Origin of the sequence: Curtobacterium sp. Arg-1, from assembly GCF_025643395.1 — a bacterium.
Classification (GTDB): domain Bacteria; phylum Actinomycetota; class Actinomycetes; order Actinomycetales; family Microbacteriaceae; genus Curtobacterium; species Curtobacterium poinsettiae.
Window position 1 is genome coordinate 622,935 of record NZ_CP095731.1, and the last position, 57,432, is coordinate 680,366.

A 57,432-nucleotide genomic window follows, 5' to 3' on the forward strand; every position below is an offset into this window, starting at 1 on the left:
AGTCACCTCCGGGTACTCGACTTCTTCTGCTCACTCGCGTCGGGGACGCACCCCCGCCCGTCAGCTGCGGCGCTGCAGGTGCGCCCGGGTGAGCTCGTCCATCTGTTCGTCGGTCAGAGCATCGACGTCCCGGGCCTCGCGGCGGTCGGTCCGCTGCCACCGGATGAACAGCGCGACGAGCACGGGGATGTCCGCCACCTCGGCGATGAACCACAGCAGGTCGCCCGCCAGGTGCTGGTCCTGCAGCGGCGACGGGTACCAGGCCCGCCCGACCACGGGCACGAGGGACCCGTCGAGCACGTGGTTCGTGATCCGCAGCACGATTCCCGGCACCGCGTCGACGACGAGCTCGACGAACGCCAGCAGGAACTCGGCCGTGGCGAACGTCGACGAGACGAGCACACCGACCTCGGACAGCGGGGCGAGCAGGCCGAACCCGAGCGCCGGCACGGTCACGGTGATGACGGCGGCCCAGACGGGGGACTCCCGGATCACGCTCGAGAACGGGGTGAGCAGGACGGCGAACAGCGCCAGCGCGACCAGCGGGGCGACGATCGCGTTGCCGAGCAGACGCACCGGACGTGACACCATGACGGCGTCGGCGGCCTGCGCCAGGCGAGCCGGGCCTCCGATCCGGAGCAGTGCGACGGGCGCACCGAGCGCGGCGAAGGTGGGGACCGCGAAGAACAGCAGGGCGGCGCGCAGGACGAACGCCCAGCGCAACCGCTCGTCGTCGACGCCGACGATGCCGAACTGCAGGACGCCGAACAGCACGAGCGCCGTGACGAAGGCGAGCGTGCGCCACCACGGCCACCGGGCACCTCGTCGGACCGCTCCGACGACCCAGCGGCCGTAGGCGAGCGCGGCGACGACGAGGAGCACCGCCGCCAGGGGGTCGAACCGCCAGGTGCTCCAGAACTCGGGTGTCGACGGCGTGGGGAGCCTCCTGGGGATCAGGCGGACTCGTCCGTCGTTCCGCCGGAGCCATCCTCCGTCCGCCCGGGGCGCGCCGGGGGTCCGGCGTGCCCCCGAGACGGTGAGAACCGGTTCAGATCCGGGCGACTCCGCGTGCCGGGACGGTCCGCGACAGCAGCCAGACGCCCACCGGAACGGCCACGGCTCCGACGAGCGCGACACCGAACGACAGGTGCAGCTGCATCACGAGGAACGCCGGGCCGATGGTGCAGAGGGCCGCGACGGCGACGACCGGCCAGGCCGGACGGTCCGCCGACGGCAGCAGGCGGGGGAGCGGCCGGTCGAACCAGCGCAGGGCACGTGCCACCCCGAGGGCGACGGCGAGCACCACGACCAGCGCGACGATCCGGGACGCCCACCACGGGCCGGAGCCCGGCGCCGGGAACGGCACCCCGACGAGCAGGGCGATGCCGTTCAGCGCGATGAACAGCGGCAGGTGCCACAGGTAGATCGTCATGCCGTCGCGGCCGAGCACGAACACGGCCCCGAGCGCGGCACGGGTGCGCATCAGCCGGGTGAGCGGCGCGTGCACGAGCTGGACCAGGCACGCCTGCGCGATCGCCAGGAACGCCAGCGGCAGCATCGGCGGGTTCAGGTCCTGCAGCATGTCCGGCGCCCACAGCCCGACCGAGGTCATCGGCACGAGCACGGCGTAGGCGGCGACCGCGATGGCCAGCAGGAGCACCTTCGACCGGCGCGCGAACCACCCGTCGGCCCAGAGGAACCCGAGCTGCTGCGCGAAGAGCCACACCGGTCCCAGGTTGAGCAGCCCGACCTCGGCGACCCCGGTGGCCAGGCGGACGGCGTCGACCACCGCGGCGAGCACGAGCAGCACGGCGAGGGTGGCCCAGGGTGCTCGCTCGTGCAGGCGCATCATCACGGGGACGCAGCACTGGGTGATGCCGTAGGCGGCCAGGAACCAGAGCGGCGACCCGATGCCGAACGCGACCTCGGCCAGCAGCTCCGGCGGCGTGCCCGCGGCCGTCGCGACCCCGAGCCCGAGCGCGAGGAACACGAAGAGCGGCACCGCGGGCCGGAACAGCCGCACCAGGCGGGTGGCCAGGTAGTCGCGGGCGGGGCTCGGCGCACCACGGGCGACGGTGCTGCGCCAGCCGACGGCGCTCGCGAACCCGCCGACCACGAAGAACAGCGGCATCACCTGCCCGACCCAGGTGGCGGCGACGTACCAGGGGAGTTCCTGCAGCGGGCTCGTCACCCGCACCCCCTGGGCATCGGCGGCGACGCCGACCATCGTGACGTGCACGATGACGACGAGGACGACGCAGGCCGTCCGGATGAGGTCGACGACCAGGTCCCGCTTCGCGATGATCCCCCGGACGTCCGCACTGCTGTTCGCCTGTTCAGGCAGACCTTGGCTCGTGGACATGTCCGGACGTTAGCGTGCGGAACGGTCGGTCCAGTGTCGTTCCAGCTGATCGCGACCGGATCGTGACACTTCGTATTCCGGTAGCGGCATGCGTCACCTCGCTGGCCAGCAGCAACAGCTCGTGTACAGTGGACGTGTTGTCTTGATTCCTGCAAAAGAAAGGCTCAGCATGGATGCCGACGCCGATCTGCTCCGCACGTCGGGGCTCCGGGTCACGACCCCGCGCCTCGCCGTGCTCCGCGCGACGGACTCGATGCCGCACGCCACCGCGGACGACATCGTCGTGGCACTCGCCGCCGAGCTGCCGACCACCAGTCACCAGGCGGTCTACGGGGTGCTGAACGCCCTGACCGGCGTCGGGCTCGTCCGCCGCATCGAACCGGCAGGCAGCCCCGCGCGCTACGAGCGCCGGACCGGTGACAACCACCACCACATCGTCTGCACGCTGTGCGGCGCGATCGAGGACGTCGACTGCGCGGTCGGCCACTCGCCCTGCCTGACACCGTCCGAGACCCACGGCTTCGCGGTCACCACCGCCGAGGTCACCTACTGGGGCATCTGCGACCGCTGCGCAGCGGCAGAGCGCGACGACGCAGACGCCCCCACGCCCGCCTGACGGCGACCGCCCCACCGCACCGGCGCCACGACGCGCCGGACCCCGAGCCACCCGAGCACCCCTGACCGAACCAAGTCCCACCCCAGGAGGAACCGTGTCCGACCAGAACACGCCGACCGGCACCCCGACCACCACGACCAACAGCGGCGCACCCGTCTCGAGCGACGAGCACTCGATGGGCGTCGGGGCCGACGGCCCCCTCGCGCTGCACGACCACTACCTGGTCGAGAAGCTCGCCCAGTTCAACCGTGAGCGCATCCCGGAGCGTGTCGTGCACGCCAAGGGCGGCGGCGCCTTCGGCACCTTCACCGTCACGCAGGACGTCTCGCGCTTCACCCGTGCCGCGTTCCTGCAGCCCGGGCAGACCACCGAGATGCTCGCCCGGTTCTCGAGCGTCGCCGGTGAGCAGGGCTCGCCCGACACCTGGCGCGACCCCCGCGGCTTCGCGCTGAAGTTCTACACGTCCGAGGGCAACTACGACCTCGTCGGCAACAACACCCCGGTGTTCTTCATCCGCGACGGCATCAAGTTCCCGGACTTCATCCGTTCGCAGAAGCGTCTGCCCGGCTCGCACCTGCGCGACCACGACATGCAGTGGGACTTCTGGACCCTGTCGCCCGAGTCGGCGCACCAGGTCACGTGGCTGATGGGCGACCGCGGTCTGCCGGCGAGCTGGCGTGAGATGGACGGCTTCGGCTCGCACACCTACCAGTGGATCAACGCCGACGGCGAGCGCTTCTGGGTGAAGTACCACTTCATCACCGAGCAGGGCCACAAGACCCTGACGCAGGAGGACGCCGACCGCATCGCCGGTGAGGACGCGGACTTCCACATCCGTGACCTGCACGCCGCGATCGAGCGTCAGGACTTCCCGCGCTGGACCCTCAAGGTGCAGGTCATGCCGTACGAGGACGCCGCGACCTACCGCTTCAACCCGTTCGACCTGACGAAGGTGTGGCCGCACGCGGACTACCCGCTCATCGAGGTCGGCACGATGGAGCTCAACCGCAACCCGGAGAACTACTTCGCGCAGATCGAGCAGGCGACCTTCGCCCCCTCGAACTTCGTGCCCGGCATCGCGGCGAGCCCCGACAAGATGCTCCTCGCGCGCATCTTCAGCTACGCGGACGCCCACCGCTACCGCGTCGGCACGAACCACGCCCAGCTGCCCGTCAACGCCCCGAAGAACGAGGTCCACTCGTACTCGAAGGACGGCGGCATGCGCTTCGACTTCCAGAAGTCCGAGGTGCCGGTGTACGCGCCGAACTCGCTCGGTGGTGCGCACGCCGACCCGACCGCGACCGACGACGCCCCGGGCTGGGAGTCCGACGGCGCGCTGCAGCGTTCCGCCGCGACCCTGCACCCGGAGGACGACGACTTCGGTCAGGCCGGCACGCTCGTCCGCGAGGTCCTGGACGACGCCGCCCGTGAGCGCCTGGTCGGCAACATCGCCGGTCACGTCTCGAAGGTGACGCGCGACGACCTGCGCGAGCGCGTGTTCGCCTACTGGACGAACGTCGACGCCGACCTGGGTGCGCGCGTGCGCGCCGCGGTCGCGCCGAGCGCGCCCGGCTCGAACGAGAACCCCGAGAAGGTCGCGGTCGAGGCGTAAGCCCAGGCCGCAACGAGCGGACGGGAGGCCCGGTACCAGCTGGTACCGGGCCTCCCGTCCGTCGGTCGTTGCGGCTAGACCTGCTGGCCGTTCAGCCAGATCGGGCCTGTCGGCCAGTCCTCGAGCTGCGCTGCCACCGGCAGCGCCATCCAGCCGCCCTGTTCGGTGTTGCTGACGCCGGCGCCCTCGGCGGTGAACGCCGAGAAGGTGCCGACGGCCTCGGGGAACTCGTGCCAGCCGAGCTTCGCGTAGAAGGGGATCCGGTCCTCGCCGGCCCCGAGGAACCCGTACGGCACCTGCAGCCCGTCGAGGACCGCGTGGGTCCGGGTCATGAGCTCACGGCCGACGCCGGTGCCCTGCAGTCGGGGTGACACGGCGACCAGGCCGGTGTCGCCGACCAGGACGTCCTGCCCGCCGACGGTGACGAACATGCGGCGGATGCCGACGTGGGCCAGGACGACCCCGTCGGCGTCATGGGCGAGCACGCGGCGTTCGGGCTGCATGCCGGACCAGCTCCGGCCGCCCACGTACCAGTGCGACCAGTCGGGGAAGGCCTGCCCGAGCAGCGCCGCGATCGCTTCGTGGTCGGGGAGCGACAGCGTGCTCTCCTCGACCACCTCCCACCGGATGTCGTCAGTCACGGGTCCATCCTGCCGGTCCGGCGGCCGGTGTGGGGAGGTTTCGCGCTGGGCGACACCTCGCGGGGCCGGGCGGGCGTGGGGTGTCGGTCACCGCGGAGTGTCGCGACACATCAGCCGCGACCGGGCGTCGTCACCTCGATGCGGTTCGCCCAGGGGTCGTCGAACGCCACGGTCCGGCCGTCGTCGGCGAGCTCCACGCCGCCGTGCCGCATGCGTTCGGTCAGCGCGCCGAGGTCGTCGACGGCGGGGACCTCGATGCGGACGAGGCCCAGCCCGAGGGCCTGCTGTCGTCGCCCGGCGCCGCGGGAGTTCCAGGTGTTCATCGCCATGTGGTGGTGGTAGCCGCCGGCGCTGACGAACAGCGCCTCGCCGAACCCCGCGGTGGTCTCGAAGCCGAGCGTGTCGACGTAGAACGAGCGCGCGGTGGCGACGTCGCCGACGGACAGGTGCACGTGGCCGACCTTGCCCGGGCGTGCCGCGGCGGTGTCCAGGGCGTCCTCGGTCAGGTGGGACTGCAGGAACGCGTTCGGGTCGACGTACTTCGTGTCCATGTCGATCTCGCCGTGCGTCCACGACCACTCGGTGCGGTCGCGGTCCCAGTACAGCTCGACGCCGTTGCCCTCGGGGTCGGTGAAGTAGAACGCGTTGCTCACCAGGTGGTCGGCGCTGCCGGTGAAGGATGCCGGGTACTGCGTGGCGACCGAGTACAGTGCGGCGGCCAGGTCGGCCCGGGTGTCGAACAGGATCGCCGTGTGGAACAGTCCGGCCTCGCGCGGGCCGGCGTGCTGCATCGCGGGGGCGTGCTCGAGGATCACGATCGGCGTGCTGCCGCGACCCAGCACGGCGACGCCGCCGTCGTGGGAGAGCAGCGACAGCCGGACGCCGTCGCGGTAGTACCGGATCATCGCGTCCAGGTCCGCGACGCGGAGTGTGACGGCGCCCATCCCGGTGTCGGCGGCGAGGAGTTCGTGCGTTTGCATGCACCAAGTGTGCGCCCATTTGGTTGACGCGTCAACCAATTCGATGACGCGTCAACCAATCCGGTGCGTCAAGCGCTGTTCGAGATCCCGCCGTCCGACTTCAGCAGCTGGCCGTTCACCCACGCACCCTGCTCCGAGCAGAGGAACCCGACGAGCGCCGCGGTGTCCGACGGGCGTCCGAGCCGGCCGAGCGGCGTGCCCTCGACGGCCCACCCCTTGACCTCGTCGGACATCCAGCCGGTGTCGTTCGGCCCGGGGTTCACCACGTTGGCGCTGACCCCGAGGCTGCCGAGCTCCTTCGCGGCACCGAACACGATCCGGTCGAGCGCCCCCTTCGACGCCCCGTACGGCAGGTTGTACGCGATGTGGTCGCTCGTCAGTGCGACGATCCGGCGTCGGTCGCGCGGGGCGGCGTCACCGGCGCGCTCGAGCCCGGCCGCGTAGGCCTGCACGAGCAGGAACGGTGCGCGCGCGTTCACGGCGAAGTGGCGGTCCCACGACTCGACGGTCGTGGTGCGGAAGTCGGAGTCGACGGACTCGCAGTGCGACATGACGAGGGCGGAGACGGGGGCGCCGGCTTCCGTCTCGGCGCGGCCGACGAGTGCGGCCGCCTGCTCCGGGTCCTCCAGGTCGACCGGGAGGCGCGTCACCCGTGCTCCCGCCGCCTCGCACTCCTGCACCACCGACTCGACCCCGTCCGGGTCCGCCCCGCCGCTCACGCGGTCGTCGTAGGGCCCCCACCACGAGATGGCGAGGTCCCATCCGTCTGTTGCCAGTCGGGTCGCGAGTGCCGCGCCGATGCCGGCTCTGCGGCCCACGCCGGTCACCAGGGCGAGTGGTCGTGCGGACGTCATCCGTTCCTCTCCCTCTCCCTCGGCCGACACGCTACTCCGCAAGCTCCGTAGCGTGTCGGAACCGGCTCGTGGGGCCCTGTCCGGCGCTCCGTCGCGCCGATCGGCACCCAGTCTGCCGGAACCGGCCACCCGTGTGGCCATCGCACCCGGTGTCCTGTCGGCGGACGGCCGACCGCGGGGGCCAAGATGGACGGATGCCACGAACACGACGGCCCTCGCGACCGGGGCGCGGACCCCGCGGCGGTCGCCCGGACCCCCGCGACCTGCCACTCGAGCACGTGCGCGACCGGATGTCGTCCTACATCTACGGCAACATCACGGTGCTGGCCGTCGCGATCGCGGTGGACCCGGAGCAGATCCACCACGGCGCCGCGGTGGCGACCGTGCTGGCGACCGCGGTGCTGACGTACCTGGCGCACGTGCTCGCGCACCTGGTCGCGCACGGCCTGGGCGACGACGGCGAAGGATCAGCCGCCGAGCGTGCTGCCCGCCGCGAGTCCGTCGCGACGATCGTCCGGAACGCCAACCCGATCGCGACCTCCGGGCTGATCCCGGCGGTCCTCTACGCGGCGGCCTGGATCGGCTGGCTGCCGGCCGAGTGGGCGCAGATCGCGGCGACCGTGATCCTGGTCGTGCGCATCGGTCTGGTGGGGGTGTTCATGCAGCGGTTCAGCGGGAAGCAGCCGACGTTCCTCGGACTGTGGGGCGGGATCGTGCTCGCCGCGGTGGCGTTCGTGATCGGCCTCGTCAAGGTGGTGCTGACGCATTGAGTGGCACGCACCCCGACGCCGGACCCGACTCCGGACCCACCGCCGAGACCGACCCGAAGCGCGGCGGTCTGCGGTTCCTGCGCGACCTCGTCATCATCGTCGTCGTGGCGCTCCTGGCGTCCTTCCTGGTCAAGGCCTACCTGGTCCGCGCGTTCTCCATCCCCTCCGGCTCGATGCAGAACACGCTGCTCATCGGGGACCGGGTGCTCGTCAACGAGCTCGTGCCCGGGGTCGTCCCGCTGCAGCGCGGTGACGTCGTGGTGTTCCACGACCCGGGCGGCTGGCTCGGCATGGGCCAGGGCGACGACCTGATCAAGCGGGTCATCGGCCTGCCGGGTGACACGGTGTCGTGCTGTGACACCCGGGGCCGGCTGTCGGTGAACGGGCACGCGGTCGACGAGCCCTACGTCGTGCTCGAACGCGGGTCGAACCGCGTCGTCGGCAAGGACTTCGAGGTCACCGTGCCGAAGGGGCGCATCTGGGTGATGGGCGACAACCGGTACGACTCCGCCGACTCGCGGGTGCACGGCACCGTGCCGGTCGACGACGTCGTGGGGCGCGCCTTCGTGACGACGTGGCCGATCTCGCGGTGGTCGGTGCTGTCCCGGTACGGCGACGAGTGGGACCGGGTCCCGTCGCCGTGACCACGGACGACCAGGGATTCGGGTACGAGACCGGCGGCGACGACGACCTGTCGATCCACCGGATCGCGACCCCGGGCAAGCGGTCCGGCACGATCGGTCCGCGCCCCGACCACGTCGTGTTCTGGCTCGCCGACGGCCGGGCCAGCCTGACCGCGGACGACGGCGAGCACTGGGAGGTCGGGGCGGAGCGGCCGATGATGCTCTCGGCATCGTCTGCGTACGGCTTCGAGACCGACGTGACCGCCACGACGCTGCTGCACCTGTCGCCGTCGCTGCTCGGTGACACGGGGGAGTCCTGGGTGTTCCGGCAGCCGGACGCGGCCGACCCCGCGCTCGAACCACTGCGGGCACTGCTGCGCGAGGTCTCCGGGCGCATCCTCGACCCCGCCCTGCCCGCCGACGACCGTGCGGCCCTGAACCGACGGATCGCGACCGTCGTCCTGTCGACCTTCACCCGGTCACGATCGGACGTCGCGGACCGGATGCGGCGGGCGATCGGCTTCGTCCACGACCACGCCGACCAGGTGCTGACCGTGGCGGACGTCGCGGCAGCCTGCGACCTGAGCGAGCGCGGGCTGCAGGACCTGTTCCGCCGTCGGCTCGGCGTCACCCCCATGGAGTACCTGCGCGAGGTCCGACTCGACCGGGTGCACCTGGAGCTGGGGCGCCCGGGTGCCCGCGCGCTTCTGGTCAGCGAGGTCGCGCGGCGGTGGCGGTTCCGTCACCTGGGTCGGTTCGCGGCGTACTACCGGGATCGCTTCGGGGAGCAGCCGCACCAGACCATCGAACGGGGCGCCCTGGGCACGGGTCGACCGACGCGGTGATCCCGGATCGGGGCCGGCTCGGCCCGGTTCGGTCCGGTTCGTCTGTTGACCGAACCCGCGGAGCCTGGCCCTCCCGTACTTTGCGGATTCCGGCTATCCTGCCCGCAGTTGCCGCGCCGGGCGTGACGGCGCCCGGACCGTGCGTCCTGGTCGCCACGGTGCGCGTGTGACGCGACCACGGCCTGGAGGCGCGGTGTGCGCCCGACGCGCACCGCGCCTCCAGACAGTCCCGGTTCCACCCCAGGAGGCGACGTGACCACGGACCGCACCACCGACGCACCCCGCGGCGGCGCCCTGGCGCCGCTCGCGATACCGGTCTTCCGCGCCCTGTGGATCGCGGTGCTGGTGAGCAACATCGGCAGCTGGATGCAGACCGTCGGGGCGCAGTGGCTGCTCGTCGACGAGCACGCCGCACCCGTCGTCGTCGCCCTCGTGCAGACCGCATCGAGCCTGCCGGTACTGCTGGTCGGGATCCCCGCCGGGGTGATCGGCGAGTTCGTCGACCGGCGACGCCTGCTCATCGGCGTGCAGGCGTTCCAGGTGGTCGTCGGCGTCGTGATGACCGTGCTGACCGCGACCGGCGACATGACCCCGGCGCTCCTGCTCACCGTGACGTTCCTGCTCGGCACGGCCTCGGCGCTCCAGCTGCCCGCGTACCAGGCACTCGTACCCGAGATCGTGCCACGTGCCGCCATCACCGACGCCGCCGCGCTGAGTTCCGTCGGGGTCAACGTCGCCCGTGCGATCGGACCGGCGCTCGCCGGCGTGGTGATCGCGCAGCTCGGCGTGCCGTTCGTGTTCGCGGCCAACGCGCTGTCGTTCGCGCTCTTCCTGGTGGTGCTCGTCGCCTGGCGCGGCTACCAGCGGCCCGAGACCCGGGCCGAACCGTTCATCGACGCGACCCGCGCCGGCCTGCGGTACGTCCTGCACGCGGCGGTCGTCCGCCGGTTGCTGGTGCAGCTCGCGGTCTTCATGGTGCCCGCGAACGCGCTGTGGGCACTCCTGCCGCTCGTCGCCGACGGGTCGCTCGGGCTGTCGTCCGGCGGGTACGGCCTGCTGCTCGCCGCCGTCGGAACCGGTTCGGTCGGCGGGGCGTTCGTGATGCCCGCGGTCCGCGCACGGCTCGGGATCGGCCGCACGGTCGGAACCGCCTCGGTCGTGTTCGGGGTCTGCACCACGGTCGTCGCGCTCGTCCCGGTGCTGGCGGTCGTGCTCGTCGCGCTCCTGGTCGGCGGGGTGGCGTGGATCGCCGTGGTGACGACGCTGAACGGCACGGTGCAGGCGTTCCTGCCCGCGTGGGTGCGGACCCGAGGGCTCGCCGCCTACCAGCTGGTGCTCTTCGGCTGCACGGCGATCGGGGCGGCGCTCGCCGGTGCCGTCGCCACACCCCTCGGGGTGACGGGCGTGCTCGCCGGGGCCGGAGTCCTCACCGCGCTCAGTGCCGCCCTGCTGCTCGTGTCCGGGTTCCCGGTGCTCACCGATCGACAGCGGGCCGTGACGCCGATGCCGTTCGGCGACCAGGTGTTCGTGCCGGACGACCACGGCGCTGCAACGGGGGAGACCCTCGTGCTGCTGCACTGGACGGTCCCGGCGGGCGCGGTCGACGAGTTCCGGGCGCGGGCCGAACGGCTCGGGCGGAGCCGACGCCGGACCGGCGCCCGTGACTGGAACCTGTACCGGGACCGGGCGACCGGGCCGGACGCCTGGGTCGAGGCGTTCCGAGTGGGGTCGTGGCAGGAGCACGTCGACCAGCACGAGGTCCGGCAGACCGGTGACGATGCCCGGACCCTGCGGGCCGTGCACGAGATCGCGGGTGAACCGCGAGTGGAGCACCTGGTGGCGGAGGGGGCCAGCGGGCCGTCGTCGAGGTGACGGGCGGGGTCAGCGGGCCGTCGTCGGGGTGACGGGGTCAGCAGCCCGTCGTCGTCAGGGTGACCGTCGCGACCGTGCCGTTGGAGACCTTGGTCGTCTGGGGGCAGAGGTCGCCGGCGCGGACGGTGACCTGGCCGAGCGGCACACCTGCGAAGTCGGCCGTCCCGCCCGGGAACACCCGCTGGTGCTCGGAGAGCTTGCCGGTCGAGGCGAACACCTTGACCTCGTAGGGGCGGTCGGCGGCGTTCGACGAGACCGTGACCGACACCTGGCCGGTGGAGTCGTGGGCGCCGCAGCCGGCGAGGGCCAGGAGCGCGGCCACGCCGAGGACGGTTGCGGGGACGACTCGGAGCACGACGACCAGCGTACGCCGATGCTCGCTCGCTCCAGTGCGCTCCGCCCGCGCTCCTGCGCCCTCCGGACTGGGGCCAGGCGCTGTCCGTTCGGCGCGTTACCGTGGACGCATGCAGCCGGAAACCGCGATGTCCGTGCCCGCGCCGACCGAGGCCGATGCGGTCCGGCGAGCGGCCCTCATCGCGGCGCTCGACGTGGTCGACGGCGGCGTCGAGGAACGGTTCGAACGGATCACCCGGATCGCACGCGAGGCCCTCGGGGTCTCCGGCTCGTTCCTCAACCTGGCCGGCGAGAACACCCTGACCATCAAGTCGCAGCAGAGCGACGCGGTCTTCGGCCCCGTCATCCCGCTGCAGGACACGTTCTGCGGCCGGACCCTGGGCGAGCAGGGCCCCGTGGTCGTCGCCGATGCCCGACTGGACGACCGGTACGCCGACCTGCCGATGGTGCTCGGCGACCCGAACGTCCGGTTCTACGCCGGCGTCGGACTCTGCGCCCCCGACGACGACCTGAAGATCGGCACCCTCTGCCTGATCGACCCCGAGCCGCGCACCCTGGACCCCGACGAGCTCGAACTGCTGCAGGAACTCGGCATCTGGGCGGAGCGTGAACTGCTCGCCGGTGCGGACGAGGACCGACTGCGCACCGTGCTCAACGGTCTGCAGCCGGCCGAGGTGCAGGTCCCCGGGTACCGGATCACGGGCGTGTCGATCCCGCACGGCCTCGTCTCCGGCGACTTCCACGACTGGCACCGCTCCGGCGAGGACTCGATCCACCTCACCGTGTCGGACGTCATGGGCAAGGGGATGTCCGCCGGGCTCCTCGCGGCGAACATCCGCGGTGGGCTGCTCGCCCGCGGCGACCAGGACCCGTGCGTCGCGCTCGCCGAACTCGAGGTGCAGGTCGCGCCCGAACTCAGCCGCGCAGAGTCCTTCGCGACGATGTTCCACGGGCGGCTGACCCCGTCCACCGGGCGACTCGACTTCGCCGATGCCGGGCACGGGCTCGTGCTGCAGCTCCGCGACGACGGTGCCGAGCGGATCCTGCGGTCGTCGGACCTGCCGATCGGGTTGCACCCCACCGGGATGCCCCGGGCTGCCGGGGCGCTCGTGCTCCGGCCGGGTGACGTGCTCATCGTCGTGACCGACGGCGCGCTCGAGCTCTGGGACTCGACGCTCGCGGCACTGTCCGAACTCGGGTCGCTGTACCGGGAGTCCGCGGACGTCGAGACGTTTCTGCAGCGGGTGCGAGCCCGTGTCGTCGAGCACGACCCGGGCGACGACCTGACCGTCGTCGTGGTGGCGCGCGACGCCGTGGAGGCCTGAGCGGTCACGAACCGTCGGCTGGCTCGTCGGCCGGTCGCGCGGCGCGTGGTCGCGACACGTCGTGTGCGTGCTGCCGAGTGGTCGCGAACTGTCGGTTGGCGGGGCGTCGGGCGACGGTTCGTGACCGTTCGCCGGACGTGAGCGGGGTGTCGTGACCGCCGGTCGGCCGGGCGCCAGGCATCAGGCGGCGCGGGGCGGGTGGTCGCGACACGTCGTGTGCGTGCTGCCGAGTGGTCGCGAACTGTCGGTTGGCGGGGCGTCGGGCGACGCTTCGTGACCGTTCGCCGGACGTGAGCGGGGTGTCGTGACCGGAGCCGGACGCCGGCCGGGTGCGGCGTCAGGCCCCGAGACGCTCGATCAGCTCGGCGTAGCGCGCAGCCGTGCGCTCGACGATCTCGTCGGGGAGCACCGGCGGCGTGCCCTGGCGGTCCCAGTTGGCGCTGAGCCAGTCCCGCACGATCTGCTTGTCGAACGAGTCGGTGCGGTCGGCGGACCTGGCGTCCCAGTAGCGGCTGGAGTCACTCGTCAGGACCTCGTCCGCGATGCGGATCCGACCGGTGGCGTCCTGCCCGAACTCGAACTTGGTGTCCGCGATGACGACGTCGCGGTCCAGCGCGATGGCCGCGGCCTCGGTGTAGACGTGCAGCGAGAGTTCGCGCAGGGTCGCCGCGGTCTCGGCACCGACCAGGTCGACGGTCTGCTCGTACGAGATGTTCTCGTCGTGCTCGCCCTGGGCCGCCTTGTACGCCGGCGTGTAGATCGGCTCCGGCAGGCGGTCGCCGTTCGACAGTCCGGCGGGGAGCGCGACGCCACAGACGCTGCCGCTCTCCTGGTACTCGGCCCAGCCGCTGCCGACCAGGTACCCGCGCACCACGCACTCGACGGGGAACATCGTGAGCGGCATGACGTGCATCGACCGTGCCTCGACGTCGGCGGGCACCGGCGTGCCACCGGAGGACGGGCCGATGATGTGGTTCGGGACGTCGCTGAGCTGGGTGAACCAGAAGCGCGACAGACGGGTCAGCAGCTCGCCCTTGCCGGGGATCGGCGGCTCGAGCGCGAAGTCGTACGCGCTGACCCGGTCCGAGGCGACGAGCAGCAACTCGGATGCGCTCGACAGGTCGGCGGTTCCCTCGGGCACGTAGAGCTCGCGGACCTTGCCGGACGAGACGTGCCGCCAGCCGGCGATCGGCGCGGGGGCGGTCACCGGGCGACCTTCGCGGCGATGTCGGTGCGGAACTGCGCGCCGTCGAGCGTGATGTCGCCGAGCCCGGCGTAGGCACGCTCGCGGGCCTGGGCGAAGTCGGACCCCGTCGCGACCACGCTGAGCACCCGGCCCCCTGTGGCGATGAGCGTGTCGTCGAGGACGCCGGTGGCAGCGTGCGCGACGGAGACGCCGTCACGGGCGTTCGCGTCGTCGATGCCGGTGATCGGTCGGCCGGTCTGCGGGTTCTCCGGGTAGCCCTCGCTCGCCAGGACGACGGTCACGGCGACGTCGTCCCGGAACACGGGAGCGGGGACGGCGCCGAGCTGCCCGGTGGCTGCGGCGAGCAGGAGTTCGCTGAGCGGGGTCGCCAGGCGGGGGAGCACGACCTGCGTCTCCGGGTCGCCGAACCGCGCGTTGAACTCGATCACGCGGACGCCCTGCTCGGTGACGATGAGGCCGCAGTACAGGAGCCCGACGAACGGCGTGCCCTCGTGCTCGAGCCGGCGGACCGTCGGCAGGGCCACGAGCTCGGTGACCTCGTCGACGAAGGCCTGCTCGGACGGCCAGCGGTCGGCGAGCCAGGGCAGCGGCGAGTACGCGCCCATGCCGCCCGTGTTCGGGCCGAGGTCGCCGTCGGCCAGGCGCTTGTAGTCCTGCGCGGGGCTGAGCGCACGCACGTCGTGGCCGTCGCTCAGGAAGAACAAGGAGACCTCTTCGCCGTCGAGGAACTCCTCGACCACGACGTGGCCGTGCTGGAGCCAGTAGGTGGCGTGGTCGATCGCGGCCTGGCGGTCGTCGGTGACGAGCACGCCCTTGCCGGCGGCGAGCCCGTCGGCCTTGACCACGTACGGTGCGCCGAGCTCGTCGATGGCGCCGACGGCTTCGTCCACCGTGCCGGCGTAGACCGGACGCCCGGTGGGCACACCGGCCTCGCCCATGATCCGCTTGGCGAACGCCTTGGAGCCCTCGAGCTGGGCCGCGGCCTTGCCCGGGCCGAACACCGGGATGCCGCGGGTGCGCACCGGGTCGGCCACGCCGGCGATGAGCGGGGCCTCGGGGCCCACGACGACGAGCTCGACGTCGTTCTCGATCGCGTACTCGGCGACGAGCGCACCGTTGGTGGGGTCGAGGGAGACGGTCTCGACGTCGGCCGCGATGCCGGCGTTGCCGGGCGCTGCCGTGATGACGTGACCGGCATGCTCAGCGAGCAGGGCCGTGATGATCGCGTGCTCGCGGGCACCGGAACCGAGGACGAGGATTCGCACCCGATCACCCTACCCAGCCCGACTCACCGCCCGCGATGCGGGGGCTAGCCTGTGGAGATGCCACCCAGGAGGATCGAGGACGCCGACGGCCGCGCGGCACTGGCTGCGGTGCGCGGTGGGGAGACGGCTCGACCCGCCGTGGCGACCGCGGTGCGGTGGACCTTGCAGTGCTTGGCGGACGAGGTCCCGGGGAACAGCGTCGAGGTGCGGGTACCTCCGTTCGCTGCGATCCAGGCAGTCCCCGGCCCCCGGCACACCCGTGGCACGCCGCCGAACGTGGTCGAGACCGACGCCACCACGTGGCTGGCACTCGCGTCCGGCGAGCTGACCTGGGCAGAAGCGGTCGCGCAGTCACGCGTCAGCGCATCGGGATCACGCGCCGACCTGACGGCGTTCCTGCCGGTCCGGCTGCCCGCTCCCGGCGCCTGACACCGCTCGGACCCGGCATCGGCGGCGACGCCCGATCCGGCATCGGCGACGGACACCCGACCCGGGCGTCCGTGACGCCGCGCGGAGTCCGGCGCGAATTAGGTAGTGCCTACCGATGCGCCCGCATCGATCGCGTTCCTAAGCTTGAAGTCGCCGGGATTCGGACCCGACCCGAACGGGTCCGAACCCGGCGACAGGGACAAAGGTACGCGATGTTCCGCACGTCGTGTCAATCGCGGCGGCGTGTTGTGCTGCAATCCGCAACGTTCTTGCGTGCGCGACACGTGATGTCGAACGCGAAGCAGCCCCTCGCGGGGCGCCGAGCGCCCCCTGCCAGGTGCCGAACAGCCCGCGCCGGGCGCCGAGCAGCACCGGCCGGCCGTCCGCTCAGAGCAGCTCGGTGAGTTCCGACCGCGCGTGCAGGTCCCACTTCGCGAAGACACGGGACAGGTGCGCGTCGATCGTCCGCGTCGAGAGCCCGAGGGACTCCGCGATCCGCCGGTTGCTCAGGCCCTGTGCGGCGAGCTCGGCGACCTCGTACTCGCGCTTCGTCAGCGGTGGCTTGGACCGTCCGGCAGCCACCGACATGCCGTGGACCGCCAGCACGCCCTGCGCCGCGATCACCCGGGTCCGGTCGTCCGCCTGCACCGCGTCCGCGTACTGCACGATGGCGGCGGCGAGCGGTCCGTCGACGCGCGAGGCGGCGTCGCGCATCCGGTCGAGCGTGCCGGGGCTCTCGCGCCCGGTGAGCATGCCGACCGAGTAGTGCAGGGCGTACCCGTACATCACGTGCGTCCAGGACCCGTTCGCGGTGCTGCGTTCGATGATCTCGTCGGCGTGCTGCAGACCGGCGGGGTTGCCGAGCACGGACTCGGTCCAGGCGATGGTCACGGCGACCTGTTCACCGGTGATCCGCATCGCCCGCTGCGGCGTGGTCTTCGCACGTTCGAGCGCCCGGGCTGCGTCCTCCGGGTGCCCGGCATACGCGTGTGACATCGCCAAGCGGGCCCACGGGTACGCGGCGAACCCACCGTGGTCGGCGATGTCGTACCGCTCGCACGCCGCGGTGAAGGCCGCGATCGCGTCGTCCCATCGGCGCTGTCCGATGGCCAGGTTGCCCTGGCCGATGAGCTCGAGGGTGAAGTCGTACTTCAGGTAGGGGCTGGAGCGTCCGGCTGGCACCTCGGTGATCAGGTCGTCGAGGTCGCCGCGCCACACCTGCACCTGGTGCAGGACGGAGGAGTTCTCGCCCACGCTCCACGGGGCCGCCTCGACGTGTGCCACCGCGGTGGCCAGTGCCCGGCGGCCCAGGGCTGCGGCGTCGTCGAGCCGGCCAGCGGTGGCCAACGCCATCACGGCGCACGGTGCGACGGCCAGGAACGACATCGGCATCGTCGGTGCCTGCACGATGCCGCTGCGCTCGATCTCGGCACGGACCTCGGCGAAGTCGCCGCCCCAGCCCTGGTGCGCCATCCGCAGCAACCGCAGACGCTCGACCGCTTCGTCGGACACCACCAGGTGCACGGCGGCGTCGGTGAGGGCGAGCGCGGCGGCGACGTCGTCGTCGTGGAACTGGCGGATGTTCGCCAGGATCTCGCACGCCTCGGTGACGGCCTCGTCGGTGACGTCGCCGACGTGCCGCTTCGCGATGCCCCACGCCGCTTCGGCATCGGCACGGCCGGCTTCGCGGCCGTCCGAGTACGAGTGCGCCAGCGAGCGGAGGCAGTGCGCCGTGACCTGCTCGGTCGGGGTGAGGGTCGTGCGGAGTGCTGCCGAGGCCAGGGCGATCCCGCTCTCGTGCTCCTGCAACCGCACGGCGACCTGTGCCGCGTCGAGCAGCTGGTCGACCGACGGCAGGACCCCGCACTCGAGCGACCACAGTGCGGCGCGCAGCCGTGCGGCGGGCGGAGCGCCCTCGGGCCGGTCGGTGCGGAAGGCGTTGGCACGGGCGAAGAGCGCCGTGCGTCGGGCCACCGGCACCAGGGTCCGGATGACCTCGCCGACGAGCGGGTGCGACGGCCGGACGACCGCGGCACCGTCGTCGAGCGAGTCGATCCGGACGAGGCCGAGCGCGACGACCCGGTCGACGTCTCCGCCGGTGACCAGTCCGAGCAGACGGGCGAGCGGGATCGGGTCGGCGAGGGCCACGATGTCGACGACGTCACGCAGGTCCTCCGGCAGCGTCCCGAGCTCCGTGCGGTACATGTCCGCCAGGCTGTCCGACGCGGTCACCCGCCCACGCCAGTACCAGCCGCTCGCGGTGTGGTCGAGCGCACCGGAGGCCCGTGCTGCGCGCACCACCTCGCGCAGGTACAGCGGGTTGCCGGCGGTGGCCCGGTGCACGCGCTCCGCCGAGGCGTTCTCGAGCGGTGAGCCCAGCGCCTCGGCGACGAGCGCGGCGGTCTCGTGCAACGCCAGCGGCTGCAGGTCGATGCGTTCGAGCAGGTCGTCCTGCCACAGCGCGCGGAGCGGTTCGGGGAGCGCCGTGAAGTCGCGGCAGGTCAGGACGAGTCGCGCGCCCTGCCGACGGACCAGCCAGGCGACGTACCGCGCCGAGATCGCGTCCAGGTGGTCGGCGTCGTCGACACGGAGCAGCACGTCACGGTCGACCAGGTCCTCGATCGCCCGGAAGCGCTGCTCGGCACTCGCGTCGTCGGACAGCTCGGAGATCGAGGCGGGGAGTTCGCCGAAGCGCTCGACGACGGCGCCGAAGGGCATCGACCGACTCGCGGCGACCGCGGTGATCGGCACGACCACGGTGCGGCCGGTGCCGTCACGACCGGCGACCCGGTCGGTCACGCGAGCCGCGGCGGTGCTCTTGCCGAGGCCGGGGGCCCCGACGATCGCGACGCTCCAGCGGTGCTCGGCCACGACGGCGACGGCGCGGTCCTCCTCGACGCGCTGCGCGACGGGCCAGGCGACGCGAGCGGGCGAGGTGGGTCGGCGACCGCGGGCGGGTGCCGTTGGTTCACGCACGCGACGCACCTCTTCCGCTTGGGATACCGACCAGTAGCGACCATCCTCTCCCGGATCGGTCGCAGCGCACAGGCCGCGGGACGTCCCACAGTGGGGGACAATGGACGGGTGAGCAACACCGATCAACCCGACGAGCAGCCGCTCCCCGCGCCGGCACCGGCTCCCAGCGCGGTCGCCAGCCCCGACGAGGTCACCATCCGCCGTGCCCCGAAGTTCGGCGTGTTCATCGTCGGCGGTGCCGTGCTCGGCTTCCTCGCGACCCTCGTCGTGGTCGCCCTCACCATGAACCTCGGTGGCCAGCGGGACCAGACCAGCTTCGGCAGCCTGGTCGGCTACTTCAGCCTGTGGGGCGTCACGATCGGCGCCTTCGTCGGCGCGGTCGTCGCCGTCGTGTTCGACCGGGTCTACGCCCGGCGGTCGGCCCGCCTGACTGCGGAGCGCGTCGAGGTCGAACTCCCGCCCGAGACGGTCGACGGCGAGCTCGACGACCACGGTGACCAGCGGCCGTAGCCGCCCCCGGTCAACGGACAGGAGGCCCGGTGCCAGCTGGCACCGGGCCTCCTGTCCGTCGTCTGGTCGCGTCTCGGACGCGACCTAGCTGAGCTGGTTGGCCTCGACCCAGGACAGGTACTCCGGGCTCACGGTGCCCGTGACGTACTCGCCCGTGAAGCAGCTCATCTCGAGGTCGGTCACGTCGGAGCCCTCGATGATGGCGTCGCGCATGTCCCCGACCTCCTGGTAGATCAGGTGGTCGCTGCCGAGCACGCGGTTGATGTCCGGGATCTTCCTGTCGTGCGCGATGAGCTCGGCGCGCGTCGGCATGTTGATGCCGTAGACGTGCGGGAACCGGACAGGGGGAGCCGCGCTCGTGAACGTGACCTCGTTCGCGCCGGCAGCTCGGGCCATCTCGACGATCTCGCGGCTCGTCGTGCCACGCACGATCGAGTCGTCGACGATCAGGATGTTCTTGCCCTTGAACTCGGACGACATCGCGTTGAGCTTCTGACGCACCGAACGCTTGCGCTCCGCCTGGCCCGGCATGATGAAGGTGCGGCCGACGTAGCGGTTCTTGTAGAAGCCCTCGCGGTACTCGATGCCGAGCTTCCGCGCGACCTGCATGGCAGCCGGACGGCTGGAGTCCGGGATCGGCATGACGACGTCGATGTCACCGGTCGGCGCGTACTGCTCGATGGTGTCGGCCAGGCGGTTGCCGAGGCGCAGACGGGCGTCGTAGACCGAGATGCCGTTCATCACCGAGTCGGGACGGGCCAGGTAGACGTACTCGAACGAGCACGGCACCAGGCGCGGGTTCTTCGCGCACTGGCGGGCGTGCATCTGACCGTTCATCTCGATGAAGACGGCTTCGCCCGGAGCGATGTCGCGGACGATCTCGTAGCCGCCGGACTCGAGCACGAGCGACTCGCTCGCGACGACCCACTCCGGCTGGCCGGTCTCGTCGAGCTTGTGGCCGAGGATCAGCGGGCGGATGCCGAACGGGTCGCGGAAGGCCAGCAGCCCGTGCCCGGCGATGGTCGCGATCGTGGCGTAGGAGCCCTCGACCCGCTCGTGCACGCGCTCGACGGCGTCGAAGACCTGTCCTGGGTCGAGGTTCGCGCCGCGGACCTGGCCCTGCAGCTCGTGGGCCAGCACGTTGACCAGGAGCTCGGTGTCGCTCGTGGTGTTCAGGTGTCGACGGTCGATGTCGAACAGCTCACGCGTGAGTTCCCGCGTGTTGGTGAGGTTGCCGTTGTGCACGAGGACGATGCCGTACGGCGCGTTCACGTAGAACGGCTGGGCTTCTTCTTCGTTCGTCGCGGCGCCCTTGGTGGCGTACCGGACGTGCCCGAGCCCCATGGTGCCGAGGAGGGCACGCATGTCGCGGGTCCGGAACGCCTCGCGCACGTGCCCGCGGGTCTTGTGCATGTGGTGCACGTGACCCTCGACCGTGGCGATGCCCGTCGAGTCCTGCCCGCGGTGCTGCAGGAGGAGCAGTGCGTCGTAGATGGATTGGTTGGCGGGGCCCTGCGCAACAAGGCCGACGATGCCGCACATTCGCGGGTGTGCTCCAGATCAGTAGAATCGGGGGGTACCGCACAAGTCTGCCATGTCACCGCGAAGGACTCCGCATGCCCAACCCGTACGCCGAAGCCGGAGTGGACACCGCTGCCGGTGACCTGGCCGTCGAACTGATGAAGTCCGCGGTCGCGGCCACCCACAACTCCTCGGTCCTCGGGGGCGTCGGTGGGTTCGCCGGGCTCTACGATGCCTCGTTCCTGAAGGACTTCTCACACCCGTTGCTCGCGACCTCGACCGACGGCGTCGGCACCAAGGTCGCCATCGCGCAGGCGATCGACAAGCACGACACCATCGGGCAGGACCTGGTCGGCATGGTCGTCGACGACATCGTCGTGGTCGGCGCGAAGCCGCTGTTCATGACCGACTACATCGCCTGCGGCCGCGTGGTGCCTGGCCGCATCGCCGACATCGTCGCCGGAATCGCCCGCGGGTGCTCGGAGACCGGCACCGCCCTGGTCGGTGGCGAGACCGCGGAGCACCCCGGTCTGCTCGGCCCGGACGACTACGACGTGGCCGGTGCGGCGACGGGCGTCGTCGAGGCCGATGCCCAGCTCGGCGCGCACCTGGTGCAGGACGGCGACGTGGTCCTGGCGATCGAGTCGTCGGGTCTGCACTCGAACGGCTACTCGCTCGTGCGGCACATCCTGTCGACGCGGGGCGTCGGGTTCACGGACCAGCTGCCCGAGCTGAGCGGCGCCGGGTTCGGGGGCGCCGTCTCCGTCGGTGAAGCCCTGCTCGAGCCCACCCGCCTGTACACCGCACCGCTCCTGGCGCTCCTCGAGCAGCACCCGGGCGCGGTGCACTCGCTCTCGCACGTGACCGGTGGTGGCATCGCCGCGAACCTGGCGCGCGTGCTGCCCGTCGGCTCCTGGGTCGAGGTCGACCGTTCCACCTGGCAGCCGCTCCCTGTCTTCCGGGTCCTTGCGGACATGGCCGGCAGCCCGATCGAGGACACCGAGGGCACCTGGAACCTGGGCATCGGCATGTTCGCCGTCGTCTCGGCCGGTGCCGCTGCCGAGGTCATCGCGTCGCTCGGTGCCGCCGGCATGCCGACGTGGCCCGTCGGCACGATCGCCACGTCCGCCCGTGACCTGACCGGCTTCGAGCAGGGTGCCAAGGGCGTCGACGGTGGAGCAGTCCGGCTCGTCGGGAGCTACGCGGGCTGACCTGCCGTGCGGTGCGGTGCGGTGCGGTGCCGTGCCGGTGGCCGGTTCCGCCGCGCCGTGGTGCGTGCGGCGAGTGGTCACGAACCGTCGCCTGGCGGGCCTGCAACCGACGGTTCTTGACCGCTCGGCATCGTGTGCGCGGGGAGTCGTGACCACTCGAAGCCGGGGCCCGGGCGCGCCGATGGATGCACGGGCGGACCCGGTCTGGGCGCGCCGTGTCCGGCCACGCCGTGTTCGGGCACGCAGAAACGCCGCGCTGCCCGAGGGCTGCGCGGCGCGACTACAAGAGATGTCAGGCGGACTTGTTCTGGTCTGCCTGGGTCTCGAACTCGTCTTCGTCTTCCGCCGGTTCCGGACCGTACTGGTCCGCCCAACGGTCGACGTAGTTCTCGTCGGAGTGTTGTCCGGCGGAGAGCTCCTGCTCGAGCGCACCGTAGTTCGTCTGCGGGCTGAAGTACTTCAGCTCACGGGCGACCTTGGTGTGCTTCGCCTTCTGACGGCCGCGCCCCATGCGTGACCCCCTCGTTCGGCTCTGGTCCGGTCCTGGCGAATGACGGAGGATCACTCGGGGAACCAGACGGTTCGTGGTTTGAAATCTGCCGATCACTCTACCATGTACCTCGATCTGGACGTCGCGCGACGGCTGGCCCGCACAGCAGAATCGAAGTGATGACGGAACCCCTCGAGACCCCGGTCGACCAGCACGCCCGCGTGGTGGTGATCGGTGCGGGGCAGGCGGGACTCTCGGTGGGATACCACCTGCGGCGCCTGGGGCTCGTCCCCGGCACCGACCTGGTGATCCTCGACCGCGCGCCGAGCACCGGAGGAGCGTGGCAGTTCCGGTGGGAGGCCCTGCGGCTCGGGGCGGCGCACCGGGTGCACGACCTGCCCGGGATGCGCGCGATGGGCCTGGAGTTCGACGACGCCGACCGGTCACGACCCGCGCGGGACGTCGTCGGCGAGTACTACCGCCGGTTCGAACAGCACTACGACCTGCGGGTGCGGCGGCCCGTGTCGGTGACGTCCGTCTCGCGCATCGGCGCAGTCGGCGAGGTGGACGGTGGGCTGTGCGTCACGACCCGGGGCGCCGACGGTACCGTCACGCGCATCGGCGCCGACGTGGTGGTGAACGCCTCGGGCACGTGGGGCACGCCCTTCGTGCCGTGGTACCCGGGGCGCGACGTGTTCCGCGGCCGCCAGGTGGACACGACCGAGTACCGCAGCGCCACCGACTTCGCCCGGCAGGACGTCGTGGTGGTGGGCGGTGGGACGAGCGCGATCGGGTTCCTGCTCGAGCTCGACGGCGTCGCCCGTTCGACGCGGTGGTTCACGCGGCGCCCGATGGTCTGGGCCGGGACCGCCTCGCTCGACGTCGAGTCCGCGGTGGCCGCCGTCGACGAACAGGACCGCGCCGCCCGCGCCGGCGAGGTCCTGCCGAGCATCGTCAGTGGTACCGGGGTCCCCGTGTCGCGACGGATCCGGGCCGGGATCGACCGTGGCGTGCTGCGCGACGAGCCGATGTTCGCGCGGATGGACGAGAGCGGCGTGGTGACCAGTGACGGTACCCACGTGCACGCCGACGCGGTGATCTGGGCGACGGGGTTCCGGGCTGACCTGCGGCACCTCGCGCCCTTGCACCTGCGGACCACGGCGGGCGGTGTGGTGGTCGAGGACGGTCGGTCGGCGGAGGAGCCGCGGCTGTTCCTGGCCGGGTACGGCCCACAGGCGTCGACCATCGGGGCGAACCGGGCCGGACGCCTGATCGCCCGCCAGGTCATGGACACGCTGGCGGCCTGAAGACGCAACCGGGACGCGCGGCTCAGGCGGGGAGGGGCTCCTCGACGCCACGACGACGTCGCGACGACTTGAGCACCAGGGCGTCGAGCGAGAACCGCCCGGGCCCGGTCAGCGCCACGGCGAGCGAGGCCACCGCGAGCACGAGCACGTACTCGAACCCGCCGTCCTGCGAGTAGAAGCCGGCCGAGCCGTGGGCCAGGACGCCGGCCACCACCATGTCGACGGCCAGCAGCACGCCGACGACGCGGGTCGCGACACCGAGCACGAGCAGGACGCCGCCGACGAGCTCGAGGCCGGCGACGAGGGGTGCCGCGACCTCGGCCAGGGGGACACCCATGCCCGAGAAGCCCTGCACCACGTTCGGGATGCCCTGGGCGAACTTCTGGGCACCGTGGGCGATGAACACCACCCCGAGGACGATGCGGAGCGCGGTCAGGCCGATGGAGGTCGATGTCGTTCGCATGGCCACGAAGGTAGCCGTTGACGCGTCATCGATCATCCTCGGACAGGGCACTGACCGCGCTTCGCCAGAACATGCCCAGAGCATGCACAGACAGCGGTCCGCCGAAGGGCGGACTGCTTCTCAGGAATCGGCGCCGCGGCCCGTCTGCTGCTGGAGGCGGTCGATGTGCTCCGACGCCTGGGCCTTGGTGAGGTCGGCGGGGAGTTCCTCGCCGGCTTCACGGGCCAGGGTGTCGAGGTAGCTGCGCTGCGGTCCGGTCATCGGCTCGTCGCCGGTGACCCACTGCTCGGGGTCCTTGCTCGCGTCGGTGGAGGGGTCGGGTCGGGGGCCACCGAGGGTCTCGCCCTGGATCGGTGCGTCCGGGGTCTGCTGCTGGTCGCGGTCTGCGTCACTCATGTCCGCGAACGTACGCCGCACCCCCGGCACGACACGCAGCAGCGGCGTCCCCCGATCGGCCTCAGACCGCGGTGGCCGCGTACCGCACCAGGTCGGGCCCGACGGCACTCGTGGCGATCGGCACGACGCGGTCGTCGCGCCGGATCCAGATCGTCGCGGCACGTTCGTCGATCCGGTCGACCTCGTGCAGCTCGCCGTCGAGCAGCACCGACGCCGTGACCCGGACCAGGCCGCTCGCCGGACGTGGCGGCAACCCGACCACGTCGTCGCCGTACGCCGGGTGCTCACCGGGCTGCAGGAACGGTGACACCGGCGCGGTGACGACCTCGAGCCCCTCGGCGACGTCGGTCACCGCCACCAGGCGGACGGCCTGGTCGGTCGGTAGCGGCACGTCGACGACGGGCTCGGCGGTGGGCCCGGCCAGCGCGCGGAAGGCGGGCCGACCGTCGGGGGCGAGGTGGGCCTCCAGGCCGTCGATCCGGACGCGACCGCGCCCACGGGAGTCGGCGTAGACGCCGGGCTCGATGCCGGACCGCCGCGCCTCGAGCCGGGTCAGGACCACGCGGTCGGGGCGGTACCAGTCGCGGAGCGCGGCGGGGTCGACCCACCCGACGCTCGGGACCCCGCGGGAGAGCGCGGCGGACTCGTCGGCGGCGCGCTCGTCGACCGCACCGAGCGGGTGCTCGCCGCGCACGGCGACGAGTCCTTCGAGCGGGCTGCCGGCCGGCGGTTCGTGGTCGAGCACCTCGACGCGCTTCGAGACCTTGCCGCCGTGTCCGTCGAACGTGGCGAACGTCCGCAGGTCACTGATGGTCATGGGGCCACATGCTACGACTCGTCGGCTCCCCGTCGCGGCGGCGAGGGGACGAGGGCGTGGATCTCGCCCGTGCAGAGCGCGGGGTCGACGCCCTCGGCGGGGCCGGCCGGACGGGTCGCGCGGCGCGGCTGGATGCTGTTGCGCTCGGCGGACCGGAGCAGGCGGTCCTCGGCTGCGCCCTCGGCCGACGACCCGGGCTGCGCTGGCCGGCGGAGCGGGGGCCGGACGGGTTCACCGCGGCGCTCCTGGCCGGGCAGCGGGCGGGAGCGGCGGCCGTACAGCAGCTCGGACGAGTCGAGCAGCCACGGCACCAGGGCCACGGTGACGCCGTGCACGAGCAGCAGCTTCTTGCGGATGCGGCGGCCGCGGTGGTTGTGGAGCAGCCCCTCCCACCAGTGGCCGACGATGAAGATCGGCGTGTAGACGGTGACGACCTCGGAGCCGTGCTCGGCCCGGTGCGCCTTGATGTACTTGATCAGGGGCATCGAGATGTCGCGGTACGGGCTCGGCACGATCGTCAGCGGCACCTGGATGCCGTACTCCGCCCACTGGTCGCGCAGACGCTGTGACTCGGCGTCGTCGATGGCGACGTGCACGGCTTCGATGCTCGCGTGCTCGGCGGCGACCGCGTAGTCGAGCGCCTTGAGCACGGGCTTCTGCAGCTTGTTCACCAGGACGATGGCGTGGTCGCCGGTGGCGCCGAACTTCGTCTCGACGTCGGCCTCGATCTCGTGCGAGACGTCGCGGTAGTAGCGGTTCACGCCGAGCATGAGCACGTACAGCACCGGCATGATCAGGAACACGAGCCAGGCACCGTGGGTGAACTTCGTGATCGTGACGATGACGAGCACCACGAAGGTGAAGGTGGCACCGATCGCGTTGATGGTGCGGGAGCGGACGACCTGCCCTCGGTTCACGGCAGGGTCGCCGTCGGGCACCGTACCGTCGCGGTCCGCCCGCAGCAGCCGCGTCCAGTGCACGACCATGCCCGTCTGCCCGAGCGTGAACGACACGAAGACACCGATGATGTAGAGCTGGATCAGGCTGGTGACGTTCGCCCGGTAGACCACGAGCAGGGCCGCGGCGACCAAGGCCAGGACGATGACGCCGTTCGAGTAGATGAGACGGTCGCCGCGGGTCGACAGCGCCTTCGGGGCGTACGAGTCGCGCGCCAGGATCGAGCCGAGCAGCGGGAACCCGTTGAAGGCCGTGTTCGCGGCGAGGAGCAGGACCGCCGCGGTCGTCGCCTGGATCACGAAGAACAGCACCGAGTTGTTGCCGAACGTCGCCGCCGCGATCTGCGCGATCAGGGAGCGCTGCGGCGTGGTCGCGCAGTTCGCGAAGCCCTGCAGGTCGCAGGCGCGCTCGGCGTAGTGCACGTGCGACACGAGCGCCAGGGTGATGAGGCCGATGAACAGGACGATCGCGATGCCGCCCATCGCGACCAGGGTGGCCTGCGCGTTCTTGATCTTCGGGCGACGGAACGCCTGCACGCCGTTCGCGATGGCCTCGACGCCGGTCAGGGCCGAGCAGCCCGAGGCGAAGGCACGCAGGAGCAGCAGGATGAACGCCGCCTGCGTCGTGTGCTCCACGTTCTGCACGGTGTACGCCGCGGACTCGGCGACCGGGGCGTTGCCGGCTGCGACCCGGACGAGCCCGGTGACGACCATCACGAACACGCTCGCCACGAACAGGTAGGTCGGGATCGCGAAGGCCTTGCTCGACTCGCGCACGCCGCGCAGGTTGGCGGCGGCGAGCAGCACGACGAACAGCAGGGCGAGCTCGACGCGGAAGCGGTCGAGCATCGGGAGCGCCGAGATGATGTTGTCGACACCGGAGGCGACCGACACCGCCACCGTCATCACGTAGTCGACGAGCAGTGCGCTGGCGACGACCAGCCCGGCCTTCTCGCCCAGGTTCCGGTGCGCCACCTCGTAGTCGCCACCACCGGACGGGTAGGCCTTGATGAGCTGCCGGTACGAGGCGACGACCACGACGAGCAGCAGCACGACGAGTGCGGCGACCCACGGCGCGAACGTCAGGAAGGCCATGCCACCGAGCAGCAGGATCATCAGGAGTTCCTGCGGCGCGTACGCGACAGAGGACAGCGGGTCACTCGCGAAGATCGGCAGGGCCAGGTGCTTCGGGAGGAGCTGTCCTTCGAGCTTCTCGGAGGGGAGGGGATCCCCGATCAGTCGCGCTTTCAACGACCGGATCTCGTTCGTCACGAGCGGCAAACCTACTCAGTTCCGGGCGCGAGTCAACACGGTTCCCCCGCCGCACATTCCCGGTCGGCCGCGGGCGCTCGGCGGCGGCTGCTCGGTACCCACTGCGGTTGACGCAGCGTCAAGCAGTACAGTCGCGAGCATGAGCGCATCGACAGGCACCGACGAGGCAGCTGCGAAAGCACCCCACGCCATCGCCGAGGTGGCGCGTTCCGCCGGTGTCTCGAGCCGGACCCTGCGGCACTACGAGGCGGTCGGACTGCTGCCGGCCACCGCCGTCGGAGCGGGTGGACTCCGGCGCTACGACGACCACGCACTGGTCCGGCTGCAGCGGATCCTGCTGCTGCGCGGGCTCGGCTTCGCCCTGCCCGACATCGCGCGACGACTCGACGACGAGGGCGACGACGTCGCGGCACTCACGGTGCACCTGCGATGGCTGGAGCACGAGCGGGACCGGCTGGCCCGGCAGCTCGCGGCGGTGCGCACCACCGTCGCGCGCGTCTCGCACGGGGAACCCCTGACGGCGTCCGACGCGTTCGCCGGCTTCGCGCCGACGCGGCCGTCGGCCGACGACCCAACGGTTGCGGGGCGGTGAGCTTCCGTGGATGCGTCGGTCGCGACCGCGGGCGGACGACGGCCGGGAGGCCCTGGTCGCCACCGCCTGTCGGCCGCGGGCCGTCAGAGCGACTTGCGCAGGGCCTCCAGGCCGTCACGCAGACGCGTCACGGTGTCCGAACCGAGCGTGCCGCGGGTCGCGCGACGACGCAGGTCCGCGCGCACCTGCTGCCGGAACGACGACAGTGCCATCTCGAGCTCGCGCAGGGCGCGGGCGCTGTCCGACGGGACGGACACGGGCTCCTCGGTGGAACCGGTCGCCGGGCTCTCGGCCGCGGCGGCCAGGTCGGCACGGAGCGAGCGCATGGCCTCGCCCACCGAGGCGCGCACGCCGTCGGCCAACGACTTCACCGAGTCGCTCAGGCCGGACTCGACCGCGGCGATCTCGTCGGCACGCGCCGCGAGTTCGGCGCGACCGGCTTCCGTGATCGCGTAGACGGTCTTGCGGCCGTCGGCGGTCTTGGAGACCAGGCCGTCGTCCTCGAGCTTCGCGAGCCGGGGGTAGACGGTGCCGGCGCTCGGCACGTAGGTGCCGCCGAAGCGGTCGCCGAGTGCCTGGATGAGCTCGTAGCCGTGCATGGGGTGGTCTGCGAGCAGGACGAGCAGGTAGAGACGCAGGTGGCCGTGGGCGAAGACGGGACTCATTCGGGCACCTCGCTGTCGTTCGTCGGGGTGGTCGGAGCCGTCGGCGTGCTCGGCGCAGTCGGTGGCGGCGTCGGCGCGGCCGGCGTGTCGGCGACCGGCGGGGCGTGCAGCACCGCGATGTCGCCGGACACGGAGTTCACCCGCAGGTCGAGCCACTGGCCGGACAGCTCGCCGCCCTGCTTGACGTACGAGCCGCGCACGCCGCGGATCTCGGCGTCGTCGAACTGCAGCTTGCCGGTCGCGGTGTTGACCGTGCAGTTGTAGGCGACGCCGTCCTCGAGCCGGACGCTCACCGCGCCGGACACCGTGTTGATGCGGGCGGACTCGGGGACCCCGTGCAGGTCCAGCACGACGTCGGCGGAGACGCCGTCGGCCTGGAACCGGGGGATCTCGCCGGTGGCCACGACGTCGCCGGAGACGGTGTGCACCGTGAGGGCGCCGTCGAGGTCGCGGATCGTGGTGGCGCCCGAGACGGCGTTGACCGTGACGTCACCCGCGACGCCGTCGACCACCAGGTCGCCGGACACCGTGTTGAGGGTCGCGCCGCGGTTCGTGCCGGAGAGCAGCGCACCGGCCGAGACGACACCGAGCGTGATGCCGGCGTCGCGGGGGACCAGGATGCTGACGTCGGCGTGGGCCTTGCCGCGGAAGGACTTCAGGAACCCGATGGGGTCGTCCCACCGGACCTGGGGGTGGTCGACGGTGAGCGTGTCGCCGTCGACCTCGACGAGCATCTGCTTGCCGGACACGCTGTGGATCTCGACCCGTGCGGTCGGCTCGTCGTGCGCGACGACGTCCACCTGTCCGCCGACGAGACCGACGCGCACGGTGCGCACGATGCCGGTGTCGATGACCTTGGGCTCGTCGACGAGCCACTTCTCCTGCGCCATGGTGCCTCCTGGAACTCGCGATGTATCGCGTCTGTGGAGGTCACGCTATATCGCGACTCGGCGCTCCGCAAGGGTGCCGGGCGGATGGTGAGCAGAAGTGGTCGGGTGGGGCCGCGCGACCCGACCGTTCCTGCTCACGAAGCGTGCGTGACGGGGGTGGGGCGCGCCTCCTGGACGATCCGGCGCTCCGGGCTCCACGGGAACCGGCGGAAGTGCGGCATGAGCGGCTGGACCATCGGCCCGATCGCGAACGCCGCGATGACGGTGCCGGCGCCGACGTCCCCGCCGAGCACCCACCCGACGATCACCACGGTGACCTCGACCAGGGTCCGGGCGAGCCAGATCGGCCAGCCGAGCCGCTGGTGCAGGCCGACCATCAGGCCGTCCCGCGCCCCGGTGCCGAACCCCGCACCGATGTAGAACGCCGTCGCGACCGCGAGCAGCACGAGCCCCGCCGCGAACAGCCCGATCCGGGCGACGATCCCCGACGGCTCCGGCACGAGCCAGAGCACCAGGTCGGCACTCGGTCCGATCGCCAGGGCGTTCAGCAGCGTCCCGATGCCCGGCTTCTGGCGGAGCGGGATCCAGAGCAGGAGGATGACCCCGCTCGACACGACCGTGATGACGCCGAACGACCACGGGACGACGTTCTCGAGCCCCTGGGTCAGCACGGTCCACGAGCTCACACCGACCACCGCGCGGACCTGCAGTGCGGTCGAGGCGCCGTAGAGGAACAGCCCGACGAAGAGCTGGACGAAGCGCAGGGTGAGGGCGGTGCGGCGGGGCATGGTCCCATCGTCGCGATGGATTGGCCTGCTGGTCGAGAGCCAATCGCGCTACCGTGGACCCGTGCCCCCGGTTCTCATCAGTGCTCGCGCCGCCGCCCACCTGCTGACCGACTGGCGCGCCGGCACCACCGCCCCCGCCTACGAGGCGCTCGCCGACGCCCTCCGGGTCCTGGTCATCGACGGTCGCGTCGCCCAGGGGGTCCGGCTGCCGGCCGAGCGCGGACTGGCCGCAGCCCTCGGCGTCTCGCGCACCACCGTGGCGAACGCCTACGCCCGACTGCGCTCGGACGGGTTCCTGGTGTCCGTCCGTGGCTCCGGCAGCGTGGTCCACCTGCCCCGGGACCTGGTCGGCCGGCCCGACCCCGAACGCCTCGGCGGGGTCGTCGAGGGGGACGTGCTCGACCTCCGCAAGGCTGCCCTGCACGCGGCCCCCGGCATCGACGAGGCCGTCGAGCGAGCGGTCCGACACGTGCCGGCGGCGCTCGCCGGCATCGGCTACGACACCGTCGGCGACCCCGGCCTGCGGGCCGCGATCGCCGCCCGCTACACCGAGCGCGGGCTGCCCACCGATCCCGCCCAGGTCATCGTGACGATCGGCGCGCAGCACGCCATCGCGCTGCTCGCACGCGTGCTCGTCCGCCGCGGCGACGCCGTGCTCGTCGAGTCGCCGACCTACCCGCACGCGCACGAGGCCTTCCGCGAGGCCGGCGGCCGCCTGGTCGGCGTCCCCGTCGACGCGCGGACCGGGTGGGACGCCGCCGCGCTCGAGACGACGCTCCGCCGGACCGCGCCCTCGGTCGCGTACGTCATGCCCGAGCTCCACAACCCGACCGGTGCGACCATGTCCGCATCGACCCGCCAGCTCCTGCTGTCGACCGCGGCCTCGGTCGGCACGACCGTCATCGCCGACGAGACGATGGGGGAGCTCCGGATCGACGGTTCGCCGTCGCCGCCGTTGGCAGCGGCGGACCCGACGGGGGCGTCGGTCGTGATGATCGGTTCCGCCGCCAAGGTCTTCTGGGGTGGGCTGCGGATCGGCTGGATCCGCGCCGACCCGGCGCTGCTGCAGCGGCTGCTGCTCGCCCGCCCGACCGGCGACCTCGGTACCCCCGTGCTCGACCAGCTGGTCGTGCGCGAGCTGGTCCCGCGCACGGCTGCCGTCCTGGAGGCGCGGCGTGCGTCCCTGCGCGAAGGTCGCGACGCCGTCGTGGGCGCGCTCCGGGCGCGGCTGCCGGAGTGGGACGTCCCGGCACCGGCGGGCGGGTTGACGACGTGGGTGGGGCTCGGCAGACCCGTGTCGAGCGCGCTCGTGCTCGCCGCGCGGACCGAGGGTGTGGTGCTCGCCTCCGGCGGGGTGTTCGGGCCGGACGGCGGGTTCGAGCGGTTCCTGCGGGTGCCGTTCACGATGGCCCCGGCGGATCGGGGGCGGTTGGTGGAAGTGCTGTCGCGGTCGTGGGAACGGGTGGGCGGCGAGTCGACCGGGGTGCGGGGGTCGTTGGCGGCGGTGGTCTGAGACGTGCGTCGTCCAGGGCTCGGTGTCTTGCGGGGCTCGGGGTCGTCCGCCGGGGATCGGGGTCGTCCGCCGGGGCTCGGCGTCATCCGCCGGGGCTCGGCGTCATCCTCTGGGGTGAGGTCGGGTCGGGGGTTCTCGCTCCCCGGGGTGATGCGGCTTCAGCGGGGTCCGGCGAGGCTGGTGCCATGAACGCGACCCTGTCCGCCGGAACCCGCTCCGCTGTGCCGACGTCGGTCGAGCCGCCCGCGGCGGTCCCCGCCGTGGTGCGGGTCACCATCGCGCTGAGCGGGGCGTTCCTGGCGGGGGTCCTGACCGCGTTCGGGCAGGCCGTGCCCGCACTCGCCTCCGTGTCGAACTCGGCCGGGCCGTGGTTCGTGGTTGCCGCGCTGCTGTGCCTGGTGGCCGGAGCCCGAGCGGGCCGGATCGCCCTGCCGCTGGCGACGGTGCTCGGCGTCGTGCTCCTCGAACTCATGCACGTCGGGTACTGGGCCACGACGGTCCTGCGCGGGTTCCCGGACGTGTTGTCGATCACGAACCCGTGGGTGCTGCTCGGGGTCCCGGCCGGGCTGCTGGCCGGAGCGGTCGCCGTGGCCGTGCGCTCCGATGACGCCCGGTGGCGGGCGGGCGCGTTCGGTGTGACCGCCGCGGTGCTCCTCGGCGAGGGCGTCCGCGGACTCCTGCAGGTCGCGGCGACGACCGGCCACGGCACGTGGATCGTCGAGATCGTGGTCGGGGTGGTGCTCCTCGGCATCGGGGTCGTCGGCGCGCGGTCGCCGGTCGGGCGCGTGGTGGCGCTGGGGGCCGGGGTGGTCGGCACCGTCGCGGTGCTCGGGGCATACCTGTTGCTCGGCGGGTCCTGATCGCCCGGCGGGTCCCGATCCGTCGGCGGGTCCTGGCCCGGAACTGAACGTTCGTCGGTCGCTCCTGCGAGGATCGATGACGTGCACCTCCTCTCGGTCTTCAGCCTGCGCAACCGGGCCCTCATCGCGCTCGTCACGATCGTCGTCGCGGTCTTCGGCGGCATCGCGCTCTCCAGCCTCAAGCAGGAGCTGATCCCGAGCGTCGAGTTCCCGCAGGTCGCGATCGTCAGCGCCTACCCCGGCGCCACGCCAGAGGTCGTGTCGAACGACGTCTCGACCAAGATCGAACAGGCGATCCAGGTCGTCCCGGACCTCGAGTCCACCAGCGCGACCTCGTCCACGGGGCAGAGCGTGGTGTCGGCGTCGTTCCAGTACGGCTCGAACCTGGCCAGCGCCGAGGACAAGATCCAGACCGCGGTGAACGCCCTGTCGCTGCCGGACTCGGTGCAGACGCAGATCGTCACGGGGTCCTTCGACGACCTGCCGGTGCTGCAGGTCGCGGTCTCGGCGTCCGGCAACCAGGAGCAGCTCGTCGACCGGCTGCAGGCCTCGGCGATCCCCGACCTCGAGAAGCTCGACGGTGTGCGACAGGCGGACGTCTTCGGCAACCCCGGCCGTCGTGTCGTCATCACGCCCGACCAGGACGAGCTCGCCGCGCGCGGCCTCAGCCAGACGGCCATCTCGGACGCGCTCGACGACAACGGCACCCTGATCCCCGGCGGAACCATCACCGAGGACGGCTCGACGCTGTCGGTGCAGACGGGTGAGCGGATCGCTTCGCTCAAGGACATCCGGGCCCTGCCACTGACCAGCTCGTCGAGCTCGTCGGGTTCTTCCGGTTCTTCCGGTTCGGACGCGGCCGGGGCAGGGGCCGCAGGTGCCGACGGCGCGGCGTCGTCCGGTGACGGCACGGCCGCGGGCGCGACGGGCACGGGGACGACGGGGACCGGCACGGATGCGACCGGTGCTGCGCCGACGGGATCCGCGGCGACGGACACGTCGACGACCGCGGCCACCCCGACCGACACCACGTTGGGCGACGTCGCGAAGGTCGCCATCACGCAGTCCCCGCGCACCTCGATCAGTCGTGTGGACGGCCAGCAGGCCCTGACGATCTCGATCACGAAGACGCAGGAAGCCAACACCGTCGACGTCTCGAACACCGTGCGTGCGGCCCTGCCCGGCATCGAGGACAAGATCGAGGGCGACCCCCGCTTCACCGTCGTCTTCGACCAGGCGCCCTACATCCAACAGTCCATCGACTCCCTGGCCGAGGAAGGCCTGCTCGGCCTGGCCTTCGCGGTGCTCGTCATCCTGGTGTTCCTGCTGTCCTGGCGCTCCACGCTCGTCACCGCGATCTCGATCCCGACGTCGGTGCTCCTCGCCGCGATCGGCATGCGCGCGGCCGGGTACACGCTCAACATCATCACGCTCGCCGCGCTCACGATCGCGATCGGCCGCGTGGTCGACGACTCCATCGTCGTCATCGAGAACATCAAGCGGCACATGCTCCCCGGCGTCGACCGCGGCCAGGCCGTGCGCGACGCCGTGCGCGAGGTCGCCGGTGCGGTCACCGCCTCGACCCTGACGACCGTCGCGGTGTTCCTGCCGGTGGCCTTCGTCGCCGAACTCGTCGGGGAGCTGTTCCGGCCGTTTGCCGTGACGGTCACCCTGGCACTCGTCGCCTCCCTGTTCGTCTCGCTCACGATCGTCCCGGTGCTCGCGTACTGGTGGCTCCGCCCGCCGAAGGCGAAGCCGGGCGACGCGACGACGGCCGCAGACGCAGACGCAGACGCAGACACAGCAGCGGCAGCAGCACCGTCGGCGGTTGATGCCGATCGTGACCGCGACCGCGACCGCGACCGTTCGGAAGGCGCGCTCGCCTCCGCCGCGGACCTGCACGACGCCGGCCGGGTCGACCGCCTGCGCCGCGTCTACCTGCCGGTGCTCCGGTGGGTCGTCCGGAAGCCGGTCGTCGTCATCCTGCTCGCCGTGATCATCCTCGGTGGCACGGCCGCCACGTTGCCGTTCGTCACCACGAACTACCTCGGCGACTCGGGGCAGAACACGTTCACGGTCACGCAGGACCTGAAGGCCGGTTCCAGCCTCGCCGTCCAGTCCGAGTCCGCGCGCAAGGTCGAGCGGGCACTGCAGGACGTCGACGGCGTCGAGACCGTGCAGACCACCATCGGCACGAGCGGCCAGTCGATCCAGGCCGCGTTCGGCGGTGGCGGCAGCGCCTCGGTGCAGTACGCCGTGACGACCGACGCCGAGGCCGACCAGCCGACGATCCAAGCCGACGCCCGCAAGGCGATCGGGTCGATCAAGGACGTCGGCGAGGTCACCATCGCGTCCTCCGGCGGCGGGTTCGGCGGCAGCAGCGACATCGAGGTCGACGTCACCGCGCCGACCCAGTCGCAGCTCGAGACGGCATCGCGCCAGGTGCTGAAGACCATGCAGTCGGTGCCGGACACCACGGCCGCCACCAGCAACCTTTCCGCCGCGGAACCGTTCCTCGCCGTCCGGGTCGACCGTGCCAAGGCCGCGTCGCTCGGCCTCACCGAGACCCAGGTGGGCGGCCTCGTCGCCGCCGCGGTCTCACCGCGGGACACCGGCAGCATCGAGATCGACGACGCGACGCTCGACGTCTACATCGCCGACCCGGAGCCGCCGACCACCATCGCCGCGCTCCGTGCCCTCGACGTCCCGACGAGCACCGGCACCGTCCCGCTGTCCGACGTCGCCACGGTCGAGGAGTCCGAGGGCCCCACCACCGTCACCACGACGAACGCCGCCCGCACCGCCACGATCACCGTGACGCCGGACGCCACCAACCTGGGTGCGGCCGTGCAGTCCGTCACGACCGCGGTCGACGAACTCGACCTGCCGAAGGGTGCGACCGCCTCCATCGGTGGCGTCGCCGCCAGCCAGTCATCGGCGTTCTCGCAGCTCGGGCTCGCGGTCCTGGTCGCCGTGCTGATCGTCTACGTGATCATGGTCGCGACGTTCCGGAGCCTGCTCCAGCCGCTGCTGCTGCTCGTGTCGGTGCCGTTCGCTGCGACGGGCGCGATCCTGCTGCAGATCGCATCCGGTGTCCCGATCGGCGTCGCGTCGCTCATCGGTCTGCTCATGCTCGTCGGCATCGTCGTGACGAACGCCATCGTGCTCATCGACCTCGTCAACCAGTACCGACGACGCGGGCTGCGGGTGCGTGAGGCCCTGATCGAGGGCGCGACACGACGCCTCCGTCCGATCCTCATGACGGCGATGGCGACGATCTTCGCGCTGCTGCCGATGGCGATCGGACTGACCGGCAAGTCCGGCTTCATCTCGCAGCCGCTGGCGCTGGTCGTGATCGGTGGTCTGGTGTCCTCGACACTGCTGACGCTCGTGGTGCTGCCGGCGCTGTACTTCGTGGTCGAGCGGGCCCGCGAACGCAACACGGACCGGATCGCCGCGGGAAAGACCCGGAAGCAGGCGCGTGCCGAGCGACGCCAGGAACGTGCGGAGCGTCGGGCGGAACGACAGCGGCGGCGAGCGGAGCGTTCCGGCAGCGCTGCCTAGCGGCGGTACTCGGCGTCGACCGCGGCGAGGGGCGAGACGACGACCGGCTCGGCTCGTTCCTCGCGCTCGACGCCCCGGAACCACGACACCAGCACCAGGGTCAGCGTCACGAGGAACACCACGGCGGCGCCCTGCGACACGACGGCCAGCTGCCCGGTGACCGAGGCGTAGCCGCCGAAGGCCACCGCGGTGACGAACGACAGCCCGAGCAGCAGCTCCGCGAACGTCTGCAGCGCAGGGCGGTCCCAGCGGGTCGCAGCGGCGCGGGCAGGGCGGGTCGAGGTGTCGGTCACCACCGAAGTCTGCGGCCACGGGCTCCGCAGCGGCAGTCCCGACTCCGGGTGCCACCCACCCGGGGCACGCGGTCGGTCGTCCGGTCAGCCGAGCTGGGTCCGCAGGAAGGTGACCACCCGGCGGCTCATCGCCTCGTCGAGCTGCGCGATCGAGTGCGCCGTGCCCTCGACCGCCACGAACGTCACCGGGACGTCGTGGGATCGGAGTGTCGCGGCGAACTCCTGCGACTCCCACAACGGGATGAACTCGTCGGTGGAGTGCCCGATGAAGAACGGCGCCGTGTCCGAGGTGACGTGGAACTCCGGCGACGCCCGGGTGGCCGCCGGGCACCTGGCGTAGGACCGGCACCCCAGGTAGAGCAGCTGCTTGCGCTGGAAGGCCGCGGACACCCCGTCGGGCTCGGTGGACCGGGTGGTCAGGTTCGTCGGCCCGCTCAGGTCGACCACGGCGCGGATCCGGTCGCCGTCGGCGTACGCGGCGGAGTCGTGGTCGGTGACGGCGAGCATCGCGGCGAGGTTGCCGCCGGCGCTCCCACCGAACACGCCCACGCGCTGGGAGTCGACGTCGTAGGTCTCGAGCGTCGCCGGGCGGAACACGTAGTCGAGCGCACGTCGGACGTCGTCGAGCCCGGCAGGGAACGGATCCGTCGGCGCCAGCCGGTAGTCGACGTTGAACGTCACGAAGCCCTCGGACGCCAGGTACTTGCACACGGACCGGTACGCGGCCGTCGCCTTGTCGCCGTGCGACCAGCTGCCGCCGTGGATCATCAGGACCGCGGGGCGTCCGGTCGTGGCCTCGACCGCCTCCGGGTCGGCGGTGGCCGAGGCGGACGGTGTCGCGGTGGGGGTCGCCGTCGTCGCGGGCTCGCTGTCGGCCGGCAGACACACGTCGAGGCGCTGCAGCGGGTCAGTGCCGTAGGGCACGTCGGCCACCACATCGATGCCGTGGTACCGGAGCGACAGCGGGTAGATGACGCTGTCCGCGGTGACGGTGGCGTTCTCGTCGCCGACCGGATCCGTGCTGCAGGACGCCATCGCGCCGAGCGCCACCACCGCGGCGACGAGCGCGAGCACTGAGCGGCGGCCGGACTTCATCACGTCCACGCTAGCCGCACCGGCGACCGCCCACGTCACCCCAACGGAGGAACCCGAGCGGACGACCCCCGAGCGGGCGACCCCCGGACGGCGCTCCCGGTGCAGACCGGCTGCACCGGCGTCACCCGGCAGTGCGAGGATGAGCACGGCAGTCGCCGACCGGAGCACCGCAGGAGGACCCGTGAGCAGTCGCAAGGCCTGGAACGCCGATCCCGAACCGCTGCTGCGTGTCGAACCCGGGTTCCGCCTCGACCAGGTCGACCCCGACGGCACGCCGGGCTTCCCCGGTCGCAAGATCGACGGCCTCGAAGCGCTCGCCGCGGGCGCCTCGCGGCTCGCCGCCCTGCAGGAGCGCCTGTACGCGGCGTCGACCGCGGGGGACGAGCGCCGGGTGCTGCTCGTGCTGCAGGCGATGGACACCGCGGGCAAGGGTGGCATCGTCTCGCACGTCGTCGGCGCGGTCGACCCGAACGGCGTGCACTACGCCGGCTTCAAGGCCCCGACGGCCGAGGAACGCGAGCACGACTTCCTGTGGCGCATCGAGAAGCAGCTGCCGGCAGCCGGACAGCTCGGCGTGTTCGACCGCTCCCACTACGAGGACGTGCTCGCCCAGCGCGTCCGCGGCATCGCCGCGCCGGACGAGATCGAGCGGCGGTACGGCGCGATCACCGCCTTCGAGGACGGCCTCGCCGCCGCTGGCACGACCATCGTCAAGGTGATGCTGCACATCTCGAAGGACGAGCAGCGCGAGCGTCTCGGTGACCGGCTCGACCGTCCGGACAAGCACTGGAAGTTCAACCCGAGCGACATCGACGACCGTCTGCTCTGGGACCGCTACCAGCAGGCGTACCAGATCGCCCTCGACCGCACGTCGACCCCGCAGGCGCCCTGGTACGTCGTGCCGGCGAACCGCAAGTGGTACGCACGCCTCGCCGTGCAGCAGCTCCTGCTCCGGGCGCTGGAGGACATGCACCTGTCGTGGCCGAAGGCCGACTTCGACGTCGCCGAGCAGCGTCGTCGGCTCGCCGAGTCCTGACCCACCGGCTCAGGGATTGTGGGTGAGGAACAGCACCCACACCGCCGCGGGCTGCGCGAGCACGCAGCCACCGAGCACGATGCCCCGTCGCAGCGCGGTGCGGTGCAGGAGCGGCGCACCGAGCAGCGGGGCCGCCGGCAGCAGCAGCCGCGGCAAGCTCTGTTGGGGCAAGAACGTCGCGAACAGGGAGAGCAGGTACGAGGCCGAGCCGAGCAGCGGCACCGAGCCGATCCGGCGCGTCGAGCGCGACGACAGCCACCATCCCGTCGCGCCGACCGCGACGAGCACAGCGACCACGCCGAGCGTGCCCGCGAACCGGTCGGCCTGCAGGAACCACGGTGTCAGTGGCGCGAAGTGGTGCACGTCGAGGTGGAGCCGCCACCACGCGAGTTCGGTCTGCAAGTAGGCGTCGGGAACCCCGGTGACGAGCGCCGCCACGACCGGCCACGCCAGGCCCGCCGCTGCCGTGACCAGGCCGGTGACGACGATCGCGACACGCTCCCGCACGGTCACCTCGTCGCGCTGCACGAGCCGGAGCACGGCGTGCAGCGCGAGCGCCAACGGGATCGCGAGCGCCCCGGGCCGGGTGAACGCGAGAACCGTGACGATCGGCAGGACCGTCCAGTAGTGCCGGCGCTGCATCGCGATGAGTGCGGCGAACGTGAGCAGCAGGCCGAGCGACTCGGCGTAGGCGATCTGCAAGACGAACGACACCGGCCCGAACGCGAAGAACACGCCCGACCACAGCGCGGTGGTCCGGCCGACGTGGGGACGGAGCAGGGCCACGAGTGCGACGGACGCCGCGCCGCCGAACGCCGTCGCCAGCAGCACCGCGACGGCCGCAGGGTCGACGCCGGTCGCGCTGACCGCCCGCACGAGCGCCGGGAACACCGGGAGGAACGCCCAGACGTTCTGCTGGACGGCGCCGGTGTCGTCGACGGGCAGTGTGCTCGGGTAGCCCTGCCGCGCGATCTCGAGGAAGCTACTGGCCGTCCCAGGCGGTCGAGCGTTCGAAGAACCCCTTCGGGTCGGCCGTGTCGCCGAACCCGACCGGATCGGTGAACGCGAAGCCGACGGTGAGCGTGGCGGTCGTCACCACCCGCGCGAGTGCGTAGAGCGCGAGGGTGATGAGGCAGTCGGGCAGTGTGCGGGTCACCGTGCGCGCTCGCATGCTGGCCTCCGTCGTGGTGTTGCGTATACGTTGTGCTGATATCCAAGCCAACTCAGACACCAACGGGGTAATCCTTGACATTTCGCAGTGCCCGTGGAGGGACGCTCGTCGTCATCCCCACGTACGACGAGCGCGAGAACATCGAGTCGGTCGTCGCCCGCGTCCTCGCGGCACGTCCCGAGGTCGCCGTCCTGGTCGTCGACGACGGCAGCCCCGACGGCACCGGCGCGATCGCGGACGCCCTCGCCCGGGACGACGAGCGTGTGCACGTCCTGCACCGCACCGAGAAGGCCGGCCTCGGCGCCGCCTACCTGGCGGGGTTCGCCTGGGGGCTCGAGCGCCACCACGACGTCCTGGTCGAGATGGACGCCGACGGCTCGCACCGGCCCGAAGAACTCGGCAGGCTGCTCGAACGCTGTGCGGCGGGTGCCGACCTGGTCATCGGCTCGCGCTGGGTGCGCGGTGGCTCGGTCGTGAACTGGCCGTGGCACCGGATCGCCCTGTCGCGCGGCGGCTCCTTCTACAGTCGGATCGCGCTCGGTGTCCGGGTCCGCGACCTCACCGGGGGCTACCGCGCGATCCGCGCGGACCTCCTCCGTTCGCTCGTCGCCGAGGACATCGCCTCGGCCGGCTACTGCTTCCAGGTCGACCTCGCCCGACGTGCGGTCCGGGCCGGTGCCGTCGTCGCCGAGGTCCCCATCACCTTCGTGGAGCGCGAGCGGGGCGAGTCGAAGATGAGCGGTGGGATCGTGGTCGAGGCGCTCGTCCGCGTCACCGGGTGGGGGCTGCAGCGGCTGTTCCGGCTGGGCTCGCCGTGACGCGTCGTGTCCGGTGCGGCCAGGAGGCACGGATCACCCCGCCCGACCGGCCTGCGTTCGCATCGGGGCTGGCGTCAGGGCAGCGGCTCGCGTAGACTCGATCGGTCGGCCTTCGACGTCGTGACATTGTGATCACGGAAATTCTGCTGGGTGTGTGTTGCTCGAGGGCTGGAATCACGTCGACTCGCGACGGGATGAACCCCCTCTCCGCAAGCAGCCCCCGCCGATGTCGCTGTCGGGCGCTGCGGTACGTTGCGCACCCGAGAAAGTAGCCATGGCCCCGTACAACAAGGGAGGCGCGGACAACCGCGCCTCCGACCGCGTCCGCCACCCGAACGGCACCCCCGCCGCCCGCAGCAGCAAGCACCGGGGGTTCCGCGCCGCCGACTCGTCGCAGCCGCGTCAGAAGCAGCGCTGGGACGCCGAGGAGCGTCGCGGTCGCGCGTCGCAGGGCGAGCGTCCGGCCCGTCCGAACTGGGAGCCGCGAGACAGCGGCGGCCAGCGGCGCCCCGATCGCGACGACCGTGGTGGTCGCGGCTACAACCGTGATGCTCCCTACTCGCACGGCCGTCCCGACGCTCCGCAAGCTCCGCGTCGCGCCGGAACCGGCTCGCAGGGGCCCAGTGCCCCGCGGCGCTTCGATCGTGACGACCGCGCGCCCCGTCGCGACAACGACGACCGTCCGCGTCGTTCGTTCGACCGTGATGACCGCGCCCCGCGTCGCGACAACGACGACCGTCCCCGTCGCTTCGACCGTGACGAGCGTGCCCCGCGCAGCTTCAAGCGTGACGATCGCGCGCCGCGTCGTGACAACGAGGACCGTCCGCGTCGTTCGTTCGATCGCGATGATCGCGCCCCGCGTCGCGACAACGACGACCGTCCCCGTCGCTTCGACCGTGACGAGCGTGCCCCGCGTCGTTTCGACCGTGACGACCGTGCACCGCGTCGTGACAACGACGACCGCCCGCGTCGTTCGTTCGACCGTGACGAGCGTGCCCCGCGCAGCTTCAACCGCGATGACCGAGCGCCCCGTCGTGACAACGACGACCGTCCGCGTCGTTCGTTCGACCGCGACGACCGCACCCCGCGCCGCTCGTTCGACGAGCCCGAGCGTGGCAAGTTCGTGCCCGCCGACGACGTCAAGCTCGAGAAGCTCCAGGCCGAGGCCACCATCGCGGCCGACGTCGAGGGCGTGACCTTCGGCGACCTCGGCATCGGCGGCAACATCTCCCGGGCCCTGCAGGAGCTCGGCGCCTCGAGCCCGTTCCCGATCCAGGCGGCGACGATCCCCGACGTGCTCGCCGGCAAGGACGTCCTCGGCCGAGGCCGGACCGGTTCCGGCAAGACCATCGCCTTCGGTGCGCCCCTGGTCGAGAAGCTCATGGAGCACGGCGGCGGCACGAAGCGCAAGATGGGCCGCGCCCCGCGTGCGCTCATCCTCGCGCCGACCCGTGAGCTCGCCCTGCAGATCGACCGCACGGTGCAGCCGATCGCCCGCTCGGTCGGCCTGTTCACGACGCAGATCTACGGCGGCGTCCCCTACGGCCGCCAGGAGGGCGCGCTCGAGCGCGGCGTCGACATCATCGTCGGCACCCCCGGCCGTGTGCAGGACCTCATGAACAAGGGGAAGCTCGACCTCAGCGAGGTCATCATCTCCGTGCTCGACGAGGCCGACCACATGTGCGACCTCGGGTTCCTCGAGCCGGTGCAGGAGATCCTCGCCGCCACGGCCGAGGTCACCCCGCAGGGCAACCGCGCACAGAAGCTGCTGTTCAGCGCGACGCTCGACACCCAGGTCGCAGCGCTCGTCGAGCAGTTCCTGCACGAGCCGAGCGTGCACGAGGTCGCGGGTGAGGACCAGGCTTCCTCGACCATCGACCACCGTGTCCTCGTGGTCGAGCAGCGCGAGAAGGACCGTCTGCTCGAGGAACTGGTCGCCGGCGACGGCAAGACCATCGTCTTCGCCCGGACGCGTGCCTACGCCGAGCGTCTGGCCGACCAGTTCGAGGACGCCGGCATCCGCGCGACCTCGCTCCACGGAGACCTGAACCAGTCGCGCCGCACGCGCAACCTGCAGCTGCTCACCAGCGGCCGCGTCAACGTGCTCGTCGCCACCGACGTCGCCGCCCGCGGCATCCACGTCGACGACGTCTCGCTCGTCGTGCAGGCGGACGCCCCGGACGACTACAAGGCGTACATGCACCGTTCCGGCCGCACGGGTCGTGCCGGCAAGGAGGGCACGGTCGTCACGATCGTCCCGCGTGGCCGCATCCGCAAGATCGAGGGCATCCTCGAGCGCGCCGAGATCGAGGCGGACCTGGTGCAGGCCGCACCCGGTGACGGCATCGTGTCGGAGCTCGCCGCGCGCTAGTCGCGACCACACGACGGACGGGAGGCCCGGTACCAGCTGGTACCGGGCCTCCCGTCCGTTACGCGGTGCGACCGACGACCCCGCCGGGTCCGGTCCGCGGCTCGGCCGCGACGTCAGCTGGCGCACGGGTCATCCTCTCGGAGGACAGGGAGCCGCCGCGCTCATGCCGCCGACTGATGACACGGGCGAGCAGGACCGATGCAATGATCACGTGACACCCGCAGCGCTCGTCGGACGACTCCGCCGGTTCCCCGTCTCCGTCTCCGTGGCCGCAGCGACGGCCGTGCTCCTGGTGAGCGCGCGGATCGCTCACGCCGAACCCGACTTCCCGCACCACCCGCCCGTGGCGTGCCTCGCCGTGGTCCTCGTGGTGTTGACGACGGTGCTCGCCGAACGGTCCCTCGGATCCATCCGCACGGTGGTGATCGGCGTGGTGGCGCCGGCGCTCGGCGTCCTCGGAACCCTGCTCACCGTCAGCATCGGGTCAGCGCTCGGCGAGGCACACGCTGAACTCGCGGTCGGACAGCCGCTCTTCGCCCCGTCGATCGTCGCCGCCGCGTTGCTCGGTGCCGCGTCGGCAGCGATGCCCGCGCAGCACCGGTGGCGCACGCGAGCCGCGCTCTGGACGGTCGTCCTCACGCTCGTGCTCTTCGCTGGCCACGGGTCGGACCTCGCCCGTGCCCTGGCGACCCTGCTCGGCACCGCAGCCGGTTCGTTCGTGGTACGCCGGGCCTCCGGTCCCAACGCGCCGACCGCGCGTGACACGGTCAGCGCACGCACCTGCGTGGTCGCGACGCTCATCGCGCTCGGCGCGGGCACCCTGGTGACCCCTGTCGTGCCGGACCCGGACGGTGTGCTCTCGGTGTTCGCCGACGCCATGAGCGACCGTGCGGTCGTCATCGTCGGGCTGCTCCTGCTGGTGTCCGCCTGGCTCGTGCAGCGTGGCCGGCGCACGGGCATCGTGCTCGCCGTCGGCGTGCTCGTGACGCTGACCGCCGTCCTCGCCGACGTGTTCCTCATCGGACCGATGACCGACGACGCCGTGCAGTGGCGCGGACTCGGGCTGGACGCGATCGAGTGGCAGGTCACGCTGCTCGGCGCGTGGCTCGTGCCGGCGATGGTGCTGCTGACGGTCCTGGCGCTCCGCGGCCGTCTCGTCCGCTCGCGGTTCCGTGCCGCCACCAACGGCCGCGGTGCCCTGGTCGACATGCTGCGCGTCGGCGATGCCGGATCCCTCGGCCACATGGGTACCTGGCGCGGCAACGCCACCTGGACGCACCCGGACGGGCGTGGGGCCGTGGCGTACCGGGTCCGCGGGGACGTGGCACTCACCGTGTCGGACCCGGCGTGCAGCGCGGCGGACCGCGCCGAGGTCGTGTCCGCGTTCACCGCCTTCTGCGACCGGAACGGCTGGGTGCCCGCGTTCACGAGCGTGCACGAACCGGTGCGGCAGATCCTCGCCGCCGAGGGGTGGACCGCGCTGCCCGTGGGGGTCGAGTCGGTGCTCGACGTCGCCACGTTCGACCTGCGCGGCAAGAAGCGGCAGGACCTCCGGACGGCCTCGAACCGGGCCGACCGTGAGGGGGTCCGCGACGAGTGGACGACCTTCGACGCGCTCGCCGACGAACAACGTGCCGAGGTCGAGGCGATCTGCACACGGTGGGCGACCGACCGGAGGCTGCCGGAGATGGGGTTCACCCTCGGCGGCTTCCACGAGCTCGACGACCCCGACGTCCGACTCATGCTGGCGGTGACGGCCGACGGACACGTCAGCGCGGTCACGAGCTGGCTGCCCGTGTACGAGCACGGCGGACTGGCCGGCTACACGCTCGACGTCATGCGCCGTGGCGAGGACGGCATGCCGGGGGTCATGGAGTTCCTCATCGCCCGGACCGCGATCCGGGCACGCGACGCGGGCCTGCGGATGATCAGCCTCTCCGGCACCCCGCTCGCACCCCACGACGGCGCACGGTCCCTCGTGTCCCTCGGATCGGTCCTCGTCGCCCGACTCCTCGAGCCGGTGTACGGGTTCCGGTCGCTCCAGCGCTTCAAGGAGAAGTTCGGCGCTCGGCACGAGGCGCTCTGGATCGTGGTCCCGACGCCGCTGCACGTGCCGCGGGTCGCACGTGCCCTGGCCGGCGCGTACGTCCCAGGCCTCCGGCCGAAGCACCTCTGGGCACTGCGCCAGGCACACCGCTCGACCGTCCGCGAGCCCGCTCCCGCGCGGGCGGTGTCGAAGCGGTGAGCCCAGCCGACCGGTTGCTCGCCACCCAGCTGCAGGCTCCGACGCTGCTCGTCCCGCTGGACGTGGCGTTCGCACTGCTCGGCGTCGTCGTCCTGCTCCCCGCGGTCGGCGGCTGGCGATCCCGTGTCGCGTGGCGTCGGGCCGGAGTCCGGGCGGGCGTCGCCGCGGCCGCGGCCGTCGTGGTGCTCATCGTCTGCTGGGTCCTCAGCGACCTGGTGAACCTGTTCGGGGTCGCGATGAGTCCCGTGACGCGGCTGTGGTTCGTCGTGGCCGCCGCTGCGCTGGCCTCGGTCGTCGTCGGCCTGGTGCAGGGCGGCCGCTGGCGTCGGGCCCTCGCCGTCCTGCTGCTCCCGACCGCACTGCTGTCGTCCGCCCTCGGCGTGAACGTCGAGTTCGCGATGTACCCGACGCTCCGCACCGTCGTGCAGACGGACCCCTTCCCGGAGCTCGACCTCGCCGCTGCCCCAGCCGCCACGATGCCCACGACCGGCGAGGTCCGCACCGTCGAGATCCCCGGGGAGCGATCGGGGTTCCCCGCTCGACCCGCCGTCGTCTACCTCCCGCCCGTCGCCCTGGTCAGGGATCCGGCGCCCCTGCCCGTCGTCCTCGCCTTCTCCGGCCAACCGGGCGCTCCGAGCGACCTGTTCACCGCAGGCCGGATGGGCAGCGCACTCGACGGCTACGCCGCAGCGCACCACGGCCGCGCGCCGATCGTCGTCTCCGTCGACCAGCTCTCCTCGCCCGGCCTGAACACGATGTGCGTCGACTCGGACCTCGGGAACGCAGCGACCTACGTCACCGAGGACGTGCCGCGCTGGCTGACGGCGCACCTCCCGGTGACCCCGGACCGCCGTGCGTGGGGCCTCACCGGCTTCTCGCAGGGGGCGACGTGCGCGATGCAGTTCGCCACCGCGCACCCCGACCGGTTCGGGGCCGTGCTCGCGGTCTCCAGCGAGTTGCAGCCCATCGACCGGAACCCGCAGCACAGCGCCGACCGGGCGTTCGGCGGGTCGGTCAGCGCGTGGAAGGCCGCCGGTCCGATCGCGCAGATGCGGGCGGACGACCTGCACGGGCGCGCGTTCTGGTTCACCGCGGGGTCGGCGGACGGGGCGTTCAGCCGCAACGCCCGCGTCCTCGCCGACGCTGCACGGGCAGCGGGCGCGGACACCAGCGTCGCGTTCGCCCCGGGGAGCGGACACGACTGGAACACCGTGCAGTGGTCGTTCCGGACGGACCTGCCCCACCTGGCAGACGTGCTCTCCACAGCGCTCCACTGACGTCGGCACGGGATCCGTGCCGGGTGACGGTCGTGCCCGGACCCGGTACCGGGCAGGTGCGACCGCTCTGCACGAGCGGTCCTACTCGCCGGGTGCCGCAGGGGTGGGCGGGACCGAGCGGTTGGTGATGAGGACGTCGATGACGACGAACGCGAGCAGGGTGACACCGAGCGCGGGCAGGAACGCGCCGATGACGATCGCGCCGACCGCGACGAGCCCGGACCCCCACCACGGCGCCCGGTTCAGGGCACCCGCGGCCGGGGCGTTCCCGACGCGCTTCCCGATGGGGCGGCGCTGCCACCACATCACGTAGCCGAAGACGACCATCGCGGCGATCCCGAGCGCCGTGACGAACAGCAGGATCTGGTTCGGCAACCCCCACATCGTGCCCATGTGCGTGTCGATGCCCCACCGGGTGAGTTTGGCGGGGAGGGAGAAGGTGTCGAAGTTCGTCTCGGACACCACGCGCATGTCCCGCGGGTCGATCGCGACGGAGTTCACCGCGGTGGGGTAGGACCGCTTGATCTCCGCGACCGTCCACGCCTGATCCGCCGTCGCCGGCGGGGTGATCTGCAGTTCGGACGCGTGGATGTTCGCAGCCTTCGCAGCGGCCAGGACTCGATCGAACAGCACCGGGGTGACGGCTGCCGGTCCCGCATCGGTCGATGCGGCGGAGCCGCCGTGGTGGGCGGCGTCCTCACCGCCACCAGCCGCCGTGCCGGTGTCGGAGAGGGAGGTGGTCAGTGCGGGTGTGCCCCAGCTGAGAGCGGAGCGGAGCTGGTCGACGTTGCCACCGCCGTACTGGGACCAGGTGATGCCCGTCGCCGACAGGAACAACGCGCCCAGGAGCAGCCACACCCCGGTGGAGGCATGCCAGGAGAAGACCCGCCGGTAGCCGCGGACACCACGTGCGGGGCGGACCAGGTCGCGCTTGGCGCGCGTCTTCCGGATCCGGATCACCCACAGGCCGAGACCGGCGAGGGCGACGACGCCGAGCCACGACGCCGCGGTCTCGCTGTAGAGGCGGCCGACGTCGCCGAGGAACAGCGACCGGTGGAACGTGTCCACCCAGGTGCGGAACGGCAACGCCCCGGAGGTGCCGTACACCAGGAGGTCACCGCGGACCTCGGCGGTGCCGGGATCGACGAACACCGCACGGTTCTGCGAGTCCATCAGCCCAGCCTCGGCGTACATCACCCGCGTCGTGGCACCCGGCGCAGGTGCCGGGCGGACGGCGGCGAGGGTGTCTTCGGGGTGGTGCCGTTGGATGTAGGCCTGCGCGGCGTCGATCTGGTCTGCCAGCGGCTTCGCGGCAGCGGTCGAGGGTGCGGTGAGCTCGTGTCGGTAGATGCCCTGCTCGATCGTCGGACCGAGCGCGTACACGGCGCCGGAGAGCGCGGCGATGAGGATGAACGGTCCGACGAACAGCCCGGCAGAGAAGTGCAGGCGCAGCAACAACGGTCCGAACCAGCCCCGCTGTGGGTTCCGGCGCGGCTGCGCCGTCGACGGCGCGGACGCGGGCGCAGTGGTGTCCCGATCGGCGGTTGCGGTCATGGTGCGGTGTTCCTCAGCTCGTGGGGATGGACGCGAGTGCCATCCCGGCACTCATCAGCAGCAAGAGCACGCCGTCGAGGCGTGCGAGGGGGTGTTGGCGGACACGCGCTGACGCGATCAGCCGCACCAGCATCCAGACGGTCGCGATCGCGAACACGACGACGAGGACCCACGAGACCGGTGTCCATCCCGACCAGGAGGTGTGCATGCTGTGGCCGCTGCCGGTCATGTCCATCTCCGGCATCGACATCGAAGCCCCGCCGGCCATGGGCAGCATCATCACGCCCATGAGGGTCATCGCCGCCATCATCACCACGTGGTAGCCCAGCACCAGTCGCCCGGAGCCGCCGGGTCCGTGGTGCTCGTGGCTGCCGTACCGGCTGCTGCCGAGCGTGAGGACGAGGTAGAACGACGTCGCGAGGCCGAACACGAGGATCTGCAGCGTCGGCGGCGCGAGGGTCATCCCCCAGGCCCACGGCATCGCCAGCATCGCGACGCTCATCAGCACGTGGAAGACGTCACTGACCCGTGCGACACCGCTGCTGCCGGGGCGGAAGGCGAAGCCGAGGTACCCGACTGCCGTCACGGCGAACAGCACCGTGAGGAGGACGGACAGCGGCAGGCTGTGTGACACGAGGGGTGGACCTTTCATCGCGGCGGGTGGCGGCGCCACTCTACAAGTTGTAGAAGCCAGTTTCTACTGTATGTAGAATCGCCGCATGGTCGATGAGTTCGGGGCGCGCGGATGAGTCCGCGTCGTGCGCACGGGTCCCTCGAGTCGGGTGTGCTGCAGCTGCTCTGGGCGCAGGATGCGGCGCACACCGGCCGGCAGGTGCGCGATGCGCTCGCAGTAGAGGTCGGCCCACTGGCCTCCACGACGGTGTTGACCGTCCTCGCCAGGCTGGAGCGGAAGGGGCTCGTCGAGCGGGACCCGGCATCGAAGGCCTACCGGGCGACGAAGGCGGACCCTGCCGAGACCGCTGATTCGATGACGGAGGTGCTCGGTCGGTCGAGTGATCGCACCGCGGTCCTGCAGCGCTTCACCGGTTCGCTCGGTGCGGATGACCTGGACGTGCTGCGTGCTGCCCTCGGCGGAGCCGGCATCGACCGCACGGGCGCGTGACGGGAGGATCGGTGCTGTGATCGCCGTCCTCGGCCTCGTGGCCCTCGCGGTTGTCGTCACCGTGCTGGCTCCGAGCATCCTCACTCGTGGCACCTGGTGGCTGCACCGTCCGCAGGTCGCGCTCCACCTCTGGCTCGGAGTGTTGACGGTCGCCGCGAGCTCGCTGCTGCTGAGCGTGGGGATCGCGTCGGTCGTCGTCGCAACGAATGCGCACGCGCACGGGATCGGCGCTCCCGCCGCCGGCCTCTTCGCCTGGTGCGGGCTCGGCGTCGCCGGTGGTGTCGCCGCGCTCCTCGCCGCGAACGCAGAACCGATCTCGGCCGCGAAGCGCCGCACCGACGTCGCGGTGACGCTGCTCGTCGCCCGTTCCACCGTGCGGACCGAGCACATCGGCGGGCACGAGATCGCGTACCTGCACATGTCGGATCCGATCGCCTGCTCCACCGCTGACGGGCGCGTGCTGATCTCGACCGGAGTCGAGAACGCGATGCCCCCTGCCTGTGTCCGCGCCGTCGTCGAGCACGAACGTGCGCACGTGCTCGGCCGGCATGACCTCATCGGCCGCGTCGCTGCGCTGAACGCTGCCGCGTTCCCACGACTCCGGACTGCCCGGGAGTTCCGTCGAACGGTCGCGCTGCTGATCGAACTCGTCGCAGACGACACCGCCGCCCGCATCTGCGGACCTGCGACCGTCTGCAATGCACTGACGCTGATGAACCGGATCGACCCGAGCCCGGGCCTCGAGCTCCGCGCCGCACGTCTCGCCGCTTCGCCGGTGAAGAGCTGGCCGCACCGCCGCCACCCGGCCCCGGTCCTGCAATCCCGCTGACCTCGACTCGCATCCCGTTCTACGTTTTGTAGAATGGGCGCATGGAGCGTTTCGAGTACCACGTCGTCGGGATGACCTGCGAGCACTGCGAACGCCGCGTCACCGGCGAACTCGAAGCGATCGCCGGCGTCGAGCTCGTCACTGCGGACGCCGCGACCGGTCTCGTCGTCGTCACCGCACCGGCCCGGCCGGATGCGGCAGCGATCGCCGAAGCCGTCGACGAGGCAGGCTACGAGCTCGCCGGTGCCTGACACCCAGGCCGCTGCCACCCCGGCCACGCGCAACCGGCCGACGACCGTGCCCGCCGTGGGGCGGTCGGGTGTGCTCAGGCGCGCATCGCCGTGGGTGGGCGCCGTCATCGCGGTCGCCATCGTCGTGGTCGCGGTCGCGATGCTCGGTCCTTCCTCGTACGACCGGCTGAGCCGCGGCTACCCGGGCATGCTCACCTCGATGCTCAGCGCCGTGCTCCGCCTCACCGCCGACGTCACCGGCGGCCTCACGACCGGCGGCCTTGCCGCTGCCGTGTTCCTCACGCCGCGCCGGTCACGCACGGTCATCGACAACCACCGAGACCTCGCGATCGTCCGCACCGCCGCCACCGTCTGGCTGGTCGCCGCGGTGCTGCTGGTCCCCGTCGACGCCGCAGACGCGAGCGGGCAGCCGGTGACGAAGCTCCTGACACCGGGCGCGATCGGCTACCTCGTGCAGGCCAGCTACCTCCCCGGCGCGTGGATCGTCGTCGCCTGCATCGTGGTCGCGATCCTCGTCGCTGCGTACCTCGTCCGCAGCTGGGTCAGCACCCTGCTCCTGACCGGCATCGGCGTCATCGGGCTCCTCGCCCCCGTGCTGGTGACGCAGGTGCTCGTCGGCCCGAACCACGACTTCGGTGGGGACGCCGCCATGTTCGCCGCCCCCGCGCTCGGCATCTGGACCGGCGCCACGGCTGCCGGCGCCCGCCGGTGGCGAGTGAGCCGTCCCGGCACCGCCACCATCCGCAGACACCGCATCCTCGCCCTCACCGGCTGGATCACCTGGACGGTCGGGTCGATCATCATCGCCGCCGTCGAACTCGCCGGCACGCCGCCGTGGGAAGCGCCCACCGGCGTGCTCTTCGCCGCTCAGCTGCTCCTCGTCGCCGCGGTGGCCGGACCGATCCTCCTCCGCAGGAGCTGGTTCGCCACCCCGACCGCCCCGGCCGTGCTCCTGGCGGTGCTCTTGGTCGCGGCCGCGATCGGCGTCGTCATGACGCGGATCCCACCGCCGGTGTACTTCGTCCCCACCGACGGACAGCAGCTCTTCCTCGGGTACCAGGTCGACACACCCCTCACCCCGATCACCCTGTGGACCGCCGGCCGGGTGAACATCCTCTTCCTCGTCATCGCGATCGCCGGGATCGCCACGTACGCGGCCGCCGTCATCCGACTCCGGAAGCGCGGAGACCTCTGGTCGAACGGCCGGACCAGCGCCTGGATGCTCGGCTGGGCATCCGTCATCATCACCACCTCGTCCGGGGTCGGCCCGTACTCGTCGGCGTCGTTCGCCGTGCACATGGGCCTGCACATGAGCTTGAACATGCTCGGCCCGCTGCTGCTCGTCCTCGGCGGACCCATCACCCTGTTCCTCCGCGCCACGACCGCGCACCGTCGCGATGCCTTCGCCGGCCCCCACGAGTGGCTCGTCGCGGTGACCCACTCGAAGCTGCTGCGGGTCACGTACAACCCCGTGTACGTCCTGGCGGTGTTCGTGGGCTCGTACTACTGCATCTACCTCACCCCGTTCTTCGACTGGGCGATGCGGTACCACTGGGCGCACCAGGCGATGACCCTGCACTACCTCGCCATCGGGTACGTCTTCTACGCCCTCATCATCGGCGTCGACGCACCGCCCCGTCCGTTGCCGCACATCGGCAAGCTCGGCCTCGTCCTCGCAGCGATGCCCTTCCACGCGTTCTTCGGCGTCGTCGTGATGACCGGCGACACCCTGCTCGCCGGCACGTACTTCCAGTACCTCGACATCCCGTGGATCGGCAGTCTCGCCCACGACCAGTACGTCGCCGGCGGCGTCGCCTGGGCCGCCGGTGAGCTGCCGCTGATCGTCGTGGTGATCGCCCTCGTCACCCAGTGGGCCAAGCAGGACGCTCGACAGGCCAAGCGCATCGACCGGCACGCCGACCGGGGCCTCGACGACGACCACGAGCAGTACAACGCCATGCTCAGCAAGCTCACCACCCGCGACACCACCGCACCTGCACAGCGGGCCGATCCGACACGGTCCACCGGGCCCGGCTCGACGAACGAGCACGAGCGCGCCGACGACCGTCCGGCGCTGACCGTCACCGACCACCGGGAGCAGCCGTGACCACAACCACCCCGTCCCGAACCGACCAGCGAGCCGAGCAGCGGCTCGAACTCGACATCGGCGGGATGACCTGCTCCGCCTGCGCCAACGCGGTCGAACGCAAGCTCGGCAAGCTCGACGGCGTCACTGCGTCCGTGAACTTCGCCACCGAACGCGCCACGGTCGCCGGTCTGGGGATCGCCGATGCCGCGACCGCGATCGCGCAGGTCGAGCGCGCCGGCTACACCGCCGCCGTCCACACCCCGGGCGATGACGCCTGGTCCGCCCGCGCCGCGGAGACCCGCACCACGACGCTCCGCCGCCGCCTCGCCGTCGCGGCACTGCTGGCGATCCCGCTGTGCGACATCACGATCATCCTGGCGCTCGTCCCTGCGTGGCGGTTCCCCGGCTGGCAGGCGCTCTGCGTCCTCCTCGCCGTCCCGATCGTCACCTGGGCTGCGTGGCCGTTCCACAGGGCCACCCTCCGGGGACTGCGGCACCGCAGCACCAGCATGGACACCCTCGTCTCGCTCGGAGTCGTCGTGTCCTTCGGATGGGCGCTCTGGACGCTCCTCGTCGACCCCGCCACCACTCCCGGGTACTGGCTCGGATTCGGGAGGACCCCCGCCGGCGCGGACTCGATCTACCTCGACGTCGCCGCCGGCATGGTCACGTTCCAGCTCGCCGGCCGCTACTTCGAGAGCCGCAGCCGCCGACGCGCCGCCGATGTCCTCGAAGCCATCGGTGACCTCGGCGTCACCGAGGCGCAGGTCGTCACCGACGGCACCGAGCGCACTGTTCCGCTGAGTGCCGTGCGGGTCGGGAACCTCGTCGTCGTCCGCCCCGGCGGCCGCATCCCCGTCGACGGCACCGTCACCGACGGCGCCGCGACGCTCGAAGTGTCCGCGATGACCGGCGAGTCCGTCCCGGTCGAGGCAACGGCCGGGAGCACGGTCATCGGCGGCACCCTCGTCCAGGGTGGTCGGCTCGTCATCCGCGCCGACGCCGTCGGCACCCGCACCCGCCTGGCCCAGATGGCCGCCGTCGCCGACGACGCCCAACGCCGCAAGGCCGCCGTGCAGCGCACCGTCGACCGGGTCACCAGCGTGTTCGTACCCGTCGTGATCGGCATCGCGATCCTCGTCGCCGCCGGCTGGCTCGTCAGCGGCGCGGCTCCTGGCACCGCGATCGCGAACGGTGTCGCCGTCCTCATCATCGCCTGCCCCTGCGCGCTCGGCCTGGCGACGCCGACCGCGCTCATGGTCGGCGTCGGACGCGGGGGCCAGCTCGGCATCCTCATCAAGGGCCCCAGCGCCCTCGAGGCGAGCGGTCGCATCGACACCGTCGTCTTCGACAAGACCGGCACCCTCACCACCGGCCGGATGACCCTCACCGCGGTCGACACCTTCACCACCGACGCCGACACGGCCCTCGCCCTCGCCGGCGCCCTCGAAGCAGCGTCAGAGCACCCCATCGGGGCGGCGATCACCGCCGCAGCCAGCAGCCGGTTCGGCACCCTGGAGCCGGTCGCGGACTTCACCGCGCACGCCGGACTGGGAGCAGCTGGGACCGTCGGTGACCGCGCCTGCGTCATCGGCCGGTCCGAGCTGCTCGGAGCCGCGGGGGTGCGGGTCGGCGACCGGGTCGCCGCGGTCGTCGCGGACCGCGAAGCGTCCGGCGCCACCGTGGTGCTCGTCGCCGTCGACGGCGACGTGGCCGCAGTGCTCACCGTCCGGGACGCGCTCCGTCCCGGCGCGATCGAGGCCGTCGCGCAGCTGCGCGCCCTCGGCCTCCGCACCGTCCTCCTGTCCGGGGACTCCGAGACGACGGCGTCCGCTGTCGGTGGTGAGGTCGGCATCGACGAGGTCATCGCCCGCGTCCTGCCCGACGAGAAAGCCGAACGCATCGCCCAGCTGCAGGCGGCCGGGCACCACGTCGCCATGGTGGGCGACGGCGTCAACGACTCCGCAGCCCTCGCCACCGCAACCCTCGGCGTCGCCGTTGTCGAGGGCACGGACATCGCCCTGAAGGCCGCCGACGTCATCATCGTCCGCGAGGATCTCCGCGCCGTCGTCGACGCAGTGCAGCTCTCCCGCGCGACCCTCCGGACCATCCGCATCAACCTCGTGTGGGCGTTCGGTTACAACATCGCCGCGATCCCGCTCGCCGCGGCCGGGCTGCTCAACCCGCTCATCGCCGCCGCCGCGATGGCGCTGTCCTCGACGCTCGTCGTCTCGAACAGTCTCCGGCTGCGGTCGTACGGGAGGTCGTAGTCCGCCCTCGGCGGGAGTGGTGGGGCCGGCGGGTTTCGCTCCGTGCGCCACCACCGCGTTGCGGACCACGATGCCCACGGCGTCGCTCGCGACACGACCGCCTGACGGACTGGAGGCCCGTCACCGGCTGGTGACGGGCCTCCAGTCCGTCGTCGAGTGAGCACAAGACGTCGGGTCGCCGCGGCAGACTCGTCGTCTCCTGCGCACTGGATGCGCGCGACCGCGCACTGGACGCGCGCGACCGCGCAGGGCGCGCGCCCCGCGCGCGCTCAGCGGTTGAAGAACAGCAGCCCGCGCACGAAGCCGGCCTGGCCGGCGTGCTGCGTGCAGTCGTCGAGGATGCTCACGAGCCGCGCGCCGGCCGTCACGGGCGGGTCCCACGCGTCGTCGACGACCGGGTCGAGGTCGTCCGGGCCGAGCGTGCCGAGGTACGCGACGGTGCGCTCGTGCACCGCGCGCAGGTACCCGGTGAGCAGGTCGGCAGAGGCTCGCACCCGGCCGACGTCGTCGCGGGACATGCCGTACCCGAGCGCCTCGGCCGGGAACGGCAGGCCGAACCGGTCGTACCAGCCGTCCGCCGTCCAGACCTGCTCGGAGCCGGCGAGGTCGGCGATCTGCGCGTCCTGGCCGCGGGCGATGTGCCACACGAGCCAGGCCAGGGTGTTCGCCCCGGCTGCCGGTCGTGCTGCGAGCTGGTCTTCGGAGAGCCCGTCGACGGCCCGCTCGACGGTCTCGGGGATGCGGGAGAACGCTTCGGTGAGGAGTTCGGAGGGGGTCATGGCGCTCACGCTACGCGCGGGCCGTGACACCCGCGCTCACTCGGTGGACGACCGGTGGTGGCGTTCCAGGGCCGCGGCGAACCCCTCGAAGGCAGCGGCGACGACGGCGCGGTCGGACGGTGCGACGACCTGCTGGAACGCCTGCGAGTAGACGGCGCCGACCTCGCGGGCGACCGCGGTGCCCGACGGCGTGAGGTGCAGGAGCACGCTCCGGCGGTCCTCCGGGTTCGGGCGGCGCTCGAGGTGCCCGTGCTTCTCGAGCCGGTCGATGAGCGACGTCATCGCCCCGGTGGTGAGCTCGAGGTACTCGCCGGCCTGCTTCGGGGTCACGCCGTGGCCGCCCGCTGCGTTGAGGAAGAACACGAAGCGGGTGTCCGTGGCGTTCAGTCCGCGGCTCGTGCTCTCGTGGTGCAGGACGCGCGCGTGCTGCATCTGGAGCACGCGGAACGCGGTGAGCAGCCGTGGGAGGTCGGCGTCGGTGCCTGCCGGGTCGGCCGCGGTGACGTCGGGCGACACCGGTGCCGGGGGCGTGCGCGGCGCGATCCTGGCCGCGGGGACGGCGGGTGCGCGCTGGGGGAGGACGACCTGGTCGGTGTCCGTCATGGGGGCTCTTCTCGGGTGCAGGGGTGGAACTTCAGTCAACAAGTAACTCACTCGTCAAGATACCCCCATCAATGGGGGCATCCCGGGTATTGAGGGCTGCTCGACGGCGAAGTAGCTTGATCGTCGTACCACCTCGGCACGTAGCGCGACCAACCACCGCGGGCCCGTCCGAACCACCGATCAGACCTCATCCTCACGGAGTCCAACCATGTCTCGTGTCACGCCTCGTGCTGCCCGCCTCGCCGCCTGGATCGCCATCCCCGCCGCGCTCGTCGCCTCGGGGGTCGTCGTCTCGACGGCCTCGTACGCGGCCTTCTCCTCGACCACCGTCAACCCGACGAACAACTGGACGGCGGGCAGTGTCGCCCTGTCCGACGACGACAACAACACCGCGCTGTTCACGGCGAGCAACCTGAAGCCCGGCTCGACCGGTGCGAACTGCATCACGGTGACCTCGACCGGTTCGCTGCCCTCGGCCGTGAAGCTGTACGGCACGAACGTCACGACCACGAAGGACCTGGCGGCGAACGTCAACCTGACCGTCGAGCAGGGCACCGGCGGTGGCTTCGGCTCCTGCTCCGGCTTCACCCCGGCCGCCACCGGCAGCTCGCTCTACAGCGGCACCGTCGCGGGCTTCGGCGCCGCCTCGACCAACTACGCGACCGGCGTCGGCAGCTGGACCCCGACCGGCACCGCGTCCGAGACGCGCGTCTACCGCGTCACCTACACGGTCTCGAGCACCGCGCCGAACACCGTGCAGGGCGGCACCGCAGCCCTCGGCTTCACCTGGGAGGCCCAGAACAGCTGAGTCGGGGCCGGGGCCGAACCCGCCCCGTCCGTTCCCTCCCCGCAACGCGCTCCCGGTCGAAGGCAGTCATGAGCAGCATCGCAGTGCACGGTGGTCCCGCACCGCACGCAGCGGTCCGTGACGCCGTCGAGTGGGGGCGCGTCGTCGTCGCCTCCCTTGCCCGCGGCGTCGTCGCGACGCTGCTCGGCCTCGCGCTCTGGGCGGCTGCGCCGGCGCTCATCGGCTGGCAGCCCACCACCGTGATGACCGGCTCGATGGAGCCGCGGATCGTCCC

At 71.9% G+C, this 57,432-nt stretch carries 53 protein-coding genes (1 of these 53 cut by a window edge); 27 read left to right on the forward strand and 26 right to left on the reverse strand.

The genetic code is table 11. From position 1 onward, the window contains the following. Positions 1-60 precede the first annotated feature (60 nt). Together MXD64_RS03070 and MXD64_RS03075 are read right to left on the reverse strand one after the other, a co-directional pair. A complete protein-coding gene (locus MXD64_RS03070; RefSeq protein ID WP_263137117.1) occupies positions 61-882 on the reverse strand; it encodes a cytochrome c oxidase assembly protein in 822 nt (273 codons plus the stop codon). A 166-nt stretch (positions 883-1,048) separates the two neighbouring features. Next, positions 1,049-2,362: an acyltransferase family protein gene (locus MXD64_RS03075; RefSeq protein WP_017886268.1), complete on the reverse strand. Its 1,314-nt coding sequence runs from the start codon at positions 2,360-2,362 to the stop codon at positions 1,049-1,051. Positions 2,363-2,531: 169 nt separating this feature from the next. Between MXD64_RS03075 and MXD64_RS03080 the strand changes: the two genes are divergently transcribed. Together MXD64_RS03080 and MXD64_RS03085 are read left to right on the forward strand one after the other, a co-directional pair. After that, entirely contained in the window at positions 2,532-2,978 is a 447-nt protein-coding gene (locus MXD64_RS03080; protein WP_017886267.1) for a Fur family transcriptional regulator, read from the forward strand. 94 nt (positions 2,979-3,072) lie between these two features. Further along, positions 3,073-4,590 carry a catalase gene (locus MXD64_RS03085; protein ID WP_042539102.1) on the forward strand — a complete coding sequence of 506 codons (1,518 nt, stop codon included), beginning with the start codon at positions 3,073-3,075 and terminating at the stop codon, positions 4,588-4,590. A 74-nt stretch (positions 4,591-4,664) separates the two neighbouring features. On the opposite strand, the gene MXD64_RS03090 is transcribed toward MXD64_RS03085, so the two are convergent. The 3 genes from MXD64_RS03090 to MXD64_RS03100 form a co-directional block, all read right to left on the reverse strand. Then, complete coding sequence (locus MXD64_RS03090; RefSeq protein ID WP_017886265.1) at positions 4,665-5,231, reverse strand: GNAT family N-acetyltransferase; 567 nt, start codon at positions 5,229-5,231, stop codon at positions 4,665-4,667. A 110-nt stretch (positions 5,232-5,341) separates the two neighbouring features. Next, positions 5,342-6,211, reverse strand: coding sequence for a VOC family protein (locus MXD64_RS03095; protein ID WP_214519011.1), 870 nt, complete (start codon positions 6,209-6,211; stop codon positions 5,342-5,344). A 68-nt stretch (positions 6,212-6,279) separates the two neighbouring features. Beyond that, entirely contained in the window at positions 6,280-7,065 is a 786-nt protein-coding gene (locus MXD64_RS03100) for an SDR family oxidoreductase (RefSeq protein ID WP_042539098.1), read from the reverse strand. A 194-nt stretch (positions 7,066-7,259) separates the two neighbouring features. Here MXD64_RS03100 and MXD64_RS03105 point away from each other — a divergent pair, with 194 nt between their 5' ends. The 4 genes from MXD64_RS03105 (at position 7,260) to MXD64_RS03120 (ending at position 11,175) form a co-directional block, all read left to right on the forward strand. Further along, complete coding sequence (locus MXD64_RS03105; protein WP_139179626.1) at positions 7,260-7,835, forward strand: hypothetical protein; 576 nt, start codon at positions 7,260-7,262, stop codon at positions 7,833-7,835. Then, a complete protein-coding gene (gene lepB, locus MXD64_RS03110) occupies positions 7,832-8,479 on the forward strand; it encodes a signal peptidase I (protein WP_263137118.1) in 648 nt (215 codons plus the stop codon). The genes MXD64_RS03105 and lepB overlap by 4 nt, the downstream gene beginning before the upstream one ends. Then, the gene (locus MXD64_RS03115) at positions 8,476-9,303 is read left to right on the forward strand and encodes a helix-turn-helix transcriptional regulator (RefSeq protein ID WP_263137119.1); all 828 of its coding nucleotides are present in this window, start codon (positions 8,476-8,478) and stop codon (positions 9,301-9,303) included. The genes lepB and MXD64_RS03115 overlap by 4 nt, the downstream gene beginning before the upstream one ends. A 252-nt stretch (positions 9,304-9,555) precedes the next feature. Next, positions 9,556-11,175 (forward strand): MFS transporter, encoded by a 1,620-nt coding sequence (locus tag MXD64_RS03120; protein ID WP_056069370.1) that lies wholly within the window; start codon positions 9,556-9,558, stop codon positions 11,173-11,175. A gap of 37 nt (positions 11,176-11,212) precedes the next feature. Here the strand turns inward: MXD64_RS03120 and MXD64_RS03125 are convergent, their stop codons facing one another. Further along, positions 11,213-11,530, reverse strand: a complete 318-nt coding sequence (locus tag MXD64_RS03125) for a hypothetical protein (RefSeq protein WP_017886258.1) — start codon at positions 11,528-11,530, stop codon at positions 11,213-11,215. 109 nt (positions 11,531-11,639) lie between these two features. Here MXD64_RS03125 and MXD64_RS03130 point away from each other — a divergent pair, with 109 nt between their 5' ends. Beyond that, a complete protein-coding gene (locus tag MXD64_RS03130) occupies positions 11,640-12,854 on the forward strand; it encodes a PP2C family protein-serine/threonine phosphatase (protein ID WP_263137120.1) in 1,215 nt (404 codons plus the stop codon). Between the two features lie 337 nt (positions 12,855-13,191). Here the strand turns inward: MXD64_RS03130 and MXD64_RS03135 are convergent, their stop codons facing one another. Together MXD64_RS03135 and purD are read right to left on the reverse strand one after the other, a co-directional pair. Then, positions 13,192-14,061, reverse strand: coding sequence for a phosphoribosylaminoimidazolesuccinocarboxamide synthase (locus MXD64_RS03135; RefSeq protein WP_017886256.1), 870 nt, complete (start codon positions 14,059-14,061; stop codon positions 13,192-13,194). Beyond that, complete coding sequence (gene purD, locus MXD64_RS03140; RefSeq protein WP_017886255.1) at positions 14,058-15,326, reverse strand: phosphoribosylamine--glycine ligase; 1,269 nt, start codon at positions 15,324-15,326, stop codon at positions 14,058-14,060. Before purD ends, MXD64_RS03135 begins: the two co-directional genes overlap by 4 nt. A gap of 57 nt (positions 15,327-15,383) precedes the next feature. Here purD and MXD64_RS03145 point away from each other — a divergent pair, with 57 nt between their 5' ends. Next, the gene (locus MXD64_RS03145) at positions 15,384-15,755 is read left to right on the forward strand and encodes a sterol carrier family protein (RefSeq protein ID WP_031259311.1); all 372 of its coding nucleotides are present in this window, start codon (positions 15,384-15,386) and stop codon (positions 15,753-15,755) included. Positions 15,756-16,142: 387 nt separating this feature from the next. Here the strand turns inward: MXD64_RS03145 and MXD64_RS03150 are convergent, their stop codons facing one another. Next, on the reverse strand, positions 16,143-18,731 hold the full coding sequence (locus MXD64_RS03150; protein ID WP_156155332.1) for a helix-turn-helix transcriptional regulator: 2,589 nt from the start codon (positions 18,729-18,731) through the stop codon (positions 16,143-16,145). Positions 18,732-18,839: 108 nt separating this feature from the next. On the opposite strand from MXD64_RS03150, the gene MXD64_RS03155 reads away from it, so the two are divergent. Further along, positions 18,840-19,241 carry a hypothetical protein gene (locus MXD64_RS03155; RefSeq protein WP_017886252.1) on the forward strand — a complete coding sequence of 134 codons (402 nt, stop codon included), beginning with the start codon at positions 18,840-18,842 and terminating at the stop codon, positions 19,239-19,241. Between the two features lie 84 nt (positions 19,242-19,325). Here MXD64_RS03155 and purF read toward each other — a convergent pair whose 3' ends face one another. Then, complete coding sequence (gene purF, locus MXD64_RS03160) at positions 19,326-20,783, reverse strand: amidophosphoribosyltransferase (RefSeq protein ID WP_017886251.1); 1,458 nt, start codon at positions 20,781-20,783, stop codon at positions 19,326-19,328. 74 nt (positions 20,784-20,857) lie between these two features. Between purF and purM the strand changes: the two genes are divergently transcribed. Next, positions 20,858-21,973, forward strand: a complete 1,116-nt coding sequence (gene purM / locus MXD64_RS03165) for a phosphoribosylformylglycinamidine cyclo-ligase (protein WP_263137121.1) — start codon at positions 20,858-20,860, stop codon at positions 21,971-21,973. Positions 21,974-22,265: 292 nt separating this feature from the next. Here the strand turns inward: purM and MXD64_RS03170 are convergent, their stop codons facing one another. Next, entirely contained in the window at positions 22,266-22,484 is a 219-nt protein-coding gene (locus MXD64_RS03170; RefSeq protein WP_017886249.1) for a DUF3073 domain-containing protein, read from the reverse strand. Between the two features lie 158 nt (positions 22,485-22,642). Here MXD64_RS03170 and MXD64_RS03175 point away from each other — a divergent pair, with 158 nt between their 5' ends. Beyond that, positions 22,643-23,770, forward strand: a complete 1,128-nt coding sequence (locus tag MXD64_RS03175; protein WP_083389313.1) for an NAD(P)-binding domain-containing protein — start codon at positions 22,643-22,645, stop codon at positions 23,768-23,770. Positions 23,771-23,792: 22 nt separating this feature from the next. Here MXD64_RS03175 and MXD64_RS03180 read toward each other — a convergent pair whose 3' ends face one another. From MXD64_RS03180 to MXD64_RS03195, 4 genes are all read right to left on the reverse strand, one after another. After that, positions 23,793-24,233: a DoxX family protein gene (locus MXD64_RS03180; RefSeq protein WP_017886247.1), complete on the reverse strand. Its 441-nt coding sequence runs from the start codon at positions 24,231-24,233 to the stop codon at positions 23,793-23,795. 120 nt (positions 24,234-24,353) lie between these two features. Next, positions 24,354-24,629, reverse strand: a complete 276-nt coding sequence (locus tag MXD64_RS03185; protein WP_017886246.1) for a DUF3072 domain-containing protein — start codon at positions 24,627-24,629, stop codon at positions 24,354-24,356. Between the two features lie 61 nt (positions 24,630-24,690). After that, the gene (locus MXD64_RS03190; protein WP_017886245.1) at positions 24,691-25,446 is read right to left on the reverse strand and encodes a hypothetical protein; all 756 of its coding nucleotides are present in this window, start codon (positions 25,444-25,446) and stop codon (positions 24,691-24,693) included. Positions 25,447-25,457: 11 nt separating this feature from the next. After that, complete coding sequence (locus MXD64_RS03195) at positions 25,458-27,683, reverse strand: APC family permease (RefSeq protein ID WP_263137122.1); 2,226 nt, start codon at positions 27,681-27,683, stop codon at positions 25,458-25,460. A gap of 130 nt (positions 27,684-27,813) precedes the next feature. On the opposite strand from MXD64_RS03195, the gene MXD64_RS03200 reads away from it, so the two are divergent. After that, the gene (locus MXD64_RS03200) at positions 27,814-28,266 is read left to right on the forward strand and encodes a MerR family transcriptional regulator (RefSeq protein ID WP_056069352.1); all 453 of its coding nucleotides are present in this window, start codon (positions 27,814-27,816) and stop codon (positions 28,264-28,266) included. An 83-nt stretch (positions 28,267-28,349) separates the two neighbouring features. On the opposite strand, the gene MXD64_RS03205 is transcribed toward MXD64_RS03200, so the two are convergent. The 3 genes from MXD64_RS03205 to yczE form a co-directional block, all read right to left on the reverse strand. After that, positions 28,350-28,931 (reverse strand): PadR family transcriptional regulator, encoded by a 582-nt coding sequence (locus tag MXD64_RS03205; RefSeq protein ID WP_259551758.1) that lies wholly within the window; start codon positions 28,929-28,931, stop codon positions 28,350-28,352. Then, entirely contained in the window at positions 28,928-29,821 is an 894-nt protein-coding gene (locus tag MXD64_RS03210) for a DUF4097 domain-containing protein (RefSeq protein ID WP_259551760.1), read from the reverse strand. The genes MXD64_RS03205 and MXD64_RS03210 overlap by 4 nt, the downstream gene beginning before the upstream one ends. 134 nt (positions 29,822-29,955) lie before the next feature. Continuing rightward, positions 29,956-30,609, reverse strand: a complete 654-nt coding sequence (gene yczE / locus MXD64_RS03215; RefSeq protein ID WP_071251513.1) for a membrane protein YczE — start codon at positions 30,607-30,609, stop codon at positions 29,956-29,958. Between the two features lie 61 nt (positions 30,610-30,670). Between yczE and yczR the strand changes: the two genes are divergently transcribed. The 3 genes from yczR (at position 30,671) to MXD64_RS03230 (ending at position 36,546) form a co-directional block, all read left to right on the forward strand. Continuing rightward, entirely contained in the window at positions 30,671-32,122 is a 1,452-nt protein-coding gene (gene yczR, locus MXD64_RS03220; protein ID WP_236559541.1) for a MocR-like transcription factor YczR, read from the forward strand. Between the two features lie 185 nt (positions 32,123-32,307). Continuing rightward, entirely contained in the window at positions 32,308-32,982 is a 675-nt protein-coding gene (locus MXD64_RS03225; protein WP_071251514.1) for a DUF6518 family protein, read from the forward strand. Positions 32,983-33,063: 81 nt separating this feature from the next. After that, positions 33,064-36,546 (forward strand): efflux RND transporter permease subunit, encoded by a 3,483-nt coding sequence (locus tag MXD64_RS03230; protein ID WP_262118397.1) that lies wholly within the window; start codon positions 33,064-33,066, stop codon positions 36,544-36,546. On the opposite strand, the gene MXD64_RS03235 is transcribed toward MXD64_RS03230, so the two are convergent. After that, a complete protein-coding gene (locus MXD64_RS03235) occupies positions 36,543-36,839 on the reverse strand; it encodes a hypothetical protein (RefSeq protein ID WP_042539069.1) in 297 nt (98 codons plus the stop codon). The genes MXD64_RS03230 and MXD64_RS03235 overlap by 4 nt on opposite strands. A gap of 84 nt (positions 36,840-36,923) precedes the next feature. Continuing rightward, entirely contained in the window at positions 36,924-37,934 is a 1,011-nt protein-coding gene (locus MXD64_RS03240; protein WP_082046918.1) for an alpha/beta hydrolase, read from the reverse strand. A gap of 181 nt (positions 37,935-38,115) precedes the next feature. On the opposite strand from MXD64_RS03240, the gene MXD64_RS03245 reads away from it, so the two are divergent. Next, on the forward strand, positions 38,116-38,970 hold the full coding sequence (locus tag MXD64_RS03245) for a PPK2 family polyphosphate kinase (protein ID WP_017886234.1): 855 nt from the start codon (positions 38,116-38,118) through the stop codon (positions 38,968-38,970). A 9-nt stretch (positions 38,971-38,979) separates the two neighbouring features. Here MXD64_RS03245 and MXD64_RS03250 read toward each other — a convergent pair whose 3' ends face one another. Next, entirely contained in the window at positions 38,980-39,861 is an 882-nt protein-coding gene (locus MXD64_RS03250) for a hypothetical protein (protein WP_263137123.1), read from the reverse strand. A 91-nt stretch (positions 39,862-39,952) separates the two neighbouring features. Continuing rightward, entirely contained in the window at positions 39,953-40,141 is a 189-nt protein-coding gene (locus MXD64_RS03255) for a hypothetical protein (protein ID WP_263137124.1), read from the reverse strand. Between the two features lie 74 nt (positions 40,142-40,215). On the opposite strand from MXD64_RS03255, the gene MXD64_RS03260 reads away from it, so the two are divergent. From MXD64_RS03260 to MXD64_RS03275, 4 genes are all read left to right on the forward strand, one after another. After that, positions 40,216-40,959 carry a polyprenol monophosphomannose synthase gene (locus MXD64_RS03260; RefSeq protein WP_017886232.1) on the forward strand — a complete coding sequence of 248 codons (744 nt, stop codon included), beginning with the start codon at positions 40,216-40,218 and terminating at the stop codon, positions 40,957-40,959. 274 nt (positions 40,960-41,233) lie between these two features. Further along, positions 41,234-43,330, forward strand: coding sequence for a DEAD/DEAH box helicase (locus MXD64_RS03265; RefSeq protein WP_263137125.1), 2,097 nt, complete (start codon positions 41,234-41,236; stop codon positions 43,328-43,330). Between the two features lie 211 nt (positions 43,331-43,541). Next, positions 43,542-45,575 carry a bifunctional lysylphosphatidylglycerol flippase/synthetase MprF gene (locus MXD64_RS03270; protein ID WP_259551774.1) on the forward strand — a complete coding sequence of 678 codons (2,034 nt, stop codon included), beginning with the start codon at positions 43,542-43,544 and terminating at the stop codon, positions 45,573-45,575. Further along, positions 45,572-46,852 carry an alpha/beta hydrolase gene (locus MXD64_RS03275; RefSeq protein WP_259551776.1) on the forward strand — a complete coding sequence of 427 codons (1,281 nt, stop codon included), beginning with the start codon at positions 45,572-45,574 and terminating at the stop codon, positions 46,850-46,852. The genes MXD64_RS03270 and MXD64_RS03275 overlap by 4 nt, the downstream gene beginning before the upstream one ends. Before the next feature lie 81 nt (positions 46,853-46,933). Here the strand turns inward: MXD64_RS03275 and MXD64_RS03280 are convergent, their stop codons facing one another. Together MXD64_RS03280 and MXD64_RS03285 are read right to left on the reverse strand one after the other, a co-directional pair. Next, entirely contained in the window at positions 46,934-48,406 is a 1,473-nt protein-coding gene (locus MXD64_RS03280; protein ID WP_159557360.1) for a PepSY-associated TM helix domain-containing protein, read from the reverse strand. 13 nt (positions 48,407-48,419) lie between these two features. After that, positions 48,420-49,040 carry a DUF5134 domain-containing protein gene (locus tag MXD64_RS03285; RefSeq protein ID WP_056069318.1) on the reverse strand — a complete coding sequence of 207 codons (621 nt, stop codon included), beginning with the start codon at positions 49,038-49,040 and terminating at the stop codon, positions 48,420-48,422. Positions 49,041-49,151: 111 nt separating this feature from the next. On the opposite strand from MXD64_RS03285, the gene MXD64_RS03290 reads away from it, so the two are divergent. The 5 genes from MXD64_RS03290 to MXD64_RS03310 are packed head-to-tail and all read left to right on the forward strand — an operon-like array spanning position 49,152 to position 54,968. After that, on the forward strand, positions 49,152-49,529 hold the full coding sequence (locus MXD64_RS03290) for a BlaI/MecI/CopY family transcriptional regulator (RefSeq protein WP_259551779.1): 378 nt from the start codon (positions 49,152-49,154) through the stop codon (positions 49,527-49,529). Between the two features lie 16 nt (positions 49,530-49,545). Then, a complete protein-coding gene (locus MXD64_RS03295; RefSeq protein ID WP_263137126.1) occupies positions 49,546-50,358 on the forward strand; it encodes a hypothetical protein in 813 nt (270 codons plus the stop codon). A gap of 41 nt (positions 50,359-50,399) precedes the next feature. Then, positions 50,400-50,609 carry a heavy-metal-associated domain-containing protein gene (locus MXD64_RS03300; protein ID WP_017886224.1) on the forward strand — a complete coding sequence of 70 codons (210 nt, stop codon included), beginning with the start codon at positions 50,400-50,402 and terminating at the stop codon, positions 50,607-50,609. Then, positions 50,602-52,716, forward strand: coding sequence for a cytochrome c oxidase assembly protein (locus tag MXD64_RS03305; protein ID WP_263137127.1), 2,115 nt, complete (start codon positions 50,602-50,604; stop codon positions 52,714-52,716). Before MXD64_RS03300 ends, MXD64_RS03305 begins: the two co-directional genes overlap by 8 nt. After that, complete coding sequence (locus tag MXD64_RS03310; RefSeq protein ID WP_263137128.1) at positions 52,713-54,968, forward strand: heavy metal translocating P-type ATPase; 2,256 nt, start codon at positions 52,713-52,715, stop codon at positions 54,966-54,968. Before MXD64_RS03305 ends, MXD64_RS03310 begins: the two co-directional genes overlap by 4 nt. Positions 54,969-55,237: 269 nt before the next feature. Here the strand turns inward: MXD64_RS03310 and MXD64_RS03315 are convergent, their stop codons facing one another. Both MXD64_RS03315 and MXD64_RS03320 read right to left on the reverse strand, forming a co-directional pair. After that, positions 55,238-55,747, reverse strand: coding sequence for a mycothiol transferase (locus MXD64_RS03315; protein WP_042537926.1), 510 nt, complete (start codon positions 55,745-55,747; stop codon positions 55,238-55,240). Positions 55,748-55,783: 36 nt separating this feature from the next. Further along, positions 55,784-56,350: a MarR family winged helix-turn-helix transcriptional regulator gene (locus MXD64_RS03320; protein WP_017886213.1), complete on the reverse strand. Its 567-nt coding sequence runs from the start codon at positions 56,348-56,350 to the stop codon at positions 55,784-55,786. Positions 56,351-56,558: 208 nt separating this feature from the next. Between MXD64_RS03320 and MXD64_RS03325 the strand changes: the two genes are divergently transcribed. Then, a complete protein-coding gene (locus MXD64_RS03325; protein ID WP_017886212.1) occupies positions 56,559-57,158 on the forward strand; it encodes a hypothetical protein in 600 nt (199 codons plus the stop codon). Between the two features lie 68 nt (positions 57,159-57,226). Further along, positions 57,227-57,432: the start of a S24/S26 family peptidase gene (locus tag MXD64_RS03330; RefSeq protein WP_259551789.1), read on the forward strand. It continues 991 nt past the right edge of the window; 206 of the gene's 1,197 nt are visible here — the first part of the coding sequence; its start codon is at positions 57,227-57,229; its stop codon lies off the right edge, out of view.

What these genes read in the sequence shown, in the direction of transcription:
- MXD64_RS03075 (WP_017886268.1), bottom strand. Translation starts at nt 2,362, where the DNA reads ATGTCCACGAGCCAAGGTCTGCCTGAACAGGCGAACAGCAGTGCGGAC.
- MXD64_RS03080 (WP_017886267.1), top strand. Translation starts at nt 2,532, where the DNA reads ATGGATGCCGACGCCGATCTGCTCCGCACGTCGGGGCTCCGGGTCACG.
- MXD64_RS03095 (WP_214519011.1), bottom strand. Translation starts at nt 6,211, where the DNA reads ATGCAAACGCACGAACTCCTCGCCGCCGACACCGGGATGGGCGCCGTC.
- MXD64_RS03100 (WP_042539098.1), bottom strand. Translation starts at nt 7,065, where the DNA reads ATGACGTCCGCACGACCACTCGCCCTGGTGACCGGCGTGGGCCGCAGA.
- MXD64_RS03105 (WP_139179626.1), top strand. Translation starts at nt 7,260, where the DNA reads ATGCCACGAACACGACGGCCCTCGCGACCGGGGCGCGGACCCCGCGGC.
- MXD64_RS03130 (WP_263137120.1), top strand. Translation starts at nt 11,640, where the DNA reads ATGCAGCCGGAAACCGCGATGTCCGTGCCCGCGCCGACCGAGGCCGAT.
- MXD64_RS03145 (WP_031259311.1), top strand. Translation starts at nt 15,384, where the DNA reads ATGCCACCCAGGAGGATCGAGGACGCCGACGGCCGCGCGGCACTGGCT.
- purF (WP_017886251.1), bottom strand. Translation starts at nt 20,783, where the DNA reads ATGTGCGGCATCGTCGGCCTTGTTGCGCAGGGCCCCGCCAACCAATCC.
- purM (WP_263137121.1), top strand. Translation starts at nt 20,858, where the DNA reads ATGCCCAACCCGTACGCCGAAGCCGGAGTGGACACCGCTGCCGGTGAC.
- MXD64_RS03170 (WP_017886249.1), bottom strand. Translation starts at nt 22,484, where the DNA reads ATGGGGCGCGGCCGTCAGAAGGCGAAGCACACCAAGGTCGCCCGTGAG.
- MXD64_RS03175 (WP_083389313.1), top strand. Translation starts at nt 22,643, where the DNA reads ATGACGGAACCCCTCGAGACCCCGGTCGACCAGCACGCCCGCGTGGTG.
- MXD64_RS03180 (WP_017886247.1), bottom strand. Translation starts at nt 24,233, where the DNA reads ATGCGAACGACATCGACCTCCATCGGCCTGACCGCGCTCCGCATCGTC.
- MXD64_RS03185 (WP_017886246.1), bottom strand. Translation starts at nt 24,629, where the DNA reads ATGAGTGACGCAGACCGCGACCAGCAGCAGACCCCGGACGCACCGATC.
- MXD64_RS03190 (WP_017886245.1), bottom strand. Translation starts at nt 25,446, where the DNA reads ATGACCATCAGTGACCTGCGGACGTTCGCCACGTTCGACGGACACGGC.
- MXD64_RS03200 (WP_056069352.1), top strand. Translation starts at nt 27,814, where the DNA reads ATGAGCGCATCGACAGGCACCGACGAGGCAGCTGCGAAAGCACCCCAC.
- MXD64_RS03205 (WP_259551758.1), bottom strand. Translation starts at nt 28,931, where the DNA reads ATGAGTCCCGTCTTCGCCCACGGCCACCTGCGTCTCTACCTGCTCGTC.
- MXD64_RS03210 (WP_259551760.1), bottom strand. Translation starts at nt 29,821, where the DNA reads ATGGCGCAGGAGAAGTGGCTCGTCGACGAGCCCAAGGTCATCGACACC.
- yczE (WP_071251513.1), bottom strand. Translation starts at nt 30,609, where the DNA reads ATGCCCCGCCGCACCGCCCTCACCCTGCGCTTCGTCCAGCTCTTCGTC.
- MXD64_RS03225 (WP_071251514.1), top strand. Translation starts at nt 32,308, where the DNA reads ATGAACGCGACCCTGTCCGCCGGAACCCGCTCCGCTGTGCCGACGTCG.
- MXD64_RS03240 (WP_082046918.1), bottom strand. Translation starts at nt 37,934, where the DNA reads ATGAAGTCCGGCCGCCGCTCAGTGCTCGCGCTCGTCGCCGCGGTGGTG.
- MXD64_RS03255 (WP_263137124.1), bottom strand. Translation starts at nt 40,141, where the DNA reads ATGCGAGCGCGCACGGTGACCCGCACACTGCCCGACTGCCTCATCACC.
- MXD64_RS03265 (WP_263137125.1), top strand. Translation starts at nt 41,234, where the DNA reads ATGGCCCCGTACAACAAGGGAGGCGCGGACAACCGCGCCTCCGACCGC.
- MXD64_RS03280 (WP_159557360.1), bottom strand. Translation starts at nt 48,406, where the DNA reads ATGACCGCAACCGCCGATCGGGACACCACTGCGCCCGCGTCCGCGCCG.
- MXD64_RS03290 (WP_259551779.1), top strand. Translation starts at nt 49,152, where the DNA reads ATGAGTCCGCGTCGTGCGCACGGGTCCCTCGAGTCGGGTGTGCTGCAG.
- MXD64_RS03300 (WP_017886224.1), top strand. Translation starts at nt 50,400, where the DNA reads ATGGAGCGTTTCGAGTACCACGTCGTCGGGATGACCTGCGAGCACTGC.
- MXD64_RS03315 (WP_042537926.1), bottom strand. Translation starts at nt 55,747, where the DNA reads ATGACCCCCTCCGAACTCCTCACCGAAGCGTTCTCCCGCATCCCCGAG.
- MXD64_RS03320 (WP_017886213.1), bottom strand. Translation starts at nt 56,350, where the DNA reads ATGACGGACACCGACCAGGTCGTCCTCCCCCAGCGCGCACCCGCCGTC.
- MXD64_RS03325 (WP_017886212.1), top strand. Translation starts at nt 56,559, where the DNA reads ATGTCTCGTGTCACGCCTCGTGCTGCCCGCCTCGCCGCCTGGATCGCC.